The organism is Muricaecibacterium torontonense (assembly GCF_004793925.1).
Lineage (GTDB): Bacteria > Actinomycetota > Coriobacteriia > Coriobacteriales > Atopobiaceae > Leptogranulimonas > Leptogranulimonas caecicola.
In genome coordinates, this window is record NZ_SRYE01000005.1 from 115,344 (window position 1) to 172,376 (window position 57,033).

Sequence of the window (57,033 nt, forward strand, 5' to 3'; positions counted from 1 at the left end):
GACTATCAGGATTAAACTAGATACAACCCTTACGCACTACCGCATTTCGGCTTGATAGGTGAGGCTCTGACCCTCAGGGCCTCACCTTCCTATAAGGCCCGCTACCTAAAAGAGAGAGGAAGGACCATGGAAGAGCTGGTTTCGCGAGTAAATAAGGTGGTTTTTCAAGACGGCGACACCATCGTCAAGGTCTTCAACGAGGCCAAGCCCGTCTCTGACGTCTTCAACGAGGCCCTGAACCTGGCCCGCGCCAACGAGGCTGGCATCAACACGCCCAAGCCTGTGTCGGTAGCCAAGATCGAGGATTCTTGGGCCCTCACCACCACTCGCATCCCGGGCAAGACGCTCCAGGAGCTCATGGATGAGAACCCTGAGAAGATCGAGAAGTATCTCATGATGTTTGTGGACTTCCAGATCGACATCCACGCTCACCGTGCCCCCTTGCTCCAGCGCCAGAAGGACAAGTACTCCCGCATGATCGCGTCTCTGACCGACGTGCTGGACGCTACCACCCGCTACGAGCTGGACATGCGCCTGGATGGCATGCCCAACGAGGTCGATGTATGCCACGGCGACTTCAATCCCTCAAACGTCATCGTGGGAGACGACGGCGAGCTCTACGCCTGCGACTGGGCCCACGCAACCCAGGGCTCGGCCGCTGCAGACGCTGCTATCAGCTACATGTTGTTTGAGATGGAGGATCACGAGCTGGCCCAGAAGTATCTGGACCTCTACTGCAAGAAGTCCGATACCCCTCGTCAGGTAGTCCACAACTGGCTGTCCATTGTGGCCGCTGCCGAGCTGTCCCGTGGCCGCGAGAAGGACTATGACTTCATGATGAGCTGGATCGACGTGGTGGATTACCAGTAATTGCTGCTCAGGCTGCAATCGTGCATCCAAGGTCCTAGGCCTTAAGGCTGCCAGTAGCCTAATGAGAAGGCATGGGGTAAAGTCTTTGGATGACATGCAGGTAGGCCCGCGCCTTTGACTGCTTGTACAAGACCCAGGCATCCCGTATGGGTGCCTGGGTCTTTTTGGCATCAGGGGAGTGTGCCGGTGGTGGGATGCGCGCTTGTTGCGGGCGGATCATGCGATGTAGTGCTTGATCGCCCTCGGGTTTTACAAAGCCCCAGGGCGACGAACAACCACGTCGCATATTCGCATGACATACGCTGCGCTTCTGATACCAAACAAGCAGTGTGCGGAGGGCAGTCTGCACATAAAGGTATCCGTGGCCCTCGTACGATGTGTCGTACGAGGGCCATGAGTGTGCTCGTGAGCAGATTGGCGTATACCCCGCTAGGCAAACTGCGCTGAGCACCTATCTTAAATGGGAGCCCCGATCTTTAAAGGAGCAGTGTTCCAGACCCTTAAAGGAGCATTTTTATGGCAGAACCCTTTGCCCATTACATGTATGTGCTGGAATGCGAGGATGGAAGCCTCTACACCGGATACTCGCCTGATGTTGAAGCGCGCCTGGCTGCCCACAAGAAGGGGCAAGGAGCTCGCTACACCCAAGCGCATAGGCCTCTGCGCTTGGTGGCTCAGGCGCGTTTCTATACCAAAGGGCGCGCACTCAGCGCAGAAGCTCACTTCAAAAAGCTCTCTCATACGCAAAAAGATCGGCTGTTGGCGATGGCCGCCCACAGGCCGCTGGAAGACGTGCTGGTGGCCAAACTGGACGGCTTCCCTGAGGATACTGCGTCCGAGTTTGTGGCCCGCTCTCTCGCCCAAGCTCGAAAGCCCTCCCTCAAGGCCTTTAATCAAAAACTGCTGCCCACCCTGGATGCGGCAACCATTGTGGGTGTGCCCACATCAGAGCTGAGGCGCATTGCCAAAGACCTTGTGAGCCGCTCAGATGCCCGGAGCTTTCTCTCCCAGCTACCCCATGCTTACTTCGAGGAGAGTCTGGTACAAGCCTTGGCGGTGGGGTTTCTGGGCAGCTATGAGGAGGCGCTTGCCGCAGTGGAGCGCTTGCTGCCCTATGTGGACAACTGGGCGGTATGCGACCAGATTCCGCTGGGGCCTTTCTCGGGCCATGAGCAGGAGCTGGCAGAGCCGTTGGCTCGTTGGTGCACAAGCGACCAGTGTTATGTGATGCGCTTTGGGCTCAGGGTACTCATGCGCTATTTTTTGGGCGAGCGCTCCTGTGGTCGGGTGCTGGGATATGTGGCTGTTACGCGGTTGTCGGGGGCGCCGGATGTGCCTGAGACGGGCTCGGAGGCCTACTACGTGGATAAAGCTCGGGCATGGTTGTTGGCAGAGGCGCTGGCGGCGCAGCCGGAAACAACGATTCCGTATCTGGAGCCATCGGGATTGGTCGATGAGTGGACTCGTCGAGCGGCCATTCAAAAAGCACGGGAGAGTCACAAGATATCCGACGAGGTGAAGAACTATTTAAAAACTTTGCCTAGGCGGCCGTTGGGCTAAGAAAAGGCGCACGAAAAGGGGAGTTGTGATGGGCTTTAAAGGTTCCTTTTGCTAAGCTGAATCCGTCACACTTATGGATCTGTTGTGATGAGAGAGATGAGACATTTGCATGAAAGGAGCTGTTCTGTGAATACCTGTACAGCTGCCCCCAAACCCCGCAAGTTCTGGCTGGGCCTTCTTATGTGCGCGTTGGCCCTGGTGGTGTGCGCACCCATGCTTACCGGTTGCGCTTCGCCCGAGGATGCCGTGCGCAAGGCCGCTACCTCCTATCTTGATCAGCTTAAGAATCCCGATCTTTCCCAGGAAGACTTCGAGCAGTACATGGGCACCGAGACCGCTTCGACCTTCGAGTCCTACGGCATCGACGCTGTGGCTTTAGGCAAGAGTCTCACCAAACACTTTGATTACAAGATCAATCAGGTTACCGTGGATGGCGACGAGGCCAACGTGGTGGTCGACGCCACCAACATCGATTTTGCCGCCCTGGGCAGCTCGCTGCAGCCCAAGTTCTTGGAGTGGGCGTCTTCGGCCGAGGCTCAGGAGCTCATTGCCAACAACGACCAAGAGGGCGTCATGAAGAAGCTCTTCTCCATGCTTCAGGAAGAGTTGGATGCAGACAGCGTCTCCACGGTCACCAACCCCGTGACCGTCACCTTCACCAAGAGCGGCGACGACTGGGCGCCCCTGAGCAGCCAGCAGATCTCCGAGGTGCTCTTCGCCGGCCAGAATCCCGCCGACATGTACGCTGCTGAGTAGTCTTTCCTGCCGAGAAACCCGCGTCACCGCGGGCAGCCTCTCATGCCTCACTCTTAGATAGGTGTCGATTTGAGCGCGTTTCTAAGGTAAGCTGGTAAGTCGCTTTCTTCTTTAACTCGGAAAGAGAGTGATGAAATAAGGGACCGCCTCCTCATCGAGGCGGTCCCTTTGCTATGGAAAGTCAGGGCAGGAAGGTTTAATCTTCCTCGGCGAACAGGGGGGTCGACAGGTAACGGTCGCCGGTATCGGGGAAGAGCACCACGATGGTCTTTCCTGCGTTTTCTGGCCTTTGGGCTACTTGCAAGGCTGCGGCCAGGGCGGCTCCAGAGGAGATACCCACCAAGATGCCCTCAGTGTGCCCTAGGAGCTTGCCTGCGGCGAAGGCGTCGTCGTTGGAGACAGGGACGACTTCGTCGTAAACCTGGGTGTCGAGTACCTTTGGCACAAAACCGGCGCCAATGCCCTGGATTTTGTGGGATCCAGCATGGCCTTGGCTCAGCACGGGGGAGTCCTCTGGCTCTACTGCCACCACCTGCACTTGGGGATTTTGCTCTTTCAAATACTGTCCCACCCCGGTGATGGTGCCACCGGTGCCCACGCCAGCGACAAAGATGTCTACTTGGCCATCGGTGTCTTCCCAGATCTCGGGCCCGGTGCCTTCATAGTGCGCCGCAGGGTTGGCTGGGTTTTCAAACTGGCCTGGCACAAAGCTATGGGGTATCTCTTGGGCTAGTTCGCGGGCCTTGGCGATAGCGCCTTTCATGCCTTCGGAACCTGGGGTGAGCACCAGCTGGGCGCCGTAGGCCTTCATCAGCTGGCGACGCTCGACACTCATGGTCTCTGGCATGGTGATGATGACGCGATACCCACGGGCTGTCGCCACTGAGGCAAGCCCGATGCCAGTGTTTCCAGAAGTGGGTTCGATGATGGTGGAGCCGGGGACAAGGAGGCCGTCTTTCTCGGCCTTGTCGATCATCGCCTGGGCGATGCGATCCTTCACCGACCCTGCGGGGTTGAAGTACTCCAGCTTGGCCAGAATGCGCGCGGGAGTCTTGGTCTCTTCTTCTATGTGGGTGAGTTCCAACAGCGGCGTATGGCCAATAAGCTGGCTTGCAGAAGTGTAGACAGAAGACATGAGAGGTTTCCTTTCTTAGCGCTGAGCCGTTTGAGCTTGGGCTGCAGCAAAGCCTCGGTCGAGGTCGGCGATGATGTCGTCGATATGTTCGGTGCCAATAGACAGGCGAATGGTGGTGGGCTTGATGCCCTGATCTGCCAGCTCCTCTGGCGAGAGCTGTGCATGAGTGGTGGTGGCAGGATGGATCACCAGAGACTTCACGTCGGCCACGTTGGCCAAAAGGGAGAAGATCTCAAGGTTGTCGATGAACGCATGGGCCTCCTTTTGGCCGCCTTTGATGTCAAAGGTGAAGATGGAGGCTCCGCCCTGGGAGAAGTAGCGCTCATAGAGCTCGTGGTCCGGATGGGAAGGGAGGCTGGGGTGGTTGACCTTCTCCACCTGAGGGTGGTTGGCCAGATACTGGACCACCTGCTGGGTGTTTTGGGCGTGGCGCTCTACGCGGAGCGAGAGCGTCTCTGTGCCTTGTAGCAGCAAAAAGGCAGCAAAGGGGGAGAGCGTCGCCCCGGTGTCGCGCAAGAGAATGGCGCGTACGTAGGTGGCGAAGGCTGCCTTGCCAGCGGCATCTACAAAAGAGATGCCATGGTAGCTGGGATTAGGGTCTGCGATGGGGCCGTAGTTGCCTGAGGCGGCCCAATCAAAGTTGCCGCTGTCCACAATGACGCCGCCCAGGGTGGTTCCATGGCCTCCTATGAATTTAGTGGCCGAATGCACCACGATGTCTGCCCCGTGCTCGATGGGGCGAATGAGGTAGGGGGTGCCAAAGGTATTGTCCACTACTAGGGGCACTCCATGGGCATGGGCGTTTTTCGCGATGGCGTCCAGATCGGGGATGTCGCTGTTGGGATTGCCCAAGGTCTCCAGATACACGGCCTTGGTGTTGGGTTGGATGGCCGCCTCAAGCTCTTGGAGGTTGTGGGCGTCTACGAATGTGGTCTCGATGCCATAGTGGGGCAGCGTATGGGCAAGAAGGTTGTAGCTGCCGCCGTAGATGGTCTTTTGGGCCACGATATGGTCGCCGACCTGCGCCAAGGCCAAAATCGTGTAGGTGATGGCTGCTGCTCCCGAGGCGAGTGCAAGGGCTGCTACGCCGCCTTCAAGCGCAGCGATGCGCTTCTCAAAGACCTCTTGGGTGGAATTGGTGAGCCTTCCATAGAAGTTTCCGGCATCTGCCAGCCCAAAGCGGTCGGCTGCATGGGCTGAGTTGCGGAACACATAGGAAGTCGTTTGATAGATAGGCACTGCTCTGGCATCGGTGGCAGGGTCCGGCTGCTCTTGGCCCACATGCAACTGAAGGGTCTCGAATTTATAGGCACACATATAAGACCATCTCCCTAGGAAGTTGCCCGCAATTCGCCTATAAACCTACTATGACAGTAGGTTGTTACTCCGGCAGGCTTTGTAGCCATTAACCTTGTGGTAAAGTAGGGATATAGGAGGTTAGAATGATGATTTCCACTAAAGGCAGGTATGCCCTTAGATTCATGGCGGATGTGGCTCAGCATCAAGACGAGGGCTATGTGCCCCTTAAAGACGTCGCTTCGCGCCAACAGATCTCAGAGAAGTACCTGGAGATAGTGGTCAAAGAGCTGGTGAAGGCGCGATATTTGCGTGCGCTTAGGGGCAAGGGCGGAGGTTACAGGCTCAGCCGTGCTCCCAAAGACTATGAGGTAAAGGCTATTCTCGAGGTCATGGAAGGCCCATTGGTGCCCGTGGCATGCCTGGCCTCGAAAACCAACCAATGCCCTCGAAAGGATCAATGCCAGACGCTGCCGCTCTGGGAGGGGCTCAACGGGGTCATCGCTGAATACTTAGGTAGATTTACCTTGGCAGATCTCTACCAAGGACACAGGATGGGCGAGTGCTGCCTTTTGTAGGAGGCGCTATTCGCCCTCTTCGATGGGCATGTAGAACTTGAACCCGTCGTCTAGACGCAGCACGCCAATTTGACCTGCAGGATACCCGCCGGCGGCAGCGCAGTCGATATCGATCTTATCGGCCACGTGACCGGTCTCAGGGGTGGCGCCCATCTCCACCATGATGGCGTGGCCATTCTCGTCATAGCAGCGGGCATCCACCTGCTCGGCAAAGTGAGGCAGGTAACTTGTGGGAGTGTGGCCGCTTACCACCAGGGGACCCTCGCCTTGATCGTTTTTGAGACCGGTGGGATGGTTCCAAAACTCCTCTCGGATCCATAGCAAGTCCTCCGGATCTTGGGATTTAGCCAGATCCTCCAGGTCAAAAGCGGTCCATCGGTCTTTTTGCCGCTCGGGAGCAACGGGTTTGATGCCGGCATGGGTAAGCAAGAAGAGCTTGCCGTCTATCTCCACCACCTCATAGAGAGGCAGGCCGCGCACCCATTTGACCAGATGGTCCATGGCGTCGGGCACCATGTCCATGAGGCCTTGGGCGGTGGTCTCGCCGCCGTTGAGCACCCAAGTGCCCCACTGCAGCGTGTCCTCGGGATTGTCCAGACAGTCGAGCATCATGGCTTCGTGGTTGCCCTTGAGCACCGTCATATAAGGGTTGTTGTGGGCGAGGCGCATGACGCCCACGGGATCTGGGCCGCGGTCCACCATATCGCCCAGCAGGTAGATGCGATCATTCTCATCTGGCTCGATGAGGGCGAGAGCCTTCTCAAAAGCCGCGCGATGACCGTGGATGTCGGAAAGCACGTAGGTCGCCATGAGGTCTCCCCTGCAAATGGTAGTGGTCAGCGCGAGGGCCGCAGGTGGCAGCCGCTGTGATGCACATCAATGCTGACAGTTTAAGGCCGTTATTTCAAATGTCGAGCTAGAGGGGCACCTATTCTGTGTCCCAGGCGCATGGTAAGGGTGTCGGCAGCCGCGGAGCAAGGGTACACTTACAAACGCTTGAGCATTGTTTGGACAAAGGGGATCTCATGGACACTGTGAAGGTAGCAGCTGCACTCATCTGGCGCGACGACACCGTGCTGGCATGCCAGGTGGCCTCAGGGCCTTTTGCAGGGCTCTACGAGCTCCCGGGTGGAAAGATCGAGTCGGGTGAGTCTGCCGAGAAGGCCTGCCGCCGCGAGGTGGAAGAAGAACTTCGCTGTGAGCTCTCGACCCTGTGGCCCCTCGATCATGTGAGCTATGACTATCCAGACTTCCATCTGTCTATGGAGGTCTTTGCCTGCGAGCTGGCGTCGGGTTCTGAGCCACAGGCGACAGAGCACTCGGAGCTTCGCTGGCTTAGCCGCCAAGAGCTGGTAGAGGTTCAATGGCTTCCGGCAGATGCTCAGCTCATGTCTTTGGTAGCCACCTATTGGCGCGATTTGCGAGGCGATCACTAGGCTCCTGGCCATCGGGCAAGGCTCCGTTGCCAGATCGATAGGTTACACTGCTTGTAGAACAGCGGCTCTCCTGTTTTGGCCTGCGAGTGCGCCCGGACGCGCGTTTCACAAAAGAGAGGTATCCCATGGACCAGCAGTCTGAAGACAAGCGCTATCAGGATTACTGGCGCCAGGCCCAAGGCGCGAACCAGCCTGTCTCACGCAGCGAGCCACAGCCTGCTGCCTCGCAACCTCAGAGCAGCACTCGGCCCTTTGGCGCCGGCCAGCCTCAAGGCACAGCTTCGCCATCTCAGGCCACCCCGCAGCAAAACCACCAGCAAGCGGGCTTTCAGCAGCCACAGGGCGCAGCACAGGCGGGCTATCAGCAGCAGGCTTGGCAACAGCCTCAATACCAACAGGTGGCGATCCAAGAGCCTGTGGTGGAGTCTGCCTCGGCCACCACTGATCATGCGAACAACCACGCCACCACAGCCACTTGGGGCGTCCTTATCGGCGGGGCTATTGCGGTGGTGGTGCTTTGCCTCGCCATGTCGAGCTGTGTCTCGAGCCTCATCGCTGCAGCGTCCTACATGTATGACTATGGCTACGACGACTACGGCTACAACGGCTATGGCCAGGGCTGGGACGATTTTGAGCTGGATGACCTGGGCGGCTACTTAGATGATGACGACAGCTGGCCCAACGCTGGCTGGGGTGCTCAAAACCCTATCGAGCTGCAGGAGGGGCTAGAGCTTTACCTGGGCTATTGCGATGAGTCGCTGGACCTCTATGTGGGGGCTTCTGACTATGCGGGGGCGCAGACCTCGGTGCGCGATTACGTGAAGAAGGTCTGTTCTATGGACAACGCGGCCAACGAACAGGTCACCTCTCTGGTGCGCACGGCGCTGGCCACGTTGGATGCCAACGGCGACCCCTCGCAAGATCTGGGGAGCGCGGTGGCGGCAGCCAAGGACGCCGCTCGCCAAATCGAGGCACTGGAAGTGCCCGGTGATGTGTCCTCCTCAGTGAAAGCCGAGCTCTCGCAGGGCGTCACAGCCTGCCAGGGCCGCTGGGAAACCGCAGCTCACGCACTGCAGGCGTTGCTCGAGGGCGATGAGATCTCCGAGGGCGACTGGCGCGACCTTTTGGCCGAGAGCGCGGAAAACCCCAACAACGATGCGGCCGATGACTTTTTAGAGGCGCTGGCCGATTCGTCTGCGTCTTAGCATCAAGCTTTACTACACTTAGCTGCCACACAAAAGGCGCGGCTCTCAGGAGTCGCGCCTACCTTTCAAGGAGGCGGATATGAGCCACGCCGACAGGCTGTTTTGCGCCATGTGCCAAGACGTCATCGACAACGGCACAACCAACGCTGGCGAAGAGGTGCGCACTCGCTGGGAGGATGGGTCTCCCGCATACACCATCAAACGTTTTGGCGTGGTCAACCGCTACGACCTGCAAAAAGAGTTCCCGGCCATCACGCTGCGCCGCACCGCCCTCAAGAGCGCCATGGACGAGATCCTGTGGATCTACCAAAAGAAGTCCAACAACATCCACGACCTGCACTCCCACATTTGGGATGCCTGGGCCGACGAGACCGGCTCCATTGGCAAGGCCTACGGCTATCAGGTGGGCCGTGTGACCCACTACCCCGAGGGGGACTTCGACCAGATGGACAAGGTCCTCTACGACCTTTCGCACACGCCCTTTTCCCGCCGCATTATGACCGGTCTCTACGCCTTTGACGAGCTGCCCGAGATGGCGCTCTATCCCTGCGCCCACTCGGTGACCTACAATGTGACCCGCACTGCTGCCGATAAGCCCTTCACCCTTAACATGGTCTTAAACCAGCGCAGCCAAGACATTTTGGCCGCCAACAACTGGAACGTGGCTCAATATGCGTTGCTGCTTATGATGGTGGCCCAGGTTTCTGGCATGGTTCCCGGCGAGCTCGTGCACGTCATCGCAGATGCGCACATCTACGATCGCCACGTGGATGTGGTAAAAGAGCTTATTAGTCGTCCGCAGTTTGACGCCCCCAAGGTCTCCCTGAACCCGGAGATTACAAATTTTTACGATTTTTCCACTGACGATTTGATTGTGGAAGACTATCAGCATGGCCCGCAGGTTAAAAATATCCCTATCGCCCTTTAAGGGTCTTGGGGCAGGGTAGCTCAAGGAATTCCCCTATGCATCGCCCGCACGTGCCAGCTTTTGAACAGGAGACATCAGGCTATGCCGCCGCTTCGCGCCATCGTATCTATTGCCGGCCCCTGGGCCATAGGAAAGCAGGGCCAACTCCCGTGCCGCAATAGCGAAGACCTCAAACGGTTCAAAGAACTCACATTGGGCTCCACTGTGGTCATGGGTCGAAAGACTTTGGATACGCTGCCGGGAGGGCGGGCGCTGCCCGGCCGTCGCAACATCGTGCTCACCCGCGATGACGGCTTTGAGCGCGAAGGCGTCGAGGTGGCCCATGGCATAAGCCAGGTGCTCACGCTGGTGGCGCATGATCCTTCCGTGTGGGTTATTGGCGGCGAAAGCGTCTATCGCGCCTTCTTGCCCTACTGCACCGAGGTCATGGTAACCCGCCATGAGATGGATCTCCCCGGTGCGGACACGTACTTTCCTAACCTAGACGAGTTGCCCGGTTGGTATCGCTCAGTAGAGGGGCCGCTTCAAGAGACCCCTCAGGGCATCGCCTATCGCTACGAAGTCTATAAGAACGCCCGCTAAATGAGATCGTCTATTGCATAGGTAAAAGAAAACCGCCTGGGAGCCCTAGGCCCTCAGGCGGCGTGCAAAGCGGGGAGCGCAGATTAGCAGTTACTCATCCAGGTTGGAGTTGATGAGATCTGCGATGGCCTGGGCGTCGTTGGTGGCGCGCATGGCGTCGCGGAACTCCTCGCGCATAAGCATGACAGCCACGTTGGACAGCAGCTTGATGTGGGTGGTGCCAGCCTCGCCGTCGGGCACGAGCAGGGAGATGACGATGTCTACGGGCTTGTCATCAAAGGAAGGCCACTCGACGGGCTCCTGCAGCTTCACCACGATGACGCCGGCGTCCTTGATGGCGTCGCTCTTGGCATGGGGGATGGCAAAGCCGTCCTGCATGCCGGTGGCGCCCATCTCTTCGCGGGCGTCATAGGCGGCGCGCACGGCGGCGGCGTCCTCGGCCATGCCCAGAGCCACGGCCTCATCGCTCAACAGCTGCAGCACCTCTTCGCGGCTGGCGGCAGGATTGTCTACAAAGACCTGGGAAGCCTTAACAAAATCGCTCATGGTCAATCTCCTTGGGATGTAGGCGGATGAATTTCCCTGAGGTTATTATACGCAGGGCCTGAGGGCGGGCATACCAAATCGCCCCTCTCTCGCAATAAGTCCCATAATCCCAGCTCATTGAGGGATAAGTTGGCTAGCGGATAGTAGGCAAATTTGTCTGAAGGGGCTGTGTTGAGGTTAAAACTGTCAACAAACAGGCATCGGGGTGCCTAGGGCGGGCGCGTCTCAGGCCAAACGGGGGACACAGCTTACGCGTTCTCTTATACTTGAAAAAGAAACCCGCCTGCATGCAAGCACGCTGCGTGATTTATAGCCATCACTCCAAGGAGCCCCATGTCCACCACCCCAAAGACGACCGTTGCCCCAGAACCCCTGCGCATTCCCCAAGACAAGACTCGGGAGAATCTCTTCATTGTCATAGGCGTGGGAATCGCAGTGCTTTCGCTCGTCATCTTTGTGACCAGCTTGGGCGCCTACGATGCCGCTCCCTGGCGCACGTGGGCCTCGCTGGTAGGCGTGGCAGTGGGTACGGCTACGGTGCTCATCTCGCTCAAGATGAGGCCAGAGCACACCTATGCCTTAGAGGTGGATGAGCGCGGCATCACCGACAACACCTCTTCCACCTTTGGCGCCGGCCTCATTTCCTGGGACGACATCAAGGCGGCCTATCGCTGGAAGGTGCGCCAGGGCTACTACCTGGTGGTGGATCTCAAAGATCCCGAGGACTTCATTAAGCGAGCTCCAGAAGGCGCCGCTGCCTCCATGACCTCGCGCTTAGAGCAGCACTTGCCACTGGTGGAGATCAGGGTGGCCGGCCTTCCGGGCTCCTATACAGAGGACGAGGTGCTGGCGGCCATCGCCGCCTACCGCCCCAGGCTGGTAAAGCCCCAGCGCACCTATGTGCCACCCAAAAAGAAGAGGCGCTAGGGGAGCAGTACAAAGAGGGTGCCGCTCACAGGACTGCGCACAACGTTTTAACGGCTAGGAGTCGCTGTGGCGCTCTGAGCTGGTGCGCTCCAGCACCACCAGGATCCAGCTAGAGATGAGCAGAGGCTGGATCACCAGGTTGAGATTGTTGGGCGAGAGGGCAATCTGGAAGACCTCCTGGGCGCTGGTGGCGCCGCTCCATTGGGCCAAGGTGGCAAAGCCGTCAAAGAAGCACTGGTAGACCACGCAAAAAATGGTGGTCCACTGGATAAAGTACTCAAAAATCTGGTATTCTTCGTCGTTCATGGAGAGCCACAACCAATGACCCTCCATGCGCTTGCGCAAAAACAGCTGGATGAAGGCCGTAAGAAACACCAGCACAAAGATGAGCACCATGATGTTTGAGCCGCTGATCTTGCCAGACTCTGTAAGGTAGAGGTCAAACCCAGGAAACAGCTGGGCGCACACCCGCTCTAGTACATAGAATATAGAGACCAGTCCGGTCATGATAAGGGCGTTGGCCACCATGATGAGGCAAAACTCCATGACCACGCGAAAGATGCGCCAGTGAGCCCTAGGGCCGCTCTGGCTGTACATGATGTCGCCCACTACATAGAGGGTTCCTAGCACCAGAAAGAGCCTGATGACTACGTCCACAAATGCGCTCCTTGCCCCGCGTGTGCCTTGCTCACCAGGATGCTCAAGCATTGAGGTCAGGGCTTTGTAGCCACCTTGCCGAGAAACCCGCGCCATCGCCTCAGGCTTGTTGCCCGGTTGCTTGGCTTTTTACCCAGAGGGGGCTTGGCTTTGCCGTTATGCGACAATGGCTAGATGCAGGGATGCTCCTGGCTGGTGCTCCAAAGAGCCCGTGGGGCGCCTCAAGAACGATAGATTACCGTCGATGGGATCTCTATGACCCAGAGCTTCTGGCAGACGATCGATGCCTCCTGGTCGCACTCTCAAGGGGCGGCCGCCTTTGTCCATGGCGCGGTGACCTTTGAGCAGGAACCCGATGGCTGGGTGCGGCCGCTGAGGTTTTATCCGCAGCAGCTGCGCGCCCTCTCCAGTTGCATGGCCTGGCATCCAGGTTTGTACCATGCCATGGGCCTCACCTGCGCGGGCATTACCGTAGAGTGCTTGACCGACGCCCAACGGGTGGCGCTGGAGCTCCAGGTGGACCCTGAACCCCAGGGCACCACAGCGCAGATCAGGCTGGCAGACGGCGGACCTTCCTCTCTGTCCCACGATGGCATCTCGGTGACGGCAGACGGGCTTCATCTGCCTCCCCAGATGCCCGGGAACGAACCGGTGGAGCTGGTGGTAGAAGTGGAGGATAGCCAGCGCGACCCCGTGCTTCCGGGCATGGAGGAGCCCAGGCAGGTGACCTTCTGGCTACCCATGCTCAGAGGTTGCAAGATCAAGAACCTATCCTGTGACGGCACCTACCTGTCCCCAGTGGCGCCCAAGCCCCTCTTGCTGGTATTGGGAGACTCTATTTCCCAGGGCTTTTTGGTGGATGACCCTGCCTGTGCGTGGCCCTCCATCGTTGCCCAAGAGCGATCTTTAGACCTGGTAAACCAAGGTGTGGGTGGTCAGGTCTTTCAGCCGAGCGCCCTCGAGGGCCTGCAGCGGCTGCCCACGCCGGCCCATGTGTGGGTGGGGTTGGGAGCTAACTACCGCTTCGAGCGCTGGAACCCTGCGGTAGTCAAACGTGAAATCGCTTCCTATTTTCACCGCATCGCCCAGCTCTGGCCAGAGACCCCAATAGTGGTGGCCAGTCCCACGCCCCATGACGAGGAGGCCTATCCCACTGCCAAGGGAGCTGCCTACGATCTGATTCCAGAGTTTATCCAGGAGGCCTGTGGGCGCTACCCAAACATGCGCTTTCAGGACGGCTCGGTGCTGCTGGAAAACCGCGATCGCTACTTTGCCGACGCCGACCATCCCTCTCGCCGCGGTGGCCGCCTTATGGGCCTTCGATGCGGACGCGTGCTCGACGGCGAGCCGCCTATCGACACGGTGGCTGCTCGCGAGGCGCGCCGCCATGCCAAGATTCGCGAGGCCCTCCAAGAGAAGGCCGGCCAGGGGCGCGGCTGCTCAGCACCGCCCGAAGAGGTAGATTCCATCGACACCACCGGCATGGAGCCTCTGGACTTTGCGGCCCTGGCACCGGCAGCCCCTGTCCGGCACCTAGATCCCATCGCCCCGGCTCCCGTGCTGAGCGACGCTGCCGCCCAGACGAGCGGGCCTTCGCAGCCTGCGGCTTCCCCTGCACCTGTGACTGCCCCGGAGCTTGAGGTGCCAGCTGCCGAGAAGCCCGTGCCCTCTCACCCGGCAGCCTCTCCAGAGCCTGAGACCCCTGTCACCCACACGTCAGAGCCGTCCCAGCCGGCTGCCGCTCAAAAGGCAGGCTTTTCTCGGCTCACGCCAGCTGAACGCCAAGCGGCCGTGCGTCAGGGGCGCGATTTGGAGGCGCGGTTCAACCAGCTGGCGTCTCAGCTGCCAGCTGATGACGAGGAGGGCCGTGCAGCCGGCAAAGCCTATCTGGCCACCACCCACGGTCTCTATCATCATGAGCCTCTGAGCTGGGCGTTTACTCCCAAGATCTACAGCGAGGCCGGCTGGGAGGTGCTCCGGGAGGCTGCGGAGACCATGGGCTCCATCATGACCAAGGTCACGCGAGCCTACCGGGACTCTCAAGAGGTGCGCGACTTTTTCGCCCTGCCGGCCCAGGTGGACGAGCTTTGCCGCATCGACCCAGGTTATGAGTGCGAGATCCCTCTGGCGCGGGTGGACATCTTCTTGAACGAGGACACCGGGGCCTATTGGTTCTGTGAGCTCAACACCGACGGCTCTGCCGGCATGACCGCCACAGACCAGGTGACCGCCGCTATCCAAAAGAGCGAAACTTTTAAAGAACTCTCGAAAGAGGCGCCTCTTCGCGCGCCGGAATCTGTGAGAGCGCTTTGCGCCCGCGAGATCCTTGACTGCTACGCTTCCTGGGAAAAGGCAGGTCAAGAGCCTTATCCTGCCGAGAAACCCACCCTTGCCATCGTGGACTATACCGAGTCGCTGTCTGTAGACGAAGCCCAAGACTTCTGTGAGATCTTCTCGGAGCTGGGGGTCTCAGCGCGCATCGCAGACCTGCGGTCCTTGGCGCTCGACGAGGTGGGGGGCCATTGGCGTCTCAAAGACGACCAAGGACCCATCGACCTGGTGTGGCGCCGGGCAGTGCTTTCGGAGATGATGGAGAAGCCCTGTGACGGCGCCGATGCCTTGGCTTTGGCAGCCGAGGAGGGCCTGGCATGCGTGGTGGGTGGTTTTCGCACCTGGCCCTGCGCCACCAAGACGGTCTTCGCCTATCTGCACTCGCCGCTGGCCTCTAAAGTCTTGGACGCCCCGGAGCTTGCCTTTGTCCAAGGACACGTGCCCTACACCCAGATCCTTGCCAAAGATTGCGACCTCTCCACCTTCGCCGACAAGGATGCCTGGATCTTAAAGCCTGCCGAGGGCTACAACGGCCAAGGGGTTGTCGCTGGCCTCGACGTGAGTGAGGTGGCGTGGAAAGACGCGCTGCGTGACGGCGCTGCCTCAGGGGCCGTTATCCAGGCCTATGCACCTCAGTATGAAGGCGAGGTCATCGTGGGATCGGTGGCAGCGGGCGACGGCACCCAGGCCTCCGGACGCATCAAGGCTCACTTTATGGAAGGCCTCTACCTCTTTGGCGGGCGCTTCGCAGGCGTCTTCACCCGCTGCGGCGCCTCGGCCACCATCTCTGAGGCCGCTGGCCGCCTCAACATGGGGGCCTTCATCGCTTCCGATTCCTTAAAGTCTCTGGACACCCCACAAAACGAGCAATAAAGGGTGGTAGTTTTTATCGGCAAGGAAGAAAGGAGGATCCCTATGGCAGACCCTATCACCACGGCTCGCAAGAACCCCTTGGCGCCCGATCTGGCCAGGCCCCTCTCCCCAGAGGTGCAGGCTCTCATTGCAGATCACGTGGCCCATCCCGGCCAGAACCCCTACGCCACCAAGAATGAGGACGCGCTGCGCAGGCTCGATGAGCCCCGCGATAGGCCCACGCCGCTGCGGCCGGCGTTCATGCGCGATGCCGAGAAGATCCTCCACCTGCCCGCCTACAATCGCTTGGCGGGAAAGACCCAGGTGTTCAGCTTCCACGCCGACGAGGACCTCTCTCGCCGCGGGCTCCACGTGCAACTGGTGAGTCGAGTGGCGCGCGACATCGGGCGCGCCCTGGACCTTAACTGCGACCTTATCGAGGCCATCGCCCTGGGTCACGATATTGGGCACACCCCTTTTGGCCATGCGGGGGAGCGCTTTTTGGATGGCATCTACCGCCGCCGCACCGGGCGCCGTTTCTTTCATAACGTGCATTCGGTAAGGGTGCTGGACGCTATCTACGGGCGCAATCTCACCCTGCAGACGCTGGACGGGGTGCTTTGCCACAACGGCGAGTACGAGCAGCGGGAGTTTCAGGTCTCCGGCATTTCTACCTTTGATGAGTTCGATGCTGCGGTGGCTGCAGCCTGCACCGCCGGCAACTCAAAGACGGTGCGCGCCCAGCGCCCCATGACGCTGGAGGGTTGCGTGGTGCGCCTCTCGGACATCATCGCCTATGTGGGCAAGGATCGCCAAGACGCCATCCGCGCCCATCATGTGGGCGAAGACGCCTTTGATGACGGGCTGGGCGGCGCCTACAACTCTTGGGCGCTGGACGCGTTCATCTCCGATGTGGTGGCGCACTCGTTGGGCCAGCCGCGCATCGCCATGAGCCAGGAGGGCTTCGAGGAGCTCCGCCGCGCCAAACAGGAAAACTACCGTAAGATCTATGCCTCTACCGAGGTGGCAGGCACTCAAGGGGCCCAGATTCTCTCAGGGCTCTTCGAGCTGGCGTACGAGTCTGCGTACCAGGATCTGGCGGCCGGCAACACTCAGGCGCCTATCTTTGTCCACCACATCGACCCCATTCGCGCCGGCCTTTCCTACTACGGCCGCACCTACGACTGGGAGCGTGACTTGGATCAAACGGTGGTGGACTACATCGCCGGCATGACCGACGACTACTTTATTGCTCTGGCCGAGCGGCTGGATCCCGCCGCCGCAAAGGCGTTTCCTCAGCATGATTACTTCTTTGGCAAGGGAGCCGGCCCATGGGACCAAAACCTCTAACCGCTCGCCGCGAGAGCCCGTCCCTGCGTGTGATTACTGCTCGGGCACCGGTTTCTCGCAAAGGGTTTCTGGCGGCCGCGCTGAGCCTTCTGAGCACTACAGCTCTAGGCGGCTGCTCTTGGGGCGCGCCGGCGCAAAAAGAACTTGCCAGCTACTCCTGGGAGGAGCTGGCTCGCATGGCCCAAGCGCTCTCGGCTGCCAAAGATGCCCAGAGCGCCGCCACCATTGCCCGCGGCTATGGCCTTGTAGATGACGAGGGAAACCTGGCGACCACCCCTCGGCCGGTCACCATCGACGGGGTGGAGGTGCCCTTTGGCCTGGTGGGGATCCTTCATGACCCCAAGGCCGATGGCTCTGGCATGGCCGGCCTCACTTTTGCCGCCCTGGCAGCGGCAGACACCTCTTCTTATGGCGATGTACCTGCCGAAAGCTGGGTGGATTCGGTGGCGCGCACCCATCTTGCAGAGAATATCTTGCCTGGGTTGCCGGACGGCCTTCCTCAGCTCATAGTCTCTGTGCGCAAGGCCTACCGCAGCGATGGGGGAGCCTTGGAGAGCTGCGAGGACTCGTTGTGGCTCTTGTCGGATGGAGAGATTGGCCTTAACGCGCGTCCCGATTTGCCTGCCACAGGCACCCTCTATGAGGGCTTTGCCCAAGACCCTTCCTATGAGCGTACCTGGAAGGGCACCCCGGAGCCCTGGTGGACCAGGGATGGGTTGTTGGTAGGCTACTCGGGAACCCCGCAGCTCACCGAGCCGGCCGCGCTGGTTCCCGCCTTTTGCCTCTAACGCGCGAGCGTTTAGCCGGCCAGCATCATAGCCACTGCAATAAAGGCGCTGATCACGCCCACCAAAGACTCTCCGCCCAACAGGCCGGAGCCCGCCGCCTGCCATTTGGCTTCCAGTGCCGCGCGGCGCTTGGGATCGTCGTGTTTGTGGCGCGCGTCAAAGATGATGCGGATAAGGGCGCCGGCTCCCGCGCAGGCGCTCATGTGGAAGGGAAGGTATACGCCCAGGCCTAAAGTCATCACCGGGAGCTTGGCCAGCGCCATCACAAGACCTGCTGCAAGACCTGCCACAAAGACTTCTAGGTGGGGGATGCCGCCGGCCATGGTGGCCACCACCGAGGCCTGAGCAGCCACGAAGGATTGCTGGGGGCCAAAGGACTCGGCGCCGTAAGCGGTGAGCAGGGCCATGAGCATGAGGGCGGCCACCACTGCGCCCACCAGGCCGCCTACCGCCATGCCAATAAACTGGTCGCGAGGGTTGGTGCGAAGCACGTCGCCGGCTTTGAGGTCATTCATGACGTCGCCCACGATGCCGCAGGCCACCGCCACCACGGCGGCTCCCAAAAAGAGGCTCTCCATGGACATCTGGGCAAAGCACAGGCGCACCAACAGAAGCACCAGCACGCCAAAGATCTCCATGGGGTTCACACCGGTGGTGCCGGTGAGCCAGGCCGAAAGGTACACGCTAAACCAAGCGCCCACAATGACGACCACCGAGGCCCCCAGCCCCAAGTTAAGCCCCACACAGAGGGCGGTGGCCACTACCACCATGGCCAGGGCCACCATAGAGCGGGGGACAAAGAGGCGACGTGCAGCCTCGGCATCGGAGATCTTCTCGGCAGCAGGGGCGCCTGAAGCCATGCGACGCTTGATGAGGGGAAGCAGCCCGGAGACGATAGCTCCTGCGCCTACGCCCAGCATAAGGCCCAGGCCCAGGCTCGACTGGATGGCCGAAGCGTCTTCTTGGGCGATGAGCCCCAGTGCCGGCAGGATGCCCGCGATGCCAATGTTGCCGATGAGGGCGCCCAAAAACCACACCAGCGCAGGGGCGACGCCCACCATGAAGCCCATGGCGGCCATCATAGGGGAGTTGTAGATGCCCAGCGTGACGCCGGGGATCACCGAGCCGGTGCCGATGACGGCGGGCAATACCCCCAGGTTGTCGCGGACCAGCGCATAGAGTGCCGATAAGCCCATGGCCCCAAAAAGCACGGGGGCGTCGCCGGCTTTGGCATCGTCGGCAGCCTTGAGGGTCTCTGCGGCAGAGACGCCAATGGGGTAGGCCAGACGGCGCTCGCGAATGAAGTAGGCCTGAAGCGCCGCCGAGGCGCAGAGGCCCAAGAGGGTGCCCGAGAGCGAAGCCAAAAGCACCTGGGGCAACGTCACCTGGTAGGAAGGGCCAAGCATCCAGAGGCCGGGGATGGTGAAGGCCAGACCTCCGGCCACCATGGCACCGGCGCTCATGGCGGCATGGCATACGTTGGCCTCGTGGAGGTTGTGGCTGCCCAGCGCCCTGAGGGCGACGATGGACGCCAAGGCTGCAAAGACGATGGGCCAGGGCAGGGCCCCCATCTTGAGGGCGATGAAGAGCGAGCTGGCAGTGAGCAGCGCGCTGCCCAGGGCGCCAATGACGAGGGCGCGGCCCGTGAGGGCGCGAGATTCTTGAGGCGTGGCAGAGGCCATGGGGCGTCTCCTTTGAGGCCGGGAACGGCAGAGCGCGAGCATTGGGGGCCGCAGCCAAGCGAGAAGGGAGCAACCGGCACAGGCGCGCTCAGGGGGTACCCTAATTTATCAAACAGACTTAGAGTACTTGAACGCGTGAACATGGCAGGCTATTCCATTTGATATGGCAGTGGCCACCAGGGCGCGGGCGAGGTACGTAGGCGGATATATGGGCTTCTCGGCCAGGCGATGCGCGGCGAGCCGGCGGGCGAGAAGGCCTAGCGGCCTTTAGCGATGCGGCGTTGATTGGCAGCATCTACCAGGGCTTCGAAGAGCTGTGGCTGGGTCCCCATTATCTCTGGGTGCCATTGGACGCCCAAGAAGAAGGTGCGGTCGGGAAACTCCAAGGCCTCCGGGGTGCCGTCATCTGCCCGGGCGGTCACATGGGCGCCCTCGGGCACGGTGGAGATGGCCAGGTGATGCAGGGAGTTTACCGAGGTCTCCAACGCTCCCAAGATCTGGGCCAAGCGGCTATTGGGCTCTATGTAGACCTGGTGCACAGGCGTTTCGAAGGGTTCCGGCTGCAAGTGCACGTCCAGGGTGGCGCCGTGGCTCCAGAGCTGCTCGCTCACGTCGCGCACCAGGGTGCCTCCACGGCCCACGTTCATCACTTGAACGCCTCGGCAGACCCCCAGGCAAGGGACGTCTTGATCCCAACAGGCCTGCAAAAGCGCCCCTTCGAACTCGTCGCGCAGGGGCATCGTCTGACCTAGGGCGTGATGGGTGCGGTCGTCGTAGGCATTGCCGCCAAAGGAGGCGGTGTCTATGTCGGCGCCGCCGGTGAACAGGACGCCGTCGAAGCGCTCGGCGATCTCTGGGGCGCAGGCTGCCGCCGTCTCGTGATAAGGAAGCCCCACCGGCAAGCCTCCGGCTTCGAAGACGCGCTGGGCGTAGCTGCGAAAATAGAGCAGGTATTCGCAGGTGGGGTCGGTGCGGCCGCACAGGCCAATAAGCGGTCGGTTTTGTGCAGGAGGGGTGTGGGTGTCCATAGGGCCTCCCGGGACGCGTGAAGTAGATGCGTAAAGCTTGATTCTCACCTATTGGTATTAGGCTTACAATGCTTATCCATGGATACGTTATTTTCCGCTCAAGAGCGGCTTAAAAAAGATCAGAACGCCCCTTTGGCGGCCAGGATGCGCCCCCAGTCGCTGGAGGAGTTCATGGGCCAAGCCCAGGCAGTGGGCGAGGGCTCGTGGCTCAGGCGCGCCATTGATCACGATACCCTGTCTTCCCTCATCCTTTATGGCCCTGCGGGCACGGGCAAAACCACCCTGGCTCGCATTATCGCAGCTACCACTCGAGCACAGTTTGTGGAGGTGTCGGCGGTCACCGGTACGGTGAAAGACCTGCGGGAGGCCATCGGCGCCGCAGAGCAGCGCCTGCTCATAGACGGCCAGCGCACCATCCTTTTTGTGGACGAGATCCACAGGTTCAATCGCTCGCAGCAAGACGCCCTGCTTCATGCGGTGGAAGATCGCATCGTGGTGTTGGTAGGCGCCACTACCGAGAACCCCTATTTTGAGGTGAACTCGGCGCTTTTGTCCCGCAGCCGCGTGGTGGAGCTCACGGCGCTGGATAACGAGGCTGTCGCCGCTATCGTGAAGCGGGCCCTGAAGGCTCCCCAAGGGCTCAACGGCGCCTTCGAGCTGTCGGATGACGCTCTGGAAGCTGTGGTGACGTTGGCGGGGGGAGATGCGCGATCGGGCCTTACCACCTTAGAGTTGGCCGCTCAGATGGCCACGCCCGATGGCCGGCTGCCCCAACAGGCGCCGGATAAAGGCCCTATCGAGATCTCTGTCCATGCGGTGGAGGAGGCTAACCCCCGCCGAGGGCTGCCCTACGACAAGGGCGGCGACATGCACTACGACGTCATCAGCGCCTTCATTAAGTCCATGCGCGGCAGCGATCCCGACGCCGCGCTCTATTGGCTTGCCCGCATGATTGACGTTGGCGAAGACCCCCGCTTCATCGCTCGCCGCATCCTCATCTGCGCCTCGGAAGACGTTGGCAACGCAGACCCCCAGGCTCTTTTGGTAGCCGAGGCTGCCTTTAAAGCCGCCGAGGTCATTGGCTATCCCGAATGCCGCATCAACCTGGCCCAGGCGGCCACCTACCTGGCGCTGGCCCCCAAGTCCAACGCCTGTGAAGCGGGCATCGACGCAGCCTTGCATGAAGTGCGCCATGGCCCTCGCCGAGAAGTGCCCCCTTATCTCAGGGATCGCCATCGCCCGGGTTCGGACGAATACGGCCCCTACCGCTACCCCCATAACTATCCTGGAGGTTGGGTTTCTCAGCAATACCTGCCCGACGGCCTTGAGCCTGGCAGCTTCTACGCCCCTTCGCCCCGCGGTTGGGAGGCCTGGCGTGTGGAGGCTTCGGCCAGGGATCGCGCCGAGCGCGAGGATGGGTAGGATATAGGTACGAAAAAACGGGGGCCTCGCCCCCTCAAGCGCATACACTGGCTTATAAGCTTGGCAAATGGCCGTGCACGCAGCAAGAAAGGACCCCTATGGACCTCGCAGTGCTTATCGTTCTTATCGTTTTGATGGCTGCCTTCGTGTGGGTGGGCGTCGAGGTCGCACTTGCGGTGCGCAAGCTGCGCGGCCAGGTGGGCGACCTTATGGGCCAGGTAGACAAGACGGTGCAAGACGTCAATGTCACCATTAAAAAGGTCGATCAGGCAGTGGAAGACCTTAACCCCGCCATTCAGGAGGTTAAGCCGCTTATGGGCAAGGTGGAGACCACGGTAGACGCCCTTTCCCTGGACCTGCTGCAGGTTAATAATATCCTTAATGATGTGGGCACCCTCACCGGTGCTGCCAGCGATGCCACCACTGCGGTGACCGGCGTGGTAGACAAGGCCGCCGCCGCCGCTTCCAAAGCCGTGGGCAAGCTGGGCAAGAAGGGCAAGGCAGGAACAGAGGCCCTGGAGGCTTCCGCTGCCGAGAAGGCCGCGCAACTGCAGGGAGACATCGAGCCTTCTGTTGAGACGGTCTCCCAAGACGCGGGCTACTTTACCTATCCCACTGAGAGCGCGACCAGCGACACGGCCTCTGAGGAGAAGTAATCATGGAATCTAAGACAGTTGAGCTAAAAACGCCTGCTGCGCCAGAGTTCGCACGCTCCGTGCGCATGCTGGCGGCAAATCTCGCAGTAGTCTGCGGCTTGTCTATCGACGACGTCGAGGATGTGCGCATGGCGGCAGAGGAGGGCTTCGTCTACGCCTCCGCCACTGAGCAAGAGTCGGTGGGCATTCGCTTCGACATCAATGAAGATCGCATTGAGATGGTCTTCACGCTGGGCGCGCAGGCCAACGTGGAAGACGCCTACGAAGACGGTTCCTTTGGCTATGCCCAGCTCATCTTGGGCGCTGTCACCGACGAGTTCTCCATCGACGATGAGGCATCCACCCTCACCGTGGTCAAGACGAGGGGAGTTTCTGCGTGACCGAGAGCAAGCCTCAAGTCTCCCGCACCCACGGCGCCTATGCCAGGCGCGTCTCTGCCGGTGCAGGCAGGGGCAAGCTTGCCTGGGACAAGGAGCGCACCCGGGAGCTTTTCTGCCGATACAAAGAAGAAGGGGACGAGGATGCTCGCGAGCAGCTTATCGTGAGCCACCTCAACCTGGTGCGTTTTTTGGCTTCCAAGTTCAAGAACCGCGGCGAGTCTCTGGACGACCTTATCCAGGTGGGCACCATCGGCCTCATCAAGGCCATTGACCGCTTCGAGCCTGAGCGCGGCCTGGAGTTCACCACCTATGCCACGCCCACCATCATGGGCGAGATCAAGCGACACTTCCGCGACAAGGGCTGGTCTGTGCGCGTGCCCCGTCGCCTGCAAGAGCTTTCTGCCAAGGTCAATCAGGCTACAGACGAGCTTACCTGCGACCTGCAACGCTCTCCCTCGGTGGATGAGATCGCCAAATACTTAGACGTCTCTGTAGACGAGGTCTTGGAGGCCATGGAGTCTTCCAGCGCCTACAGCTCGGTGCCTCTGGAATCTGGGAGCTCTGAGAACGAGGATGCCCCCTCGGTGCTCGACCGCTACGCCACAGAGGACAAGGACCTGGTGGCCAGCGACGACCGCATGGTCATCCAAGAGGCCATCTCCTCCTTCTCGCCCCGCGAGCAAGAGGTGCTCACCATGCGCTTCAAAGACGGGTTGACCCAGGTAGAGATAGCCAACCGTCTAGGGGTAAGCCAGGTGCAGGTCTCCCGCTTCCTGCGCCGCACTCTCAAAAAAGTACAAGATCATATTGATCCCGAAGGTCTGATGGGCTAGTTATGGCGCGTCCCCTTGCTCATCATTCAATCCAGGATATCTCGGCCGAGGACCGTCTTCGCATGATTCGTGTGTGGACGGCCATCGGCTTTATCGTCATCTTCGTGTGCGTGGTGTGGGCGTTGGGCTACATCGCCCCGGCCATCGAGTTTTTGGCCGTAGGCATCATCGTTGGCTTCATCTGCAGCCCCATCGTCAACTGGCTGGAAACCAAAGGAGTGGGCCGCGCGCTAGGCGCGATCTTGGCCCTGCTCATCGTGCTGGGTGTGGCCATAGGCGTGCTGGCGATACTGGGGCCCCTTACCCTAGAGCAGCTCAATACTCTGCTCCAGCGCATTCCTGGCTACTTCCGGGAGCTTCAGGACTGGCTGCGCAGCCTCTTTGAGCGTTACGGCACCACTGAGACTGCAGAGTTTCAAACCAACATCTCTGCGCTGGTGGACGGCTTTTCCACCATGGGCACCCGCTTTGCCAACGACATGGCCTCCCAAATCTCTTCCGGCCTCATTCCCAACCTCATGAACCTGGTGAACACCTTCTTCATGTTCTTCCTGGGACTGGTGCTGGCCTACTGGCTGGCCCGCGATTACCCCCGCATCGTGCGCGAGTTCGCCATCGTGGCAGGCCCCAAGCATGAAGATGACCTCATGCTGCTCTTGGCGGTGGCGAGCCGTTCTATGGGCGGCTACATGCGTGGCATCGTGATCACCTCCCTGGTAGGAGGCAGCCTCGCGTTCTTGGGCTACATCGTGGTAGGTCAGCCCTACGCGCCCCTCATGGGCACCCTCACCGGCCTTCTGCACTTTGTGCCGGTCATTGGCCCCTGGATCGCCGCTGCCATCGCCACGGTCACCGCGCTGTTTGTGAGTCCCCTTTGCGCGTTCTGGACGCTCATTGTGGCTATGGTGGCAGAAAACATCACCGACAACGTGGTGAGCCCTGTAGTCATGCGCTCTGCTGTCCAAGTGCATCCAGCCATGAGCCTTTTGGCCATCGTGTTGGGTTCCTCCCTTGGCGGTGCGGTGGGCATGGCCATCTCCATCCCGGTGTCTGCAGCCATCAAAGGTGTGTTCATCTACTACTTCGAGACCCGTACCGGACGCCAGATCGTCTCTTACCACGGAGCCATCTTCCAAGGGACGCCCTTTCATCACGCCGATGGCTCCATCGCTCCCAGCTGCGACGCCCTCGACGATGACAGTTTCTTTGTCACAAGCCGCCTCATTCCCGACGAAAACGAGGGTGACGTCTCTGCTGCGCCCGGCGGCGAGCCCGCTAAGCCCTCGGTGGGCGAGATCGTGCGCGAGCGGGCCGAGGAGCTACGGCTTTTTGTAGAGCATCCCAAGGCTCACTCTGAATCCACCTCTGGCTCCCAAGCCCCCAAAGCGAGATCTTCTCGGCAAGAAGAGGCCTCTGATGAGCCCCGGGATCCTCAGGAAGAGGCTCGGGACTCTCAGGGCTCACCTGCCGAGAAACCCGTGCATCCCAGCTCCAAAGATAAAGGCGAGCTCTAAGAGAATGGCGATGCCGTAGCAATAGAGGCGCGAGCGCTGCCAAGAAGGCGGCTCTGAATTAGAATGAATGAATCTGTGCCCAGCAATGCTGCTTTGGGGAGCGTCCCTGGCAGCCCTATGAGGAGGATCTCTTGTCTACCTCTGACTTTCCCACTATGACCACTGCCGAGATTCGCTCGTCGTTCTTGGACTTTTTTGAAGAGCACGGCTGCAAGAAGTTCCCGTCTTCTTCGCTGGTGCCCGATGACCCGTCGCTGCTTTTGGCCAACGCCGGCATGAACCAGTTCAAGCAATACTATCTGGGCACCAAGACCTTGAAGGAGGGCATCGGCGCCACTTCTTGCCAAAAGTGCCTGCGCACCAACGACATCGACGCCATTGGCCTGGACGGTCGCCATCTCTCCTTCTTCGAGATGCTGGGCAACTTTGCCTTTGGCGGCTATTCCAAGCGCCAGGCCTGCGAATGGGCGTTTGACTATATTGTCAACCATCTTCACCTGCCCCAGGATCGTCTCTACTTCACTGTCTTTGAGGACGACGACGATTGCGCTGAGATCTGGGAGTCGCTGGGCGTGGCTAAAGACCACATCTCACGCTTGGGCGAGGAGGACAACTTCTGGGCCGCCGGACCCACCGGCCCCTGCGGCCCATGCTCGGAGATCTACTTCGACCAGGGCGAAGAGGTGGGCTGCGGCAGCCCCACCTGCGCCCCTGGCTGCGACTGCGACCGCTTCCTGGAGTTTTGGAATTTGGTGTTCACCCAGTTCGACCGCCAAGAGGACGGTACGCTGGTAGACCTGCCTCACCAAAACGTGGACACCGGCATGGGCCTAGAGCGCATGGCGGCTATCATGCAGCATAAGTCTTCCAATTATGACGGCGATCTTATGCACTCCCTCATCGAGGTAGGAGAGAGGCTTTCTGGCAAGAAGTACGGCGAAGACCCTGCCGCAGATGTCTCGCTGCGCATCATTGCAGATCACAGCCGCGCCGTGAGCTTCATGATTGGCGACGGCATCCTGCCTTCCAACGAGGGTCGCGGCTATGTGTTGCGCCGCCTGCTGCGCCGCGCCGTGTTCCACGGCCGCCTGCTGGGCATCGAGGAGGCGTTCCTCTGTGACTATGTGGCCGAGGTCACACGCCTTATGGGCGATGTCTATCCTGAGTTGGTGGACAACTCCGCCTTGATCCAGGGCACCGTGCGCGCAGAGGAAGCCCGTTTCTCCTCGGTCATCGAGACCGGTCGCCTCTATCTGGAGCAGGAGCTGGACAAACTGGGCGAGGGAGAGACTCTCTCGGGCCATGTGGCTTTCACCCTTCACGACACCTACGGATTCCCGGTAGACCTCACCCGCGAGATCGCCCTCAATGCCGGCCACGACATCGATCAGGCTGCTTTTGACGCCGACATGGAGGCCCAGCGCACCCGTGCTCGCGCCGCCGGCGCCACCGATTCTGACGCCTGGAGCCAGGTTGACGTATGGACGGCGCTCTCTGACTCGGTGGATGCCACCGAGTTTTGCGGCTATGAGGAGAGCGAGCTTCGCGGCTGCACCGTGTTGTCCATTGTGCGCGACGGCGAGAGCGTCTTGCGTGCCGAGACCGGCGACAAGGTGGAGGTCGTGCTTGATCGCACCCCCTTCTATGCCGAGATGGGCGGCGAGGTCGGCGATACCGGCGAGCTCTCTGGCATCGAGTTTCGCATGGAGGTAGAGAACACCGTCTCCCATGACGGCCTCATTGCCCACGAAGGCGCCATCAAGGGCGGCTTCGTGCGTGTGGGCGACATCGTCACCGCCGAGGTGGACGATCGCCGCCGCGAGCTTATCCGTCGCAACCACACTGCCACCCACCTGTTGGACGCTGCTCTTAAGAAGGTGCTGGGCGACCACGTGCATCAGGCAGGCTCGCTGGTAGCCCCCGATCGCCTGCGCTTTGACTTTACTCACTTCGAGGCTCTTTCTCAGGCCCAAATCGCCCAGGTAGAAGACCTGGTCAACCAGCAGATCTTCCTGGCGTTGCCGGTGACCACCCAGCTCATGAGCTTGGAGGACGCCAAGGCTTCGGGCGCGGTGGCCCTCTTTGGCGAGAAGTACGGCGAGGAAGTGCGCGTCGTGCGTGCAGGTGAGGGCCCGCAGCCCTTCTCTGCAGAGCTTTGTGGCGGTCTTCATGCCTCTAATACCTCCGAGCTGGGCATCTTCAAGATCACTTCCGAGAGCTCCATTGGCAGCGCCGCACGTCGTATTGAGGCAGTCACCTCTCTGGGCGCCCTTTCCTTCGTGAACAGCCGCCTGGATGCGCTGGATGCCGCGGCTGCTGCCCTCAAGAGCCGCCCGGCTTCTGTGGCGGGCGCCGTGGACGATATGCTGGCTCACGAGCGCGATCTCAAGGCAAAGCTCAAGCGTGCCCTGTCTGGCGCGGGCGCCAATGCTGCAGTGGACGCACTGGCTGCCGCTCTCCAGTGCGATGGTTACAAGGCTGTGGTGGCCCGTATGGACGGCCGCGACGCCCACGATCTGCGCGGTGTGTGGGACACTCTGCGCGAGCAGGCCAAAGGTCCTATCGCCTGCTTCTTGGTCTCCCAGTCTGACGAGGGCAAGACCTCGCTTTTGGCTGCCGGCACCAAAGAGGCTGTGGCCGCCGGCTTTGATGCCGGTGCCCTGGTAAAGGCGGTAACCAGCGCCTTTGGCGGCCGCGGCGGCGGCAAGCCTGCCATGGCTCAGGGCGGCCTGCCTGGCCCTGCGGTCATCGTCCAGGCCCTCGATGCGGTGCGCGAGCGCCTGACTCAGGAACAATAACGTGCGCTACCTGGCCTTAGATATTGGCGAGAAGCGGGTGGGCATCGCAGCAAGCGATGCCACCGGCACCGTTGCCTCGCCGGTATGCGTGCTTCCTGCTCAGGAAGTCCGCGCTCAGGCTCGCAGTTTTAGGCGGATTTTGGAAGACCATGAACCCGACGTGCTGGTCTGCGGCCACCCCCTCACTTTGTCTGGTGAGGAGGGGCCGCAGGCGGCGCGCATTGAGGGGGAGGCCCGCGCCATCGCACAGGCCTGCGGACTTCCCCTGGAGTTTGCCGACGAACGCCTGTCCTCTCGGGAAGCCAAGCGTATCTTGAGAGAGCAGGGGCTCTCAGAGAAGTCCATGCGCGGCAAGGTCGATATGGTGGCTGCATCGCTTTTCTTACAATCCCACCTCGACGCCAAGACGAACAAAGGGTAAGACGGCATGGCAAATCACTGGCGATCACAGACAGGCCCTGAGGATTCAGGGACTACTTGCGGCGGCCGCCAGCCTCAAAGATCTTCAACGCCACGACAGCCTGCCCACTCCTTGGGCTCCAATCAACCCAGGGCGAGCTCTTCTCGGCAGGCAAAGGGGCACCAGCCTGAACCTCGCGTGGCTTCAGGGACAACCACTCGGCGGGTGTCGGAGCGCACCATGCAGAGGACCCAGGTGCACGGCGCGCTTTCGGGCGCTGGTAGGGTAGGGCAGCCTCGTGGCCGTGTGTCAGGTGTCAACAGCGCTTCTGCTGGACGCAGAAATCTCGCGGGTGCGGGTATTTTGATCGTCGGCCTCGTCGTCGCGGTGGCGCTTGGCGCACTCATTATGGTTGCGGTGCGCGGCTGCCAAAGCGCTCCGGAGCCACAGGGTCCGGGCCTTGCGACTGAAGGCCAAATCGAGGTGCAGATCCCCGAAGGCGCCGGCACAGATGTGATTGCCCAGGCCTTTGTGGACGCACGGTTGGTAAGCGATACCGCTACTTTCACCAAGGCGGTGGCGGCTGCCAAGGCAGATCAGTCCTTGAAGCCGGGCACCTATGTCTTCGCTGCAGGAACGCCGGTGGAAGCCATCGTGGACCAGCTCACGAAGGGACCCAATACCTCGGCCAATCGCGTGACCATCCCCGAGGGCCTCACGGTGGCAAAAACCGCTGCTGCAGTGGAGTCTGCCTTAGGTATTCCCGCCCAAGATTTCATGGACCAGGCCAAGGCATCCCTTTGGGTGGGGTCCTACCCCTTCTTGGCCGCAGCTCAAGATGACTCGTTGGAAGGATTCCTTTGGGCTTCCACCTATGACTTCTCCGGATTCACGGTGGATGCCAAAAGCGTCATAAAAGCCATGCTGGATCGCTATCAGCAGGCAGTGTCCAAGGTGGATTTCGCTGCCGGCGAGGAGGCCATCCAGCAGACTTACAATGTCACGATGACTGACTATGACATCCTTAAGGTGGCGTCCATTATCGAGCGCGAGGCGGTCTCGGAGAGCGACAGGCCGCTGGTGGCCTCGGTGCTCTACAACCGTCTGCGCGACGGCATGGCATTGCAGTCCGATGCCACCATGGGCTATGTCACCGGGGGCGAGGTTACCGCAGACGACCTGCTCAAAGAGTCGCCCTACAACAGCTATCTCAACAAGGGGCTTCCGCCTACGCCTATCTGCACCCCTTCCATCGAGTGCATCCAGGCGGCGTTGGCCCCGGCGTCTACCAACTATTACTACTTCCTCATCATCGAGAACGGCTCCTACTCCAACCACACCTTCTCGCAGACTTATGAGGAGCATTTGGCGGCCATCGACAAGGCCAAAGCCGATCAAGGAGCTTAGAGCCCATGCCTTTAGCAACCCCATGGATGCGCGTTCACGCCATCTCGGACATCCCCGTATCAGCGCTGGTAGATCACAATATTCGCCTGGTGTTGGTGGATCGCGACAATACCTGTGTGCCCGGAGATGCCTCAAGTGCCCCGGCATCGGTGGCTGCCTGGATCGATCGGGTGAAGGCCGCCTCCATCGCTGTGTGCTTTGTGTCCAACAACTTCCATAGCGCCCAGGTGGAGGCTTCTGCTCAGGAGCTGGGCATCTCCCGAGTGGATCACGCCATGAAGCCAGCGCCTTTCGCCCTTTGGCATGCCTGCAAAAGGATGGGTGTGCCCAGAAGCCAAACGGTACTCATTGGCGACCAAGTATTTACCGATCTCATGGCTGCCCGTCTGGCTGGGATCCCTTCCATACTGGTGGATCCCCAAAGCACCAAGGAGCTCTGGTACACCCGCATCTTCCGTCAGATGGAAAAACTGGCCTTAAAAGACACCTCTTATCATCAGGCAGCCCCGTCGACTCCCGAGGCTTCTGCTGCCCACTTGGCCGAGAAGCCCGTCTGTCCCCTCCAGGACGCCCACTAAGGGCCGACTCACATGTGGGGGATCTGGGCGGCGTTGCTTGTTGCCGCTTCTCTCAACGATCTTCGCTGGCGCCGCCTGCCCAACGGCCTGCTTGTGGCTTCGGGGGTTCTGGCCTTGGGCTTTCAGGGGGCGCGCCTGTGGGGAGACCCTCTTGTCCTGGCTGTTGCCAGTGCTCCTTTGGGGCCTGCACTTTGGGGCGTGTTGCCGCATCCTGCAGTCTGCACAGGCTCTGCGCTGGTCTTTTTGGGGGCAGCCTCAGCGCTGGAGCTGGCCTGCCGCCGCCGCAACATCTCCCTCATGGGCCTGGGCGACATCAAGCTTCTTGCGTGCCTTACGGCTGCAGCTGGCCCGCTGGTAGGCTTTCTGGGTGGGCTTTTGGGCTGTGGTGCAGGGGGAATGGTGGCTCTTATCGGCAAGAAAACCCACTTTGCTGCAGGCCCTTGGATCTGTGCAGGCTGCGGCCTTGTGTGGTGGTGGGCCACGGAGGCAGGACTTCGATGAGCTGAGAAGGTGTGGGACGCGGGGTGTTAGTATCGGTAGGAAGCACCTGAGACGAGCGAGAGGAGGACCTATGGGCACACCGGCGCGCGCGCTGGGAGATGGGCTGGTTATTCATGAAGACTGCGACCATCTGCTGTTTGTGGGATTCTCCGGCTCGGGCAAGTCCACCGTGGTGCGCAATTTGGGGCGCATGTTTCGCCGTCGCACGGTAGATCTGGATCGCGTGGTGGAGCGCAGGCTCCACGGCACGCTGCCCGGAGTGTGGATCGAGTACGGCGAGCAAGCCTTCAGGGCCGAGGAGCACAAGGCCCTCCTTGGCCTCAAGCAGGAGAAGTCGCTTTTGGTGGCCTGCGGAGGAGGCACGGTGGCCACCCGGGAGAACCGCGAGCTCTTGCGCGAGCTTGGCCATGTGGTCTTTCTGGACGGCACCTTCGAGGACTCACTGGCTCAAATGCGCTCCACCCATCGCAGGCCCGACCTGGGCGATCGCGCCCATGCTGCCCGGCTCTATGAGGAGCGGCGGCCCCTCTACATGTCTGTGGCCGACTATACCGTTTCAATTACTGGAAAAACCTTCGAGCAGGTAGCCTGCGACTGCGGTGCGCTGCTCTGGGAAGAAGGGCTGCTATGAGCCACCTCGAACCTGCTGCATCCACTGCCGACGCCATCCCTGCCGCCTCCGCAACCTGTGAGCCTTTGGCTGCCGAGAAAGGCGCAGCCCGCGCGGCTTCCCGCTCTTTGGTGAATCCCGGTGAGGCGACTGAGGGGCTGAGTCCTGAGGTCTTAGCCCACGCGGCAGACGTGCCTGCGCCAGAGCCTCCTCGCATCCACCGCCAGTCGGTGGCTTCCAACGGCATCTCCTGCGATCTGCGCCTAGGGCCCTCTGTGTTGGACCGCTTTGGCCGTGACCTCAAGATCTGTACGGGTCGCGCTCGTCGGGCTGTCTTCATGGTAGAAGCCTCGGCTCACCCGGAGCTGGTGGAAGAGCTGTCGCGCATCGTCATAGACGCAGGCTTCCGTGTGGTGCGCCTGCCTCAAAACGACGCTCGGGACGCAGGTTTGGTGGAGGGTCTGGCCCCCACCTACGAGGCGTTGGCGCAAGAGCATATCAATCCTGGCGACATCTGCGTAGCCATCGGAGGGCTGGCCTCTGTCTCCGAGGATGTCTTTGTCTCCAGCACCTGGTGCGGCGGCATGTCGCTGGCTGCTGTCCCCTTAGGGCTCGACGCACTCATTTGCTGTCCTTCTCGGCCTAAGCCTTTGGCCGCAGGCGCCGGCTCTGCTGCAGTGAATTTCCGCACTCGCATGGCCATGTGCTATAGCGATCCGGAGATCTGCCAGCTCACTTCTTCTGTGGAGTCCACGCTTCATGGCCGGGTGCTAATGGTGGTGGCTGCGGTCTGTGAGTCCAAAGATGCCTTTAACGACCTGGTCATTCGCTCGGAGGCAATCGCTGCAGCAGATATCGAGACCACGCAAACCCAAGCTCTTGAGGCAGCCCGCGGCTTTGGCCGAGTGAATGCCTCCTCCTCTGTGGCTGTGCGCCAGTCGCTTTCCTACGGCGAGGTCTTTGCTCGCGCTCTGGCTGGCCTGGTGCCTCATGCCCCTCTGTCAGCGCTTCGCGGCGAAGGATTGCGCTTCGCCTCTCGCCTTGGGGTGGGTGCGGTGGGCACATCGGTAGACTTCGTGTTTGCACAAGATGCCCTGCTGGACCGGCTGGGCATAGGTGAGCTGGCCTGCCAGGTAGATCCCGGCGCGCTCAAGGAGGCCATCCTGCAGGAGAGCGTAAGGCTTTCAGGCAAGCCCATGATCGCGGTGCCTCACGACATTGGCCGCGTACGTTTGGCATCCATCCCTGATGAGGTGCTCGATGAGCACCTGGAGGCCTGGTGCCAGGCCAGAAGCGCGCTTCTGTCACAAAATCAAGGCGAGGGATAGCTTGTACGCCCAAGCAGCTGGCTAAATGGCTAAGCTAGGGGACGGACTTTAACGGACCGTGAGAGAAAGGACTCCCCATGGCTTCATCTACCGAAGGCCGCCTGGCGCGTCTGCGCAGTCTGATGGCAGAGCGCGGCTACGATGCCGTGATCCTTCGCAACAACGCCGATCTTCGATGGCTCACCGGTGCAGAGCGCACCTTTGACGACGAGGTAGCCCATACCGCGTTCATTACCGGTGAGGGCGCGTGGCTTCATACCGACTCCCGCTATTACAACACCTTCCAGGAACGCCTGGGACTTGATACCTTCTGGCAGATCGATATGGAACGTGTGGGCGCCCCTGCCTGGGCGGCCAAACTCACCGTTGCCCAGCGCTGTCATGTGGTGGCTTTGGAAGACACGGTGAGCCTGGGTTTTGCCCAGGACTTCGCCCATGAGGTCGAGCAGGCGTCCACCCAGTGCTTGACGCCCGTGCTTCATGGCGACTTGCAGGCCCTGCGCATGGTGAAGGACGCCGAGGAGCTTTCGCTTTTGCGCCGCGCCCAAGAGATCACCGACGATGCCTTCGAGCACATCTGCGCCTACATCAAGCCCGGTATGACCGAGCAGCAAATCCGCGGCGAGCTGGAGAACTACATGCTGGCCCAAGGCGCCGATGCCGTCTCCTTTGCCTCCATTATCGCCGCAGGTCCCGACGGCGCCAATCCCCACGCCCAGCCCAGCGAGTACGCTGTCAAAGAAGGCGACTTCATCACCATGGACTATGGCGCGCTCTACCACGACTATCATGCCGACATGACCCGCACCGTAGTGGTGGGGGAGCCTACCCCCAAACAGCGGGAGGTCTACGAAGTGGTCAAGCGCGCCCATGAAGAGGCTGCCGCGGCAGTGGCCCCGGATGTCGTTGGTGCAGACATCCACCGCATTGCCCAGAAAGTCATTGGCGACGCAGGCTATGGCGATTACTTTGGCCACGGCTTGGGCCACGGCGTGGGTATCGAGATCCACGAGAGCCCCAGCTTTGCCCTCTCCTGGGAAAAGCCCGTGCCTGAAGGATCTGTGGTCACCATCGAGCCCGGCATCTATCTGCCGGGCGAGTTTGGCGTGCGCATCGAAGACACCGGCATCGTGACCGAGAAGGGCTACGAGCCGTTCACGCGGCTCGACCACGAGCTGGTATCTGTGGGTCGGTAAAGCACTTTTTTATTGGTCTAAAGGTTTCGCAACAGACTTTATAGCTCGCACTTTCAAGAACCTCTCCCACTGTTTTGCGGGGGAGGTTTTTCTCGGCAGGTCCTCTAAAGAGGAAAAAGGAGGAAGCTTTAAGAAAAAGTTTGCTTTGAAAGACCCTAAAAAATTCGGTAAACGTAGAAGAGCTTACCGATCGAAATTTCAGTAGGCATGCGTTGGCCTAAGAAAAGCAAGACAAAACCGCTAATTCAAAGAATGAATGACTACCAGATAAAGGTCATATAAAACTAAGAGACATAGTGTCAAATATTATATATAACCCGCAGATAATTGCAACGATTAATCCGAGAGTGGCATTTCATACCGTTCAGCTGGGATTGTGGTGCGGCATTCGCAATCCGTGCATTAATATGAAAACGCGTTTTGCACATGTCCGTTCCTAGCAGTCATTTAGGAGGTTATGACATGGTAGGTATTGTCCTGGCAAGCCACGGCGAGTTCGCCACCGGCATCAAGCAATCCGGCTCCATGGTCTTCGGGGACCAGGAGAACGTGTGCGCAGTGACGTTGATGCCCAGCGAAGGACCCGATGACTTCAGGCAGAAGTTGGCGGACGCTGTCGCCAGCTTCGACAAGGAGGCCCAGGAAGAAGTACTCTTCCTCGTGGACCTTTGGGGTGGCACCCCCTTTAATCAGTGCAGCGCCTTCTCGGAGGGTCATGACAAGTGGGCCATTGTGACGGGTCTCAACTTGCCCATGCTCATCGAGGCCTACACTGGCCGCTTCTCTTTGGGTACCGCTCATGAGATCGCTACCAAGGTCTTTGTGGAGGGCCGCCGCGGCGTGCGCGTAAAGCCTGAGGAGCTACAGCCTAAGCCCAAGGGCGCTTCTGCTGCCGCTGCTTCTGGTGCAGCCTCTGCGATCCCCGAGGGGACCGTGCTTGGTGATGGCCAGATGAAGCTGGTGCACGTGCGCATCGACTCCCGTTTGCTCCACGGTCAGGTGGCCACCAACTGGGCTCGTACCGTTGGCTGCAACCGCATCATCGTGGTCTCCGACGCAGTGGCTCATGACAAGCTGCGCAAGAACCTGATCACTCAGGCTGCGCCTCCAGGGGTCAAGGCCAACGTCACCACTATCGCCCAGTTTGTGAAGTGCTACCACGATCCCCGCTTTGGCGAGGTCAAGGCCCTGGTGCTCTTTGAGAACCCCGAGGATGCCTTGGCGGTGGAGGAGGCCGGTGTGCCCATCGAGCACATCAATGTGGGCTCCATCGCGCACTCTGTGGGCAAGACCATGATCTCTCAGGCCATTGCTGTGTCTGAGGAAGACGTGCAAGCCTTTATCGCCATGCGCGACAACGGCACCACCTTCGACACCAAGAAGGTTCCTTCCGATAGCGGCCAGGATCTCTTTGGCCTCATCGAGAAGAACCACATGATGCCCTAACCGTCCTCATAGTTGCCCGTAAGGAGGAGCAATGGACGTTCTTTCGCTCATTTTGGTCCTTGTCGTCGCATTTCTTGCCGGCATGGAATCTGTACTTGACCAATGGGAGTTCCACCAGCCCATCGTCGCCTGCACCCTCATTGGCCTGGCCACTGGCCACCCTGTAGAGGGCATCATGCTCGCCGGTTCTTTGCAGCTCATCGCTTTGGGTTGGATGAACATCGGCGCAGCTGTCGCCCCTGACGCTGCTCTCGCCTCTATTGGCGCCGGCATCCTCGTCTGCCACCAGGGCATGGACGTGGAGCAGGCCGTGGCTATCGCCATTCCTCTGGCAGTAGCCGGTACCGTGCTTACCATTTTCGTGCGTACCATCACCACCGGTATCGCCCACGCTGCCGACCGTCAGGCTGAGTCTGGCAACGTCAAGGGCGTCGATGCCATGAACATCGCCGGCCTGATGCTTCAGGGCCTTCGTATCGCCATCCCCGCCGCCCTCATCTGGGCTGTGCCCACCGAGGCCGTCCAGGCTGCCCTCGAGGCCATTCCCGCCTGGATCACCACCGGTCTTTCCACCGCTGGTGGCTTCATCGTAGTCGTAGGCTACGCGATGGTTATGAACATGATGGCCAACGCCAAAGTGTGGCCCTTCTTCTTCCTGGGCTTCGCGCTGGCCTCCCTTTCCGAGCTGGGCCTCATCGCCATGGGTATCATCGGCGTCTGCCTGGCCCTCGTCTATCTGGATCTGTCGCCTGAGTTCAACGGAGGCGGCAATGGCGGCGCTGCTGCTGCCACTGCCTCTGCCGGCGGCGACGCTCTGGACGACATCCTGAACGACTACGAGTAACCCGAAGGGAGATTAGACCAATGGCTGATAACAAGATCACGCTTTCCGTCGCTGATCGCCGTCGCGTATGCCTGAGGAGCCAGTACCTTCAGGCCAACTGGAACTACGAGCGTATGCAGAACGTCGGTTGGTGCTACGGCATGAACGGCGTTGTGGAGAAGCTCTATCCCAACAAGGAAGACCAGGCCGCCTTCTTGAAGCGCCATCTGGAGTTCTTCAACACCCATCCCTATGTGGCCGCTCCCGTCTTTGGCGTCGAGCTGTCTCTCGAGGAGTCCCGTGCCAACGGCGCTCCCGTAGACGACGCTGCCATCCAGGGCGTCAAGATCGGCATGATGGGCCCCCTGGCCGGCGTTGGCGACCCCATCTTCTGGGGCACCCTGCGCCCTGTCCTCGGCGCCTTCGCGGCCTCTCTGGCCCTCACCGGCAACATCTTGGGCCCCATCCTCTTCTTCGTGCTGTGGAACGTCATCCGCCTTGCCTTCCTCTGGTACACCCAGGAGTTTGGCTATAAGGCCGGTGCCTCCATCTCCGAGGACCTGGGCGGCGGCTTGCTCCAGCGCGTGACCACCGGCGCTTCTGTCTTGGGTATGTTCATCATGGGCGTACTCATCCCTCGCTGGACCTCGATCGACATGTCCTCTGTGGTCTTCTCCACGGCCGACATGGGCTCTACCGCCAACTCCTTCCCCGCGGCTGACGAGCTGGTGAATGCTCTGAACGGCATCGCCAACGGCGCCCCTGTGACCCAGGACGTCCTGGCCAACGGCCTCAACAGCTTCCAGTCCATCGCCTCCAGCGGCTATGCGGTTGTGCAAAACGTCGATGCCGCCACTGCTGCCGACCCCGGCACCTGGCGTCTCATGAGTACCACCACCCTGCAGTCGGTGCTCGACCAGCTGCTGCCTGGCCTTCTGCCTCTGGCTCTCACCTTCCTGTGCATGTGGCTGCTCAAGAAGAAGGTTAACCCCATCGCCATCATCTTCGGCCTCTTCGCCGTGGGTATTCTGGGTGCTCTGGTAGGTATCTTCTAAGATCGCCTCCCGCAAGCGCGGGTAGTGTAAGGTGGGATCTTCTCGACAAGGAAGGTCCCACCTTCTTTTTGAACTCCAAAGGAAGTGACAAAGATGTTTGGTCGCAAACAAGACGTGAGCTCGCTGGCCACAGACGACGTCGTCACTCAGGAACGCCGCTCACAGGACCTCAACCACGAGGTGGATTTGGTGGTGCGCGCCAACACCTTTGCGGGCATGCTCTTTCCCAAACCGGGCCATCTGGTCTGCGGAGACGTGGGCGTGGAATTTGTGGCCGACAACCAGGTGGGCTACATTCAGATCCCCTGGCACAACATCACTTCGATCACAGTGGATATTGTAGGCACGCATTATGTGCGATCTATTCGTATTGCCACCGATCAAACTGATCCCCTTGAATTCGTGGTCTCCGATGGACAAAATCTTGTGCGCTGCCTGGCTTCCCATCTGGGCCGAGAAAAGCTTCATCAAAATATGGGGAACTTTCGCTCGGTAGGCAGGCGCATTGGGAGTTGGTTTAAGATCCTCTTTTCCCGAGGTTCTCGCGCTTAAAGGTGCCGAAGACTCCCATCTCAGATCTATTCATATAAATTTATGAGAATAGATGTATAGCCTAAACCGGATTGTGTTTTGGGCACTTATGCTTGCGGCTGTAGCCAGCGGCTTTGTCGTTAAATACAATTATATATTGTATATAATAAATAAAATGAGTAAAACAGGGGCATAACGCTTGGCTGACGCATAGATCGTACTTCTCAGCAGACACTGATATCGAGTCTGGCCTATCTATAGATCTGATGTGGTAGGAGGCTCGAGCGGTCTGCACCAAAGAGGCGAGGGGTAGGTGGCGTCCCATGCATGAAACGGCTCATTATTACGGGCTGCGTACCAGTGGGCCACCGCTTCATGGACCATGCACACCAACGGGGTATACTGTTCGCGCAATTTTTTGGCGCATCGGCTTTTTGGCAAAGATGCGTCCGTGAGCATTCGAAGGAGCGTACCACGTGGCAACCATTAGCACCGCAGATTTCAAAAACGGCATGGGCCTCAAGATCAAGGACAAGATCTATACCATCGTCGAGTTTCAGCATGTGAAGCCTGGCAAGGGCGGCGCTTTTGTCCGCTATAAGATCAAGGACCTCAAAAACGGCCGCGTCATCGACCAGACCTGCAACGCAGGCAGCAAGTTTGAGAACGTCCAGCTGGTCACCAAGGAGTATCAGTATCTCTACAATGATGGCCAGGACTACTACTTCATGGACACTGAGACCTATGAGCAGCTGCCTCTTTCTGCAGACTACATTGGCGACAACGCCAAGTGGCTGCTGGAAAACGACATCTGCCAGCTCCTCTACGCAGACGATGAGCTTCTGGGTGTGACTCCTCCCATGTTCATCGAGTGCGAGATCACTGAGACAGACCCTGGCTTCAAGGGCGACACCGTCCAGGGCGGCACCAAGCCCGCCGTCATCGAGACCGGCGCTCAGATCCAGGTGCCCATGTACCTCAACGTGGGAGAGAAGATCAAGGTGGATACCCGCGACGGCAAGTTTGTGTCCCGCGTCTAAGGCCGCCTGCTCTGGTTGATTGCGTGCGTAAGAGGCGCTCTCCTTGCAGAGGGTGCCTCTTTTCTCTTTTTTGACCAAATGCTGCCGATTGCGGTGTGCCGTGGGATTCCTAAGGGCATCATTTCTAAGAGAGGCTTGAGACGTATACTTGAGCCTACTAGCGCAACAAGCATCCTTAGGCTTGTGTGGCTGGCCCCGCGCCAGCTTCTATAGAAAGGGGCATCCATGGCGGATGATATCCAGATCGACGGTTTCTCCATCTCTAATAACGTGCTTGCCTCCATCGTGACCGTGGCTGCAGAGAAGGTAGACGGCGTGGCCTATGTGAACGGGCACAACGTTGCCACCAGTCTCATCACTATGTTTACTGCTCGCCCCACCGTCACCGATGACACGGTGACCTGCGAGGTAGTGGACGGCAAGCTCGACATCACCCTGCCGGTGGCGGTTTTCTTTGGCTTCACCTTCCCTGAGGTGGCAGAAGACATCCGCGAGGCGGTATGCGAAGCCATCGAGACCCAGGTGGGCGTAGGTGTGAACGCCGTCAACATTCGCATCGATGACCTGATCTTCCCCAAGGAGTAATTCGTGGCTTACCAACCTCCTCAGGGCACCCGCGCCCTCTCGCGCAACCAGGCGCTCCAGCTGCTCTTCCAGGCAGAGGGCGTCAAGCGCCCCGTGCGTCGTGTGCTAGAAGACGAATACCTGGTGACCAATGGCCCTGCAAGCGACTACGCCCAAGAGCTTGCATGCCTTTGCGAGGACCACTTGGCACAAATCGATCCAGTGCTTGCTGCCTACTCCGAGCGCTGGGCGCTCTCTCGTATGCACTCAGTGGATCGCAATATCTTGCGTCTCGCCCTCTATGAGCTGCTCTTTGAGGAGAGCGTAGAGGATTCGGTGGTCATCAATGAGGCTGTCAAAATGGCCCATGACTTTGGTGGCGACGAGTCCTATAGCTTTGTTAACGGCATTCTGGGCCGCATCGTCCGCGACCGCGCCCAGGGCATAGACATTTTGCGCAAAGGCCAAGAGGAAGTGGCCTCAGAGGCTTCTGAGGCTGAGAATGCTTGGGCAGGACCCGAGGCTGCAGATGCTGCTCTGGCAGACGATGCCTCGGCTGAGGCTGCAGACTCAGACATCTCGGAGGCGTAGAAGGTTTCTATGGCACACCAAGATCACGCCTATAACGATTTCGAATCGGTCACGGCTCGCCTAGATGAGATCGTCAAAGATGTCAAAGCCAAAGACACATCGCTAGAGCGTTCGTTGGATCTCTTTGACGAAGCCATTAACCTTGGCTCAAAGGCAGTGGAGCTGGTAGATCGCACCAATTTTTCCCCTGCCGAGAAGGAGCGCCTGGCAGACCTGTCAGCAAAAGACCTGGTAGAAGCCCAAGAGGCTCAAGGTGGCCAAGAAGCCTCTGAGCTCTTGGCCAAGGAGGGCCAAGAGGCTCTCTCCGCTGGCGAGACCATGGCTACGCCGCAGCATCAGGAAGGCGAGACAGTGGCCGAGGAAGCCCTCCAAGATGCCCTTGACGATAAGGACGATGGCGCTTGGAGTCCATCTGCAGGTGGCCTCTAGCGATGGCCTCGTCTAGGCGTCGTTTGGATCAAGAGTTGGTGGCCCAGGGATTCTTTGCCACCCCTCAAGAAGCCATGAGGGCGGTGATGGCAGGGGATGTGTCTGGCCCTGGATTTCGCTATCGCTCTGCGGGCACCCAGGTAAAGGTTGGCTGCGAGCTTCATGTGCGGGTCCAAAAGGCCCATGTTGGCCGAGGCGCCCTCAAACTTGAAGGGGCGCTAGACAGCTTCTCCATCGACCCTTCTGGCCTCGCTTGCATGGACGTGGGCTGTTCTACTGGAGGATTCACCGAGGTGCTGCTGGACCGCGGTGCGGCTTCGGTGCTGGCGGTAGATGTGGGCTATGCCCAGTTTGACTGGCGTCTGAGAAACGATCCTCGCGTCTGCTTGCTGGAGCGCACCAACATCTTGCAGGTGCCCACCTTAAAGCCCAAAGGCTCTATCGACCTGGCAGTATGCGACGTTTCTTTCACCTCGGTGACCAGTGTGCTTGGGGCCATCGATGAGATGCTTTGCGAGCGTTCCGCCCTTGTGGTGCTGGTAAAGCCCCAGTTCGAAGTAGCCAAAGAGCTGGTGGGCGAGGGCGGCATCGTGACCGATGAGGCAGCGCGTGCCGAGGCTGTCGAGAAGGTCTCTCATGCCTTGGTCGAGCGTGGCTTTAGAATCTGTGGGGTAGAGGAGAGTCCCATCACCGGCACCAAGGGCAATCACGAGTATCTGCTCTGGGCCCAGAAGGGGCATCAACCCTTGTAGGGAGGGCGCTCAAGCGCCGCTGGTAGTCTGTTCTGTCATGGTTGGAGGAGACGTGAAGGTCCTGCTGGTCACCAATTACTCTCGGCTGCAGGCTCAAGAGGGCGCTCGCAATGTGGCCCAGTGGCTTAACGCCCATGGGGTAGAGCCGGTGTGGGCTCAGGACGACCTACACTGCCCCGAGGGGGCCAAAGACGCTTCTGACTGTGACTTGGTGGTATCGCTGGGAGGCGATGGCACGCTGTTGCGAGCCGCTCGCATGGTGGGCTACGAAGAGGTGCCCATCTTAGGGCTTTCCTATGGCCATCTGGGTTTTCTCACCGGCGCCGGCTCAGACACCGCGCTCCAAGCGGTAGAGCGCGCCTTGGAAGGAAAGCTCCACATCTCCCGGCGGTCGACCTTGTCGGTGGCCATTGAATACAACGACCCCGAGCATCCGTCGCCTGAGCCGCCTGCTATTAGATCGGATATCTTCTGCCTCAATGAGGTGGCGGTCACGCGAGGCACTCTGGGCAATATGGTGGAGTTCGACGTGTTCGTGTCGGGCAATCATATCGACAGGCTTCGCGCCGATGGCTTTGTGGTCTCTACAGCGACTGGGTCGACAGGCTATGCCCTCTCGGCAGGCGGCCCCATTGTGACCCCGGAGTTCCAGGGCATGGTCAACGTGCCAGTGGCGCCGCACACCATCCTAGCCCGCGCATTTCTCACGTCCCCACAAGATGTGGTGGAAGTGGCTTTGTCCACTGAGCGTCCGGTAGAGCGCGAGGTCTTTTGCGACGGTCGGCTCATGGGCTGCCCCGAGGGCCTTTCGGCCATGCGCGTCATTTCCCGTAAAGGCCCTGGCGACATCGTGCTTTTGGACGATTCCTCCCAAAGCTTTTATCGCAGCGTATCCCGCGTCTTCTATGGAGGTCACCGCTCATGATCGATGAGCTTCATGCCCAAGACGTCGCCCTTATTCGCGACGCAGACATCACTTTTGCCGATGGGCTCACCGTCATCACCGGCGAGAGCGGCTCGGGCAAGACTGCGCTGCTCACAGCTTTAAAGCTGCTGGTAGGAGAGCGTGCCAATGCCGATATGGTGCGCGAGGGCGCCCCAGGCCTTGCAGTGGAGGGGCGCTTTTTCACCGACGATGGCCAGGAGGACGGCCATATAGCTCTGCGCAAAGTGGACGTGCGAGGCCGTGGGCGCGTGTCTATGGATGGATCCATCTCCTCTGTGAAGGAGTTGGCGGCCACCTTGGGCGCCACGGTGGATCTCTGCGGGCAGCATGAACATCAGCGGCTGCTGTCGGTGGCGAGCCATGTGGAGCTTTTGGATGCCTGGATTGGCCAGCAGGCCCAAGAGGCGCTGGCTCAGTACAACCAGGCGCTCTCTGGCGCTCGGGCGGCCGCAGAGGAGCTCAAACGCCTGCAGGACCTGGCGTCGGTGGCTTCAGAGCGCTTGGAGCAGGCCCGTTTCGAGCGTGATCGCATCGACGAGGTAAACCCGGCAGCCGGCGAGCTCGAAGAGCTGGATCGCGACCTGCCGGTGGCAGAGAACGCCGAGACGCTGCGCGAAGCTGCCAACGATGCCTATGAATGCGTCTTAGCAGACGACGGCGTGAGCGACAGGCTGGGTTCAGCCGTGCGCGAGCTGCGCCAGGCGGCCGATGTGGATGACACGCTGGCCAAGCTGGCCGACGCGCTGGAATCCGCCCAGCTAGAAGCCGAGGATGCTGCCGCCGAGCTTCGCGCCTATCGCGACAAGGTGGATCTTGACCCTACGGCCCTGCGCGCCATGCAAGGTCGCCAGGCTGCCCTCCAAGGGTTGATGCGCACCTTTGGTCCCACCATGGATGACGTCTTTTCCAGGCGCCAGGCTGCCCAAGAGATCATCGATGCCGCAGAGGGCACCGGCACTGCCGAGCGTGAGGCCCAAGAGGCCCTGGAGGCGGCCGAGAAGATCCTCGCCTCGGCCGCCGACCACCTGATTAAAGTGCGCCAACAAAAGGCCCCGCTTTTAGCGGCTGCCATCACCGGGCAGATGGCCAGGCTCTCTATGGGCACTGCCTCGGTGGAGCTGGCGGTGGAGGTGTTAGATCGCAGAGAATGGACTCAGGCCGGTCCAACTTCGGTAGAACTTATGTACAGGCCTGGCGAGGGCATGACCTTGAGGCCGCTTCGCAAAGTGGCTTCGGGCGGCGAGATCAGCCGCGTGATGCTGGCCTGCAAGGTGGTGCTGGGCGAGGCGGACCGTGTGGAAACCCTGGTCTTCGACGAGGTGGATGCAGGGGTGGGCGGCACTACGGCCGTGGCGCTGGCCACGGTGCTCAAAGACCTGGCACGCACCCATCAGGTGATCTGTGTGACCCATCTGCCGCAGGTGGCCGTAATGGGCGACTCTCATTACGTGGTGTCAAAGGTGGAGGTGGACGGGGTTCCTGAGACCCAGCTTACCCAGGTGGAGAACGAGGGCCGCGTAGACGAGATCGCTCGCATGCTGGCTGGCGACCGCACCGAATCCAGCCGCGCCTATGCCAAAGAGCTGCTGACGCGCCAAGGCGCCTAAGGGCCGGTTCCTGCTTCTTGAGAATACCCCAGATAGCGACGGGCGCCCATGCACAGAGTGCGCGGGCGCCTTTTTGAGCTCGTGAAAGGGGAGGGTGCAACCTAGATCTGATAGTCAGAAACGGGCTCGCAGCTCACCCGAATGCCCAGCTTGCGGAGGGTGTCCTTATCGGCATCCGAAAGCATGACCGAGAAGAACGCGTCGCAGTCCCTGAGCGATTCCAGGCTTGCGAAGACCTGGGCGGCCACAGGATCTGTCACAGAGGATTGGGCGAGGGCTATAAGGGTCTCGTCGGTATGGAGGCGGGGGTTGTGGGCGCCCAGGCAATGGGTCTTGAGATGGCAGATGGGCTCGATGACCTCTGGCGCCAGTACCTCCACGTCGCCGGCGCGGGCCACTGCTTTAAGGGCGTTTAAGAGGGTGGAGCTGGCGGCGCCGATGAGGTCGGAGGTCTTGCCGGTCACAATGGTGCCGTCGGGAAGCTCCAGAGCGCCTGCTGGGGCGCAGGTCTGCTCGGCACGCTCGAGGGCGGCCAGGCGCAAAGGATAGGTGTCAGGCTCAACGCCTACCTGCTTCACCAGCAGCTTGAGACGATCGAAGGCGGCTTGGCCGGCTCCTGTACGCTTAACGGTGCAGGCGGCGGCGAAGTAGCGACGGATGATCTCTTTGCGGGCGGCCTGGCGGCACACTTCGTCATCCACGATGCCTGAGGCCACCATGTTGACGCCCATATCGGTAGGGCTTTGGTAGGGGCATTGGTTCAAGATGCGCTCCATGAGGGCGCGCACTACCGGGAATGACTCCACGTCGCGGTTGTAGTTCACCGTGCTTACGCCATAGGCGTCCAGATGGAAGGGGTCGATGACGTTGGAGTCGCCCAGATCTGCCGTGGCAGCCTCATAGGCCACGTTGACCGGATGGACCAGGGGCAGGTTCCATACCGGGAAGGTCTCGTACTTGGCATAGCCTGCCTGAATGCCGCGAGCGTGCTCGTGGTAAAGCTGAGACAGGCAGGTGGCCAGCTTGCCAGAGCCCGGGCCAGGAGCGGTGACGACCACCAGAGGGCGGCTGGTGGGCAAAAACTCATTGGCGCCAAAGCCGGTCTCGGAGACGATGGCGTCCACATCGTGGGGATAGCCCTCGATGGAATAGGTGAGGGCGCAGGGAATCTCTAGGGCATCCAGGCGACGGCGGAAGGCATCGGCTGCAGGTTGGGAGGCATAGCGGGTGAGCACTACGCCGGCTACAGGCAGTCCCAGCGAGGAGAAGAAACGAACTAGGCGCAGGGCATCTTCGTCATAGGAGATGCCTAGATCGCTGCGCACCTTGCCCGAGGCGATGTCTGCGGCATTTACCACAACGACTACCTCGGCCTCCTCTTTTAAGGTGAGCAGCATGCGCAGCTTCACATCGGGGGCGAAGCCAGGGAGGACGCGGGAGGCATGGTGGTCGTCTGCCAATTTGCCGCCAAACTCCAGGTAAAGCTTGCCGCCAAACTCACTGATGCGCTGACGAATGCGCTCTGCCTGCAATGTGACGTAGGCGTCGTTGTCAAATCCCCGCTTCACTCATATCCTCCTTACACGGTGGGCTGGAACCGCTCTTTTCTCGCAAGATAGAGTATGCCCCTCATGGCATTCTAACCTTGGCCTGCAAGGTCCCCTCAGAGAATCACAGGTCTTTTTGAGCCTTAAGGTCTCGCAGTTTCCATCCTGTGAACTAGGTATCCACCTTAAATGGGAGACAGCTGGCGTATTACAATAAGCAGACGTATGGTCTTGGCAACTTTTCAGCGAAAGCGCAGGTACCAGCGTATGACTAAGCATATTTTCGTCACTGGCGGCGTCGTTTCTTCTTTGGGCAAGGGCATTACGGCTGCATCGCTGGGACGCCTGCTTAAATCCCGTGGCTACAAGGTCATGATGCAAAAGGCGGATCCCTACCTAAACGTGGATCCCGGCACCATGAGCCCCTTCCAGCACGGAGAGGTCTTTGTGACCCAAGACGGCAAAGAGACGGACCTGGACCTAGGCCACTACGAGCGCTTCATCGATGAGAACCTCACCCGGGCCTCGAACTTCACCACGGGTCTCATCTATCAGTCCCTTATCGCCCGCGAACGCGCGGGAGACTTCTTGGGCGGCACCGTGCAGGTGGTGCCCCATGTGACCAACGCCATTCGCGACAAATTCCGCATGATCGAAGAGCATACCGATGCAGATGTGGTCATCACCGAGCTAGGCGGCACCATCGGCGACATCGAGGGCCAGCCATTCGTAGAGGCCATGCGTCAGTTTAGAAATGAGCGCGGGCCAGAGAACGTCTGCTTCATCCATGTGAGCCTCGTGCCCTATATCTCTGCCGCCCACGAGGTAAAAACCAAGCCCACCCAGCATTCTGTCAAGGAACTGCGCTCCATGGGCATCCAGCCGGACTTTATCGTATGCCGCAGCGACCACGAGGTGGACGAGGCCATACGCGCCAAGATCGCCAACTTCTGCGATGTGCCGACAGACCATGTCTTTGAAAACTCTGACTGCCCCTCCATCTACGATGTGCCTATGCACCTGGCCAACCAGGGTTTCGACGTAGAGGTGTGCGAGCGTCTGGGGCTGGATCCCGGCGAGCTCAACATTGGCCGCTGGACCGCCTTTACCCGGGCTATGCACAAGGCAGACGCTCAACCTCAGAGCGTGCGCATCGCGGTGGTGGGCAAATACACCCAGCTGCCTGATGCCTATCTCTCCATCATCGAGGCTCTCCACCACTCCGGTGTTTACTTTGGCCGCCACATCGACATCGATCTCATCGACGGCGAGAATCTCACCGCAGAGGATGTCCAGGAAGTCCTCGGCACTGCAGACGGCATCTTGGTGCCCGGCGGCTTTGGTATCCGCGGACTGGAAGGAAAGATTTTAGCCGCCGAGCGCGCACGCACCCACAAGGTTCCCTTCCTGGGCATTTGCCTGGGCCTTCAGGTGGCTGTGTGCGAGTACGCCCGCCATGTGGCGGGTATGGAAGACGCCAGCTCCACCGAGTTCGTGCCCGATTGCGCCTATCCGGTCATCGACCTCATGCCCGATCAAGAAGACGTGACCGATAAGGGCGGCACCATGCGCCTTGGCGCTTATCCCTGCAAGGTCGCCTCTGACACTTTGGCCCATGAGGCCTACGGGGAGGATTTGGTCTACGAGCGCCATCGCCATCGCTATGAGGTGAACAACGCCTATCGTGACGAGCTTCGCCGTGCGGGGCTGGTCTTCTCGGGTGTGTCTCCTGACGACCGCCTCGTAGAGATGGTCGAGCTGCCAGAAGAGGTGCACCCCTGGTTCGTCGCTTCTCAGTTCCATCCGGAGTTCAAGAGCCGCCCCACCCATCCCCAGCCGCTCTTCCGCGAGTTCGTGCGCGCTGCCATCGCCTATCACGACGGCATCGATCGCCACGAGGTTGAGCCGCCGGCAGATCTGGGCTACTAAGCGCTTGAGCTAAGCCCGTTTGCCTACTTCGATGGATCTCTCTCAAGCTGTCTCGGACTATCTTGATTACCTGGCCGTCGAGCGCGGGGCTGCTGCCAACACGGTGGCAGCCTACGCTCGCGACCTAGATCGTTATGTGGACGATCTGGCAGAGCACTCCGTCACCCAACTCTCCCAGGTCGATCGCCACGTCATCGAGGGCCATGTAGCACGCCTGCGCGAAGGGGGAGCTGCGCCCTCCTCGGTGAAGCGGGCGGTCTCTGCTATCCGCAGCTTTCACAAGTTTGCCGCCGGCGACCATCTGTCCGACTCGCTGCCCACCTCCGATGTGGCCGCGCCCCAAGTGCCGGCCTATCTGCCTCAGGTGCTCTCCATTCAGCAGGTGGAAGCCTTGCTCGACCAGCCCTTCGCTCCCGACGCCTGCGGCCAGCGCGACCGCGCTCTGCTCGAGGTGCTCTATGGCTGTGGACTCAGAGTCTCTGAGCTTTGCGGGCTCAACTTGGACTCCGTCTATCCAGCCGAGGAGCTGGTAAGGGTAGTAGGCAAAGGATCCAAGGAGCGGTTGGTGCCTCTTCTCGGCAGCGCCAAAGAGGCCCTGATGACCTATACCCAGGAGGGCAGGCAAGAGCTAGTGCGGCCCCTTTCGGCGGCAGGGAGGGCGGCCTATAGCCAGGGGGCCGTCTTTTTGAGCCAGCGGGGGAGTCGCCTGTCGCGCCAGTGGGTGCATCATCTGGTGGAACGCTACGGGGCCTACGTGGGCATTCAGGGCCTTCACCCCCATACCTTGCGCCACAGCTTGGCCACCCATCTGCTTCAGGGGGGCGCCGACCTGCGCGTGGTCCAAGAGATTCTAGGCCATGCCGATGTGGCCACCACCCAGCTCTACACCCATGTGGACCAAACCCATCTTCAGGGCGTCTATTTTGCCGCTCATCCGAGGGCCCATTAGGACTCTCAGGGGCGCCCCACTTTGCCCCACCTTTTGTTGCCAAGAAGCGCCTCCCCACTTCGTCCCACCTTTTTGTGAGGGAGGGACTCATGCCCCACTTTGCCCCACCCACCTGACGCAAATATGGAGCCGCTTCATAAAGGTTGCCGGCTTTTAGGATGCCCTAAAAGCGGCCCAAAACCTTACTGATTAGCTTGCCAATAACAACAAAGTTTGATAATTCCAGCTAAGCCATGGTAGCAAAGGACCTCAGCCAAGGCTCAAAATGCGCCGCTCATCCCTTTTTAGGCTACATTCAGGTGAATTTACACAACGGAAAAAGAAAATTTCTCAAAACTGGTCTGGTCGTCTTTTTTGAGAATGCCACAGGTTGCTAGAACTTAAATAAAGAAAGTAACATGCAGGGATAGCGACCAATCGACCCGCTCTTTTCACCACTCTAGAACAGGTTTTCGATGGCCTTAACTTAATTGATTGATAAGTCGCGAACAGCCGTTCTAAATCAAGATAGAGTGGGCTTTACCGGATTCCACCGCCACATCTAGGGGTGGGGATGAGGTGGGGGAAGGTGGGAGGAAGTGTTGCCTAGGTGTGGCGTTCACCCTAGAATGCAGATGTGCAACGGCGAGGGGAGCCAGTTGCTCTAAGACCTAACGCGGGGGACTCTCAATGTATTTGACAGGCAGCAGAACGCATAGCCTTGATTCCAAGGTGCGCCTCACGCTCCCTGCTGACATGCGTCGAGAGTTCGACGACAGGGTCTGCCTTGTTCCCCTCAAGGATGCGCTCTATGGCTTCACGCCTGAGGGACATCAAGCCTGGGTTGCAAGCTATTTCCCCAATGGCTACAACCCCAGGAATCCCGACGACATCAAACTTCGAGGCGGTCTCACCGGCCGCACCGTCACGGTGGATGTCGACTCGGCCGGACGCATCGCGCTCGGCAAGGTGGATGAATCCAAACGCAAGGCCCTTGGGCTAGAGGGCGAAGTCACCGTCGTGGGCAACGTCGATCACTTCGAAATCTGGAACACGGACCGCTGGGAGGCCGCTCAGGCTGCCTTCGAGGAGAACCTGGATTCTTTGATGTTCGACTAGGAGCGTGGGACTTTGACAGACGAATATCGGCACGTACCCGTGTTGCTCGACGAAGTGGTCGAGCTTCTCGATCCAAAGCCTGGCCAGGTGGTCTGCGACTGCACTCTTGGAGGAGCAGGTCACACGCTGGTCCTTGCGTCTCATTTGGCGCCAGGCGGCCTGTCTTTGGGCATCGATCAGGACGACTCTGCCCTCGAAGCTGCCTCGGCTCGATTTGATGAGGCCGCCCCGGGAGTGGACCACCTCTTTTTAAAGGGCAACTTTGGCATGCTCGACGAGCTTTTGCTCGAGGCTGAGGTTCCCGGGGTGGATGGCTTCCTGTTCGACATTGGCGTATCGAGCCCGCAGCTTGATAGGCCAGAACGGGGCTTCTCCTACCACGAGGACGCTCCACTCGATATGCGGATGGACCCGGATACTCACACCCAAACCGCAGCAGAGATCGTCGCGACCTATTCTCGCGGCGACCTCATCCGGATTCTTCAAGCCTATGGAGACGAGAAGCACGCAGCTCGCATTGCAGAGGCCATTTGCCGCCGCAGGGAGCAAAGACCCATCGAGACCACCTTGGATTTGGCAGACATTGTAGCCAGCGCCTATCCAGCGCGAGACCGCCGCGCCAAGCATCCTGCACGCAAGACCTTTCAGGCTCTGCGCATCGAGGTGAACCACGAGCTGGAGGTCCTGGAAACGGGTCTCGAAGCGGCAATACGCTGGGCCAACCCCGGCGGTCGCATCGCGGTGATCAGCTATCACTCTTTGGAGGATCGCCTGGTAAAGCATCTCTTTGCCAAGTATTCCCAAGGGTGCACATGCCCGCCGGATCTCCCGGTATGCGTGTGCGGGAACGTGCCGGTACTCGATGTCCTCACTCGGCGGCCCATAGAGGCTTCTGCAGATGAGATCGAGTGCAACCCCCGAGCACGGAGCGCCAAGCTTCGAGTAGCCCAAAAGCTCTAGAAGCCCTTTGGCGCGCCTCCATTCTTTCTTGCTTTATCTCGAGCTTCTCCCCTAAAGAAGCTCACAGATAAAGGCGCGGGCACTACCTTCACACCACACTCGCACCACCAACGCAGCTTAAACGCACCACCTCACACTACATCGCACCACAACGCACCACACTTTTCTGGAGGCACCATGATCTATCAGGGATCTGCGGCTCGTCCTTTGGGCACCGCCGCTCCACAGCAAGCTCCCTCATCCTTCGACATAGTCGAAGGCCGAGGTCTTGATGCTGCGGCACGCCAGGGGGTCAGCCCGCGCTTTTGGCACATCTGCAAGCTGGTTATCGCCGCTTGCGCCCTGATGTTCGTGCTGTGCTGTGCGCGCGTGGCGCTTACCGCCGCCACGGTGCAGACCCTCCAGGCAAACGCCGAGACCAAGACCCAGCTCTCTCAGGCCGAAGACGCCAATCGCGAGCTGCGCATCGAATCGGCCGTGCTCTCCAACAACTCGCGCATCTCCTCTATCGCCACTCAAAACCTTGGCATGGTCTATGCCGGGGCCGGCGAAGCCCTTACGGTAAGTGTGCCTGCTGCCTCCTAACGCCGCCTTCTTGCCGAGAAACCCATGCCACCTGCCCCTGGAAGGCCTCCAGTGTGCGGTGGCACGTTTTTATCGGTAGCATAAGCGTTCAAGAGCCAAGGCGCAGTCCCTACTTTGGGACATCGGGCGGCCATTTCTGCCCAGTGTTCTAAGAAAGGTGCCTTCGTGCCTAGACAGCAATCCTTCCGCCCTCGCCAGCGCCCCAGGCCTGGTGAGGGTCGTTCATCTTATGATGAGTCGCGTCCCTCTGGCGGCTCCTTTGACCACGGGATCAAGGTAGTCTTGGCCTGCGTGGCGGTCTTTTTCATCGTGGCCTGCGCCAAGTTGTTCTATCTCTCGCTCATCGACGGGCCCATGAGGGCCCAGCAGGCCAAGGCTCTCCATACCAATACCCAGGTGCTTCAGGCCAAGCGCGGCACCATCTATGACCGCAACGGCAATGTGCTGGCTACCTCGGTGGAGTGCCGCACCCTCTACACCAACCCCAAAGACGTGCGCGACCCTCAGGCGGTGGCCCAAGTATTGGCTCAAAAGCTGGGGGGCACCTCTCAAGATTACCTGGCAGACCTTACAAAAGACTCCACCTTTGTCTATCTCAAGCGAAAGGTGGACACTTCGGTGGCTCAAGAGGTGGTCCAAGAGCTGGCCAAACAGGAGCTTACCGGTGTCTATTCGCTCATGGACATGAAGCGCGTCTATCCTTACGGGGCTGTGGCAGGGCAGGTCATTGGCCTTGTGGGCTCGGAGGGGGAGGGCCGCACCGGCCTCGAGCTTCAATATAACGACATCCTTTCCGGCACCAACGGCGAGCGGGTCACAGAGGTTGGCCCTGGCGGCGTTCCTGTCGCCAATGGCGCCTACAGTGAGACCCCAGCCAAAAACGGCACGGACATAGTGATCTCGCTGGATATCAACATTCAACAGATCGCCGAGAAGCAGATCTCCGACGGCGTTGCCCAATACAGCGCGGAGTCGGGCTTTGCGGCGGTGACCGATCCCTCCAACGGCGAGATCCTAGCCATGTGCACCACGCCGTTCTTGAACCCTGAGGACACCTCCACCGTAACGCCTGAGCAACTCACCTTGCGCACGGTGACCGACTCCTATGAGCCGGGATCGGTCATGAAGGTGCTCACTTGTGCCATCGGCATCGAGAACGGAGTCTTCAATGCAGACACCGTCTACAACGTGCCCGGCAGCATCGAGGTGGGCTCTGACGCGGTGCACGACGACGACCGCCGCAAGGAGACCCAGGACATGACCGTGCGCGAGATCATCCGGCGCTCCTCCAATGTTGGCGCCGTACTCATGGGCCGTGCTGAGGGAGCCGAGGCTTTCTCTTCCGGGCTCTCCAAGTTTGGCATCGGCAGCCCCACGGGCATCGACTACCCCGGCGAGGTGGCCGGCATCGTGACACCCTACTCGGCCTATACCTCTGCCACCCTGGGCGCCATGTCCTTTGGCCAGGCAGTGGCCCTGCCGCCGGTGCAGATGATGCGCGCCGTGTCGGCCATCGCCAACAAAGGCACTCTCACCACGCCCCACTTCCTCATCTATGAAGGCACCACCCAGGTAGACTGGCCTACCGGGCCCCAGGCCTGCTCCGAGGCTACCGCCCAGGCAGTGACCGACATCATGCGCACCGTCGTGGTGGAAGGCACCGCCAAGAACGCTGCTGTGGAGGGTTATGACATTGCGGCCAAGACGGGCACCGGTGAGCAAGCCGACGAGTCTGGCGGGTACAAACAGGACAGTTATTTTGCGTCCTTGGTGGGCTTTGCCCCTGCGTCAGATGCCAAAGTGCTGGTCTACGTCGCTTTGAACGGCGTTCCTCACCTTGCTGCAGATTCTGCGGCCCCGGTTTTCTCGGCTATCATGGGTGAGTCTCTCATGGACATGGGCGTCGACCCTACCGCTTAGCCGCCTGGCTCGGCCCGCGCGCCCTTGAAAAAAGGAGTTAGAGCTCTTATGTATCGTGCTTCCGTCGAGACCATGGCATCCACCTGTGGTGCTGTCATTTTGGCAGGCGACCCCTCCCGCCAGGTCTCCGGCTTTGTGGTGGATTCGCGCCTGGTGACCCCAGGCTCTGTTTTCGTGTGCTTTCTGGGCGAGACTCAAGATGGCAATGACTACGCTCTACCCGCTATGGACTCCGGCGCAGCGTGCGTGGTAATGACTCGCGAGCCCTCAGAGGCTGAGCGCGCCAAAGCTGCCGAGAAAGACTGCTGCCTCATTCGCGCCGCACACGACGATGCCGGCGCGTTCCTTCTGGGTCTGGCCGAGCACTACCGCCTCCAGCAGGACTGGGCGGTGTTGGGAGTCACCGGCTCGGTAGGCAAGACTACCACCAAGGACCTTTTGGCCCAGGCGCTGGCCACCACCTACTGCGTGCACAAGAACGTAGGCAACTTCAACTCGGTCATCGGTGTGCCTCTCACTATTCTGTCAGCTCCCGATGACACCCAGGTCTTCGTCTGCGAGATGGGCATGAACCATCCCGGCGAGATCGACGCCATTGCTCGTTGCGCACGCCCCCAGATGGCCTGCATCACCAATATTGGCACCAGCCACATTGGCATCTTGGGAAGCCGAGAAAACATTGCCCTCGCAAAGAGCGAGGTAATCCCTTGGCTCGCGGCTGACGCTTCGCTGCCTTGCTGTGTGGATCTTGAGCCGGTGTTGGCGCTTACCTCGGGCGATGACTTCACCGCCTCCATTGGCGAGGCTGCTAAGGCTGCTGGAGTGTTGGTGGACCGCGTGGGCTTTCATCCGGACGACCGCATCTGCGCTTCTCAAGTGTCCCTCACGCCCGAGGGCTGCCCTGCGTTCGACGTGGCTTTCTGCGGCGATCGCGTGCATCAAGAGCTCAAGCTCACCGGCCGCCAGTGCGTCATCGACGACCTTCTGGCCCTCGACCTAGCCCAGCGTGCAGGACTCACCTTGACTCAGGCAGCCTCAGGGCTTGATAGCCTGGAGCCGCAAGCCATGCGAGCTCATATCATTCAGGCTGCTCGAGGCTTCCGCATCATCGACGACACTTACAATGCCAGCCCTTCCTCATTGGCGGTGGCGGCAGACCTGCTGTGCGAGCTTTCCTGTGAAGGGCGCCGCATCGCTGTCATAGGCGAGGTGGGCGAGTTGGGTGGCGAGGCCCCGCGCCTCCATGGCCTCATGGGCGCCTACCTGGCTGCCAAGCCTATAGACATGCTGGTGCTGGTAGGCGATAAAGACGCCGATGCGATGGCAGAGGCTGCTTCTACCATGGGCTTATCGGAGGACAAGCTGGTGCGCGTCCCCACGGCCGCCGCAGCGGCTTCCATTGTGGGGCCGGTCCTTGAGGCTGGTGACTTGGTATTGGCCAAGGGCTCGCGTTTTGTGGGCCTCGACGCCTTTGTCGAGGAGGTGCGATCCTAGTGCTTGCAGTCCACGCCTATCCCACCTACACCATCCTTTTGACCTTTGGCTGTGCGGTGGTGATTTCACTGTTGTTCTTGCCGCCCTTCATCAGCTTCATGCACAACCGGGGCGTAGGGCAGCAGGTGCGTGCCGATGGCCCCAACACGCATCTGGTAAAGCAAGGCACGCCTACCATGGGGGGCGCCGCTATGTTGGCCGCCATCTTGGTGACGCTGGTGCTCTTTGGCCAATGGACCCCAGACTTGGTGCTGGCGGTCGTCGTGACCTATGCCACGGCGTTTTTGGGTTTGGCAGACGATATCGAGTCTGTCTCCCATGGCCGCTCTTTGGGCCTCACTCCTTCACAAAAGATGATCGGCCTCACTGCGATCTCTGTGGGTTTCTGCTTGGCTGCGGTGAACTGGGCAGACATTGCTCCGGTAGTGGCTTTTCCAGGCGGTTTCTCCATCGATTTGGGAGTGCTCACCACCTCTATTCCCTATGAGGGGGGCACCTTTGACATCCCCTGGCTCTACGTCGTCTTCGTCTTCCTGCTTTTGGCCGGCCTCTCTAATGCGGTAAACCTCACCGACGGCCTTGACGGCTTGGCAGCAGGCTCGGTGCTGGTGGTCATGATCTTCATGGCCATGGTGTGCTTCCGCTACAACGAGCTTCCCCTGGCTGTTTTTGCCGCGGCTGTGGGCGGCTCTTGCGTGGGCTTTCTCTGGTTCAATTGCTACCCTGCGCAGATCTTTATGGGAGACACCGGGTCTTTGGCCTTGGGCGCGGCTTTCGCAGCTTTGGCGGTGCTTACCAAGACCGAGGTCACCTCCCTCATCATGGGTGGCTTGTTCATTTGCGAAGCCCTCTCGGTGATGATTCAGGTGGCCAGCTTCAAGGCCACCGGCAAGCGCGTCTTTCTAATGGCGCCCCTGCACCACCATTTCGAGAAGAAAGGGTGGAGCGAGACCAAAGTGGTGATTCGCTTCTGGATCATTTCGGCCGCGTTTGCTGCCTTGGGCTTTGCTCTCTACTTCCAATTGGGTTAAGCCTCCTTTTGCGTGCGCGCCCATAGGTTCTTTTGCTTGTCCCACTTACCAGAGCCCCTGCCCTTATGACCTTTGAGGGCCCGCGAGGCTCTGGTGCTATGAAAGGGTGTTTCATGAACGCCATCGCTCCTTTAGGACCCACTGCTGTTCCCATCTCCCCCTATTTGGGTGACGTTTGTGTATTGGGGTTAGGTGCCACAGGCCGTGCTGTAGCCACCTATCTGCTGGAGCTGGGGCCAACGCGAGTGCGTTCAGTCACGGTGGTGGGAGGCAAAAAGTCCCAGGAAGGCCCTCTGGCTCAAGAGCTTCGCGATGCAGGAGCCTGCGTGCTGGTAGGCACAGAAGATCTTCTCGGCACCTATGATTTGGCGGTGGTGAGCCCGGGCATCTCGGAGTTCTCTGACTTTTTCGCCAACGCCAAGGCCCATGCCCATGAGGTCATAGGGGAGCCGGAGTTTGCCTGGCGGGAGAGTCCGGAGCGCTGGATTGGCATTACTGGCACCAACGGCAAGACCACTACCACGTCGCTTGCCTGCGAGCTGCTCAAGAGCTCGGGCATTGGCGCTGTGGCGGTCGGAAACATTGGCACCAATGTAGTGACCCAAATCGCCGAGCGCGATCCTCAAACTTGGTTTGTGGCAGAGCTTTCCAGCTTCCAGCTGGCTACTACCTCCAAGCTGCATCCTCGAGTGGCGTGCCTGCTCAACGTCACCCCAGACCACGGCGAGTGGCATAAAACCTTTGAGAACTACCTGGCGGCCAAAGAGAAGATCTTTGCCAATCTGGACGAGGGAGACCTGGCCATTTTGGATGTGGACGATCCTCACTGCGCTGCTCTCGCTCGCCAGCTGGATGATCGCGGATTGGTGGTATGCCGGGTGTCGGCATCTCAGATTCCCGATTCGCCCTGCCGCGCCTATGTGGACGACGGGCTTTTGGTGGTAGAGCTTATCGGCGAGCGCTATGAGCTCGTGGCCGTCTCAGACTTGCGTATCGAGGGCCCTCACAACGTGGCCAACGGGTTGGCAGCCTCTGCGGCAGCGCTCTTTGCAGGGGCTTCTGTCAAGGGAGTGCGCCAAGGGCTCAAGGCCTTCGCTCCGCTGGAGCATCGCATCGAGCCGGTGGCTACTATCGACGGGGTGCGCTACATCAACGATTCCAAAGCCACCAATACCGATGCGGTAGTGACGGCCCTCAGGGCTTTCGAGCCGGGCAGGGTGATCCTTTTGGCGGGCGGCCATGACAAGGGCGGCCAGCTGGATGAGTTTGTGGATGCCATCAAAGCTAGCTGCAAGGCAACGGTCACCTACGGGGAGGCCTCCGACCGTTTCTTCGAGGCGCTCTCAGGCCAGGGTTTGGCTACGCTTCTGCAGGCCCCCCACATGGCCGAGGCTCTTACGATTGCCAAGAATCTTGCCGTTCCTGGCGATGTGGTGCTCTTATCTCCTGCCTGCTCTTCCTACGATGAGTTTTCCGGCTTCGAGGAGCGCGGACGCCGCTTCAAAGAGCTGGTGTTAACACTTGACCTAGACCAGCCTGGCCACTAGACAGGATGCCCATGACCTCACGGAGCAACGTTTCTTCACAACCCCAAGAATCCAGACGC

General features: G+C 60.1%; 55 protein-coding genes (2 of these 55 running past the window's edge). 47 read left to right on the top strand and 8 right to left on the bottom strand.

All coding sequences use genetic code 11. From position 1 onward, the window contains the following. The 4 genes from adhE to E5334_RS08080 form a co-directional block, all read left to right on the top strand. A protein-coding gene (adhE, locus tag E5334_RS08065) for a bifunctional acetaldehyde-CoA/alcohol dehydrogenase (RefSeq protein ID WP_136013079.1) crosses the window boundary here: on the top strand, positions 1-15 show its final stretch. 2,625 nt of this gene lie to the left of the window's left edge; only the last 15 of its 2,640 coding nucleotides appear in the window; the start codon falls outside the window, past its left edge; the stop codon is at positions 13-15. 111 nt (positions 16-126) lie between these two features. After that, complete coding sequence (locus E5334_RS08070) at positions 127-870, top strand: phosphotransferase family protein (RefSeq protein ID WP_136013080.1); 744 nt, start codon at positions 127-129, stop codon at positions 868-870. Between the two features lie 516 nt (positions 871-1,386). Further along, complete coding sequence (locus E5334_RS08075; RefSeq protein WP_136013081.1) at positions 1,387-2,430, top strand: GIY-YIG nuclease family protein; 1,044 nt, start codon at positions 1,387-1,389, stop codon at positions 2,428-2,430. Positions 2,431-2,556: 126 nt separating this feature from the next. After that, positions 2,557-3,186 carry a hypothetical protein gene (locus E5334_RS08080; protein ID WP_136013082.1) on the top strand — a complete coding sequence of 210 codons (630 nt, stop codon included), beginning with the start codon at positions 2,557-2,559 and terminating at the stop codon, positions 3,184-3,186. 196 nt (positions 3,187-3,382) lie between these two features. On the opposite strand, the gene cysK is transcribed toward E5334_RS08080, so the two are convergent. Both cysK and E5334_RS08090 read right to left on the bottom strand, forming a co-directional pair. Next, positions 3,383-4,321: a cysteine synthase A gene (cysK, locus tag E5334_RS08085; RefSeq protein ID WP_136013083.1), complete on the bottom strand. Its 939-nt coding sequence runs from the start codon at positions 4,319-4,321 to the stop codon at positions 3,383-3,385. Between the two features lie 15 nt (positions 4,322-4,336). Then, positions 4,337-5,638, bottom strand: a complete 1,302-nt coding sequence (locus tag E5334_RS08090; protein ID WP_136013084.1) for an O-acetylhomoserine aminocarboxypropyltransferase/cysteine synthase family protein — start codon at positions 5,636-5,638, stop codon at positions 4,337-4,339. Positions 5,639-5,766: 128 nt separating this feature from the next. Between E5334_RS08090 and E5334_RS08095 the strand changes: the two genes are divergently transcribed. Then, on the top strand, positions 5,767-6,195 hold the full coding sequence (locus E5334_RS08095) for an RrF2 family transcriptional regulator (protein WP_275438995.1): 429 nt from the start codon (positions 5,767-5,769) through the stop codon (positions 6,193-6,195). A 6-nt stretch (positions 6,196-6,201) separates the two neighbouring features. Here E5334_RS08095 and E5334_RS08100 read toward each other — a convergent pair whose 3' ends face one another. After that, positions 6,202-7,005, bottom strand: coding sequence for a metallophosphoesterase family protein (locus E5334_RS08100; RefSeq protein ID WP_136013086.1), 804 nt, complete (start codon positions 7,003-7,005; stop codon positions 6,202-6,204). Between the two features lie 215 nt (positions 7,006-7,220). On the opposite strand from E5334_RS08100, the gene E5334_RS08105 reads away from it, so the two are divergent. The 4 genes from E5334_RS08105 (at position 7,221) to E5334_RS08120 (ending at position 10,346) form a co-directional block, all read left to right on the top strand. After that, entirely contained in the window at positions 7,221-7,631 is a 411-nt protein-coding gene (locus E5334_RS08105; RefSeq protein ID WP_136013087.1) for a (deoxy)nucleoside triphosphate pyrophosphohydrolase, read from the top strand. Between the two features lie 125 nt (positions 7,632-7,756). After that, the gene (locus E5334_RS08110) at positions 7,757-8,836 is read left to right on the top strand and encodes a hypothetical protein (protein WP_136013088.1); all 1,080 of its coding nucleotides are present in this window, start codon (positions 7,757-7,759) and stop codon (positions 8,834-8,836) included. Between the two features lie 79 nt (positions 8,837-8,915). After that, positions 8,916-9,764: a thymidylate synthase gene (gene thyA, locus E5334_RS08115; protein ID WP_136013089.1), complete on the top strand. Its 849-nt coding sequence runs from the start codon at positions 8,916-8,918 to the stop codon at positions 9,762-9,764. Positions 9,765-9,845: 81 nt separating this feature from the next. Next, positions 9,846-10,346, top strand: coding sequence for a dihydrofolate reductase (locus E5334_RS08120; RefSeq protein WP_136013090.1), 501 nt, complete (start codon positions 9,846-9,848; stop codon positions 10,344-10,346). A gap of 90 nt (positions 10,347-10,436) precedes the next feature. On the opposite strand, the gene E5334_RS08125 is transcribed toward E5334_RS08120, so the two are convergent. Beyond that, a complete protein-coding gene (locus E5334_RS08125) occupies positions 10,437-10,892 on the bottom strand; it encodes a PTS sugar transporter subunit IIA (RefSeq protein WP_136013091.1) in 456 nt (151 codons plus the stop codon). Between the two features lie 333 nt (positions 10,893-11,225). On the opposite strand from E5334_RS08125, the gene E5334_RS08130 reads away from it, so the two are divergent. Further along, positions 11,226-11,819 (top strand): STM3941 family protein, encoded by a 594-nt coding sequence (locus E5334_RS08130; protein ID WP_136013092.1) that lies wholly within the window; start codon positions 11,226-11,228, stop codon positions 11,817-11,819. A 54-nt stretch (positions 11,820-11,873) separates the two neighbouring features. Here E5334_RS08130 and E5334_RS08135 read toward each other — a convergent pair whose 3' ends face one another. Then, positions 11,874-12,476, bottom strand: coding sequence for an SA1002 family membrane protein (locus tag E5334_RS08135; RefSeq protein ID WP_136013093.1), 603 nt, complete (start codon positions 12,474-12,476; stop codon positions 11,874-11,876). Positions 12,477-12,731: 255 nt separating this feature from the next. On the opposite strand from E5334_RS08135, the gene E5334_RS08140 reads away from it, so the two are divergent. From E5334_RS08140 to E5334_RS08150, 3 genes are read left to right on the top strand one after another with little or no spacing between them, the layout of a single operon-like run. Beyond that, the gene (locus tag E5334_RS08140; RefSeq protein WP_136013094.1) at positions 12,732-15,680 is read left to right on the top strand and encodes an SGNH/GDSL hydrolase family protein; all 2,949 of its coding nucleotides are present in this window, start codon (positions 12,732-12,734) and stop codon (positions 15,678-15,680) included. Between the two features lie 42 nt (positions 15,681-15,722). After that, positions 15,723-17,009: a deoxyguanosinetriphosphate triphosphohydrolase family protein gene (locus tag E5334_RS08145; RefSeq protein ID WP_136013095.1), complete on the top strand. Its 1,287-nt coding sequence runs from the start codon at positions 15,723-15,725 to the stop codon at positions 17,007-17,009. Further along, complete coding sequence (locus E5334_RS08150) at positions 16,991-17,797, top strand: DUF6273 domain-containing protein (protein ID WP_136013096.1); 807 nt, start codon at positions 16,991-16,993, stop codon at positions 17,795-17,797. The genes E5334_RS08145 and E5334_RS08150 overlap by 19 nt, the downstream gene beginning before the upstream one ends. Before the next feature lie 11 nt (positions 17,798-17,808). Here E5334_RS08150 and E5334_RS08155 read toward each other — a convergent pair whose 3' ends face one another. Next, positions 17,809-19,479, bottom strand: a complete 1,671-nt coding sequence (locus tag E5334_RS08155; RefSeq protein ID WP_136013097.1) for an OPT/YSL family transporter — start codon at positions 19,477-19,479, stop codon at positions 17,809-17,811. Positions 19,480-19,736: 257 nt separating this feature from the next. After that, a complete protein-coding gene (locus E5334_RS08160) occupies positions 19,737-20,507 on the bottom strand; it encodes a gamma-glutamyl-gamma-aminobutyrate hydrolase family protein (protein WP_136013098.1) in 771 nt (256 codons plus the stop codon). Positions 20,508-20,585: 78 nt separating this feature from the next. On the opposite strand from E5334_RS08160, the gene E5334_RS08165 reads away from it, so the two are divergent. From E5334_RS08165 to E5334_RS08280, 24 genes are all read left to right on the top strand, one after another. Beyond that, positions 20,586-21,929, top strand: coding sequence for a replication-associated recombination protein A (locus E5334_RS08165; protein WP_136013099.1), 1,344 nt, complete (start codon positions 20,586-20,588; stop codon positions 21,927-21,929). Between the two features lie 98 nt (positions 21,930-22,027). Next, positions 22,028-22,585, top strand: a complete 558-nt coding sequence (locus E5334_RS08170) for a hypothetical protein (protein ID WP_136013100.1) — start codon at positions 22,028-22,030, stop codon at positions 22,583-22,585. Positions 22,586-22,587: 2 nt separating this feature from the next. After that, a complete protein-coding gene (locus tag E5334_RS08175) occupies positions 22,588-22,965 on the top strand; it encodes an ATP-binding protein (protein WP_136013101.1) in 378 nt (125 codons plus the stop codon). Then, a complete protein-coding gene (locus tag E5334_RS08180; protein WP_136013102.1) occupies positions 22,962-23,798 on the top strand; it encodes a SigB/SigF/SigG family RNA polymerase sigma factor in 837 nt (278 codons plus the stop codon). Before E5334_RS08175 ends, E5334_RS08180 begins: the two co-directional genes overlap by 4 nt. Before the next feature lie 2 nt (positions 23,799-23,800). Then, positions 23,801-25,312 (top strand): AI-2E family transporter, encoded by a 1,512-nt coding sequence (locus E5334_RS08185; protein WP_136013103.1) that lies wholly within the window; start codon positions 23,801-23,803, stop codon positions 25,310-25,312. Positions 25,313-25,467: 155 nt separating this feature from the next. Continuing rightward, on the top strand, positions 25,468-28,110 hold the full coding sequence (gene alaS, locus E5334_RS08190; RefSeq protein WP_136013181.1) for an alanine--tRNA ligase: 2,643 nt from the start codon (positions 25,468-25,470) through the stop codon (positions 28,108-28,110). A gap of 1 nt (position 28,111) precedes the next feature. Next, positions 28,112-28,531, top strand: coding sequence for a Holliday junction resolvase RuvX (gene ruvX, locus E5334_RS08195; protein WP_136013104.1), 420 nt, complete (start codon positions 28,112-28,114; stop codon positions 28,529-28,531). A 219-nt stretch (positions 28,532-28,750) separates the two neighbouring features. Further along, a complete protein-coding gene (gene mltG / locus E5334_RS08200; RefSeq protein WP_167604357.1) occupies positions 28,751-29,917 on the top strand; it encodes an endolytic transglycosylase MltG in 1,167 nt (388 codons plus the stop codon). Positions 29,918-29,922: 5 nt separating this feature from the next. Continuing rightward, positions 29,923-30,495: a YqeG family HAD IIIA-type phosphatase gene (locus E5334_RS08205; protein WP_136013106.1), complete on the top strand. Its 573-nt coding sequence runs from the start codon at positions 29,923-29,925 to the stop codon at positions 30,493-30,495. Positions 30,496-30,507: 12 nt separating this feature from the next. Next, entirely contained in the window at positions 30,508-30,996 is a 489-nt protein-coding gene (locus tag E5334_RS08210; protein ID WP_136013107.1) for a prepilin peptidase, read from the top strand. Between the two features lie 70 nt (positions 30,997-31,066). Further along, entirely contained in the window at positions 31,067-31,627 is a 561-nt protein-coding gene (locus E5334_RS08215) for a shikimate kinase (protein ID WP_136013108.1), read from the top strand. Beyond that, positions 31,624-32,934, top strand: a complete 1,311-nt coding sequence (locus tag E5334_RS08220) for a dehydroquinate synthase/iron-containing alcohol dehydrogenase family protein (RefSeq protein ID WP_136013109.1) — start codon at positions 31,624-31,626, stop codon at positions 32,932-32,934. The genes E5334_RS08215 and E5334_RS08220 overlap by 4 nt, the downstream gene beginning before the upstream one ends. Before the next feature lie 77 nt (positions 32,935-33,011). After that, a complete protein-coding gene (locus E5334_RS08225; protein ID WP_136013110.1) occupies positions 33,012-34,130 on the top strand; it encodes a M24 family metallopeptidase in 1,119 nt (372 codons plus the stop codon). Between the two features lie 462 nt (positions 34,131-34,592). Next, on the top strand, positions 34,593-35,576 hold the full coding sequence (locus E5334_RS08230) for a PTS sugar transporter subunit IIB (protein ID WP_136013111.1): 984 nt from the start codon (positions 34,593-34,595) through the stop codon (positions 35,574-35,576). A 31-nt stretch (positions 35,577-35,607) separates the two neighbouring features. Next, a complete protein-coding gene (locus tag E5334_RS08235; RefSeq protein ID WP_136013112.1) occupies positions 35,608-36,420 on the top strand; it encodes a PTS mannose/fructose/sorbose transporter subunit IIC in 813 nt (270 codons plus the stop codon). A gap of 20 nt (positions 36,421-36,440) precedes the next feature. Continuing rightward, a complete protein-coding gene (locus E5334_RS08240; protein ID WP_136013113.1) occupies positions 36,441-37,454 on the top strand; it encodes a PTS system mannose/fructose/sorbose family transporter subunit IID in 1,014 nt (337 codons plus the stop codon). A gap of 93 nt (positions 37,455-37,547) precedes the next feature. Then, positions 37,548-38,006 carry a DUF956 family protein gene (locus E5334_RS08245; protein WP_136013114.1) on the top strand — a complete coding sequence of 153 codons (459 nt, stop codon included), beginning with the start codon at positions 37,548-37,550 and terminating at the stop codon, positions 38,004-38,006. Between the two features lie 455 nt (positions 38,007-38,461). Further along, entirely contained in the window at positions 38,462-39,025 is a 564-nt protein-coding gene (gene efp, locus E5334_RS08250) for an elongation factor P (protein ID WP_136013115.1), read from the top strand. A gap of 225 nt (positions 39,026-39,250) precedes the next feature. Continuing rightward, a complete protein-coding gene (locus tag E5334_RS08255) occupies positions 39,251-39,610 on the top strand; it encodes an Asp23/Gls24 family envelope stress response protein (RefSeq protein ID WP_136013116.1) in 360 nt (119 codons plus the stop codon). Positions 39,611-39,613: 3 nt separating this feature from the next. Then, the gene (gene nusB, locus E5334_RS08260) at positions 39,614-40,180 is read left to right on the top strand and encodes a transcription antitermination factor NusB (protein ID WP_136013117.1); all 567 of its coding nucleotides are present in this window, start codon (positions 39,614-39,616) and stop codon (positions 40,178-40,180) included. A 9-nt stretch (positions 40,181-40,189) separates the two neighbouring features. Next, entirely contained in the window at positions 40,190-40,609 is a 420-nt protein-coding gene (locus E5334_RS08875; protein ID WP_136013118.1) for an exodeoxyribonuclease VII small subunit, read from the top strand. Between the two features lie 2 nt (positions 40,610-40,611). Further along, positions 40,612-41,361, top strand: a complete 750-nt coding sequence (locus E5334_RS08270; RefSeq protein ID WP_136013119.1) for a TlyA family RNA methyltransferase — start codon at positions 40,612-40,614, stop codon at positions 41,359-41,361. Positions 41,362-41,413: 52 nt separating this feature from the next. Next, the gene (locus E5334_RS08275; RefSeq protein ID WP_136013120.1) at positions 41,414-42,286 is read left to right on the top strand and encodes an NAD(+)/NADH kinase; all 873 of its coding nucleotides are present in this window, start codon (positions 41,414-41,416) and stop codon (positions 42,284-42,286) included. Continuing rightward, on the top strand, positions 42,283-43,914 hold the full coding sequence (locus E5334_RS08280) for a DNA repair protein RecN (RefSeq protein ID WP_136013121.1): 1,632 nt from the start codon (positions 42,283-42,285) through the stop codon (positions 43,912-43,914). Before E5334_RS08275 ends, E5334_RS08280 begins: the two co-directional genes overlap by 4 nt. Positions 43,915-44,015: 101 nt before the next feature. Here the strand turns inward: E5334_RS08280 and E5334_RS08285 are convergent, their stop codons facing one another. Continuing rightward, entirely contained in the window at positions 44,016-45,482 is a 1,467-nt protein-coding gene (locus tag E5334_RS08285) for a DUF1846 domain-containing protein (RefSeq protein WP_136013122.1), read from the bottom strand. 246 nt (positions 45,483-45,728) lie between these two features. Between E5334_RS08285 and E5334_RS08290 the strand changes: the two genes are divergently transcribed. From E5334_RS08290 to E5334_RS08335, 10 genes are all read left to right on the top strand, one after another. Beyond that, positions 45,729-47,390 (top strand): CTP synthase, encoded by a 1,662-nt coding sequence (locus E5334_RS08290; RefSeq protein ID WP_136013123.1) that lies wholly within the window; start codon positions 45,729-45,731, stop codon positions 47,388-47,390. 19 nt (positions 47,391-47,409) lie between these two features. After that, positions 47,410-48,339, top strand: a complete 930-nt coding sequence (locus E5334_RS08295; protein WP_338041728.1) for a tyrosine recombinase — start codon at positions 47,410-47,412, stop codon at positions 48,337-48,339. A 669-nt stretch (positions 48,340-49,008) separates the two neighbouring features. Next, positions 49,009-49,437: a division/cell wall cluster transcriptional repressor MraZ gene (locus E5334_RS08300; protein WP_136013124.1), complete on the top strand. Its 429-nt coding sequence runs from the start codon at positions 49,009-49,011 to the stop codon at positions 49,435-49,437. A gap of 12 nt (positions 49,438-49,449) precedes the next feature. Then, complete coding sequence (gene rsmH, locus E5334_RS08305) at positions 49,450-50,397, top strand: 16S rRNA (cytosine(1402)-N(4))-methyltransferase RsmH (protein WP_136013125.1); 948 nt, start codon at positions 49,450-49,452, stop codon at positions 50,395-50,397. 177 nt (positions 50,398-50,574) lie between these two features. Continuing rightward, positions 50,575-50,982, top strand: coding sequence for a cell division protein FtsL (gene ftsL, locus E5334_RS08310; RefSeq protein WP_136013126.1), 408 nt, complete (start codon positions 50,575-50,577; stop codon positions 50,980-50,982). Positions 50,983-51,147: 165 nt separating this feature from the next. Then, complete coding sequence (locus E5334_RS08315; protein WP_275438996.1) at positions 51,148-52,902, top strand: peptidoglycan D,D-transpeptidase FtsI family protein; 1,755 nt, start codon at positions 51,148-51,150, stop codon at positions 52,900-52,902. Between the two features lie 48 nt (positions 52,903-52,950). Then, positions 52,951-54,396: a UDP-N-acetylmuramoyl-tripeptide--D-alanyl-D-alanine ligase gene (locus E5334_RS08320; RefSeq protein ID WP_136013127.1), complete on the top strand. Its 1,446-nt coding sequence runs from the start codon at positions 52,951-52,953 to the stop codon at positions 54,394-54,396. Further along, positions 54,396-55,427 carry a phospho-N-acetylmuramoyl-pentapeptide-transferase gene (gene mraY / locus E5334_RS08325; protein ID WP_136013128.1) on the top strand — a complete coding sequence of 344 codons (1,032 nt, stop codon included), beginning with the start codon at positions 54,396-54,398 and terminating at the stop codon, positions 55,425-55,427. Before E5334_RS08320 ends, mraY begins: the two co-directional genes overlap by 1 nt. 113 nt (positions 55,428-55,540) lie before the next feature. After that, positions 55,541-56,974 carry a UDP-N-acetylmuramoyl-L-alanine--D-glutamate ligase gene (murD, locus tag E5334_RS08330; RefSeq protein WP_136013129.1) on the top strand — a complete coding sequence of 478 codons (1,434 nt, stop codon included), beginning with the start codon at positions 55,541-55,543 and terminating at the stop codon, positions 56,972-56,974. Positions 56,975-56,985: 11 nt separating this feature from the next. Then, a protein-coding gene (locus tag E5334_RS08335) for an FtsW/RodA/SpoVE family cell cycle protein (RefSeq protein WP_167604358.1) crosses the window boundary here: on the top strand, positions 56,986-57,033 show its 5' end (the start). Its footprint extends 1,605 nt past the window's final position; only the first 48 of its 1,653 coding nucleotides appear in the window; it begins with the start codon at positions 56,986-56,988; its stop codon lies beyond the right edge, outside the window.

Excerpts from the sequence above, each read along its gene's own strand:
- E5334_RS08070 (WP_136013080.1), top strand. The coding sequence starts at position 127 with ATGGAAGAGCTGGTTTCGCGAGTAAATAAGGTGGTTTTTCAAGACGGC.
- E5334_RS08075 (WP_136013081.1), top strand. The coding sequence starts at position 1,387 with ATGGCAGAACCCTTTGCCCATTACATGTATGTGCTGGAATGCGAGGAT.
- cysK (WP_136013083.1), bottom strand. The coding sequence starts at position 4,321 with ATGTCTTCTGTCTACACTTCTGCAAGCCAGCTTATTGGCCATACGCCG.
- E5334_RS08090 (WP_136013084.1), bottom strand. The coding sequence starts at position 5,638 with ATGTGTGCCTATAAATTCGAGACCCTTCAGTTGCATGTGGGCCAAGAG.
- E5334_RS08095 (WP_275438995.1), top strand. The coding sequence starts at position 5,767 with ATGATTTCCACTAAAGGCAGGTATGCCCTTAGATTCATGGCGGATGTG.
- E5334_RS08100 (WP_136013086.1), bottom strand. The coding sequence starts at position 7,005 with ATGGCGACCTACGTGCTTTCCGACATCCACGGTCATCGCGCGGCTTTT.
- E5334_RS08105 (WP_136013087.1), top strand. The coding sequence starts at position 7,221 with ATGGACACTGTGAAGGTAGCAGCTGCACTCATCTGGCGCGACGACACC.
- E5334_RS08110 (WP_136013088.1), top strand. The coding sequence starts at position 7,757 with ATGGACCAGCAGTCTGAAGACAAGCGCTATCAGGATTACTGGCGCCAG.
- thyA (WP_136013089.1), top strand. The coding sequence starts at position 8,916 with ATGAGCCACGCCGACAGGCTGTTTTGCGCCATGTGCCAAGACGTCATC.
- E5334_RS08120 (WP_136013090.1), top strand. The coding sequence starts at position 9,846 with ATGCCGCCGCTTCGCGCCATCGTATCTATTGCCGGCCCCTGGGCCATA.
- E5334_RS08125 (WP_136013091.1), bottom strand. The coding sequence starts at position 10,892 with ATGAGCGATTTTGTTAAGGCTTCCCAGGTCTTTGTAGACAATCCTGCC.
- E5334_RS08130 (WP_136013092.1), top strand. The coding sequence starts at position 11,226 with ATGTCCACCACCCCAAAGACGACCGTTGCCCCAGAACCCCTGCGCATT.
- E5334_RS08140 (WP_136013094.1), top strand. The coding sequence starts at position 12,732 with ATGACCCAGAGCTTCTGGCAGACGATCGATGCCTCCTGGTCGCACTCT.
- E5334_RS08145 (WP_136013095.1), top strand. The coding sequence starts at position 15,723 with ATGGCAGACCCTATCACCACGGCTCGCAAGAACCCCTTGGCGCCCGAT.
- E5334_RS08150 (WP_136013096.1), top strand. The coding sequence starts at position 16,991 with ATGGGACCAAAACCTCTAACCGCTCGCCGCGAGAGCCCGTCCCTGCGT.
- E5334_RS08155 (WP_136013097.1), bottom strand. The coding sequence starts at position 19,479 with ATGGCCTCTGCCACGCCTCAAGAATCTCGCGCCCTCACGGGCCGCGCC.
- E5334_RS08160 (WP_136013098.1), bottom strand. The coding sequence starts at position 20,507 with ATGGACACCCACACCCCTCCTGCACAAAACCGACCGCTTATTGGCCTG.
- E5334_RS08165 (WP_136013099.1), top strand. The coding sequence starts at position 20,586 with ATGGATACGTTATTTTCCGCTCAAGAGCGGCTTAAAAAAGATCAGAAC.
- E5334_RS08170 (WP_136013100.1), top strand. The coding sequence starts at position 22,028 with ATGGACCTCGCAGTGCTTATCGTTCTTATCGTTTTGATGGCTGCCTTC.
- E5334_RS08175 (WP_136013101.1), top strand. The coding sequence starts at position 22,588 with ATGGAATCTAAGACAGTTGAGCTAAAAACGCCTGCTGCGCCAGAGTTC.
- E5334_RS08185 (WP_136013103.1), top strand. The coding sequence starts at position 23,801 with ATGGCGCGTCCCCTTGCTCATCATTCAATCCAGGATATCTCGGCCGAG.
- alaS (WP_136013181.1), top strand. The coding sequence starts at position 25,468 with ATGACCACTGCCGAGATTCGCTCGTCGTTCTTGGACTTTTTTGAAGAG.
- mltG (WP_167604357.1), top strand. The coding sequence starts at position 28,751 with ATGCAGAGGACCCAGGTGCACGGCGCGCTTTCGGGCGCTGGTAGGGTA.
- E5334_RS08205 (WP_136013106.1), top strand. The coding sequence starts at position 29,923 with ATGCCTTTAGCAACCCCATGGATGCGCGTTCACGCCATCTCGGACATC.
- E5334_RS08210 (WP_136013107.1), top strand. The coding sequence starts at position 30,508 with ATGTGGGGGATCTGGGCGGCGTTGCTTGTTGCCGCTTCTCTCAACGAT.
- E5334_RS08215 (WP_136013108.1), top strand. The coding sequence starts at position 31,067 with ATGGGCACACCGGCGCGCGCGCTGGGAGATGGGCTGGTTATTCATGAA.
- E5334_RS08220 (WP_136013109.1), top strand. The coding sequence starts at position 31,624 with ATGAGCCACCTCGAACCTGCTGCATCCACTGCCGACGCCATCCCTGCC.
- E5334_RS08225 (WP_136013110.1), top strand. The coding sequence starts at position 33,012 with ATGGCTTCATCTACCGAAGGCCGCCTGGCGCGTCTGCGCAGTCTGATG.
- E5334_RS08230 (WP_136013111.1), top strand. The coding sequence starts at position 34,593 with ATGGTAGGTATTGTCCTGGCAAGCCACGGCGAGTTCGCCACCGGCATC.
- E5334_RS08235 (WP_136013112.1), top strand. The coding sequence starts at position 35,608 with ATGGACGTTCTTTCGCTCATTTTGGTCCTTGTCGTCGCATTTCTTGCC.
- E5334_RS08240 (WP_136013113.1), top strand. The coding sequence starts at position 36,441 with ATGGCTGATAACAAGATCACGCTTTCCGTCGCTGATCGCCGTCGCGTA.
- E5334_RS08245 (WP_136013114.1), top strand. The coding sequence starts at position 37,548 with ATGTTTGGTCGCAAACAAGACGTGAGCTCGCTGGCCACAGACGACGTC.
- E5334_RS08255 (WP_136013116.1), top strand. The coding sequence starts at position 39,251 with ATGGCGGATGATATCCAGATCGACGGTTTCTCCATCTCTAATAACGTG.
- E5334_RS08875 (WP_136013118.1), top strand. The coding sequence starts at position 40,190 with ATGGCACACCAAGATCACGCCTATAACGATTTCGAATCGGTCACGGCT.
- E5334_RS08270 (WP_136013119.1), top strand. The coding sequence starts at position 40,612 with ATGGCCTCGTCTAGGCGTCGTTTGGATCAAGAGTTGGTGGCCCAGGGA.
- E5334_RS08280 (WP_136013121.1), top strand. The coding sequence starts at position 42,283 with ATGATCGATGAGCTTCATGCCCAAGACGTCGCCCTTATTCGCGACGCA.
- E5334_RS08290 (WP_136013123.1), top strand. The coding sequence starts at position 45,729 with ATGACTAAGCATATTTTCGTCACTGGCGGCGTCGTTTCTTCTTTGGGC.
- E5334_RS08300 (WP_136013124.1), top strand. The coding sequence starts at position 49,009 with ATGTATTTGACAGGCAGCAGAACGCATAGCCTTGATTCCAAGGTGCGC.
- ftsL (WP_136013126.1), top strand. The coding sequence starts at position 50,575 with ATGATCTATCAGGGATCTGCGGCTCGTCCTTTGGGCACCGCCGCTCCA.
- E5334_RS08320 (WP_136013127.1), top strand. The coding sequence starts at position 52,951 with ATGTATCGTGCTTCCGTCGAGACCATGGCATCCACCTGTGGTGCTGTC.
- murD (WP_136013129.1), top strand. The coding sequence starts at position 55,541 with ATGAACGCCATCGCTCCTTTAGGACCCACTGCTGTTCCCATCTCCCCC.